Below are 57,671 nucleotides of genomic sequence, written 5' to 3'. Positions count from 1 at the left end.
AGGCTCTAGCTCGCGTCCCCGCCAACCTGAACGGCGCGGAGGCTGCGAATCACGCAGAGCGGTTCGTCGCAGGATCGTGGGTCCGCATGAGTCATCCTGAGCAGATCGTGCGAGGTGACTACTCGACGGTAACGGAGGAGGAAGCTCGAGACCTGATGAAGAAGCTCTAAGTGCTCACCAGCCTCGTTGTTGACTTACCGCTGGACGCCGCCGCACAACTCGACGCCGTGGCCAAGGCCCGCCGACTGGGCCGCTCGTAGGCCGACATCGGTACAGCCACCGGCATGACTCGGCAGTCAGCAAACGAGCGCTGGAGACCCGCGCATGAGCGCCCTGGAGCACATCTTGTCTAATTCGATTCTGCAACAGGCATTTTCGAACAACCGCCCGTTGAAATCACTGATCGCAGAAGGCCGCTAGTTCAACCTTCGTAACGGTACAGGCGGCGATGTGTCCATGAGCTAACATGCTGACTCACTTGACTGCAGCGGGGTATTGAATTAGCCTTACCACATCAGAGTGAGCTAACAGAATAGCTCACTCAGCGATGTTGAGTGAGGTTCGCGGTGTCCGTCCGTAGTCACTATCGGTCGATCGTCATGGTCGACATTGAGAATGCCCTGGGAACTCCTCAGGTGTCCGGGAGCGCCGCTGTGGCCTTCATGCGCGACCTGACCACCGCATTCGGCGTCACCACCCAATATGTTCTGGCCGCCTCGCACTCCCGGAACGCACTCGAGACAGGCCTGGCCTGCCCTGGTCGTCGCGTGATCTGGCTCCCTGGAACCGACGGAGCCGATCGTGCTTTTGCAGGCCGAGATCGTTCATCCAACAACGTTGCGCCGGTTTGATCAACTCGTCGTGAGTGGCGACGGTGGATTCGCGCCGGTCATCGCCGCCGCTGCGAATGCTGGAGTCCGGACCATGGTCGTCAGTCGAGCCGATGCCCTATCGCCGAAGGCGCGCCTGGCCGCGCACCGCGTTATCACATTCGATGAGAACACCAACATTACAGAGGTCGCATAATCATGGCCCAGCCGCAGATGAATCAAACCGTCACCATGACCGAGATCGCCGAAGCCGCAGGGGTATCAAAACCTACCGCGAGCGTGTGGCGTACCCGCTACCGCGACACCTTCCCGCACCCGCTTCCCGAATCCAGCCCTAACCGCCCACTTTTTGCCCTCGCTGACGTCGAGCGGTGGTACCGCAACCAGTTCCCCGACAGGAAGCCCTTGGGACTCGCCCAGCGCTCGATCTCGAAGATCCACACCGCGATGATGTCCATCTTGCGAGGAGCGCTCGACACAAGTGAGGCCGCTGCTGCCATCGTCGGCCTCCTCACCTGGCAAACCCTCGCCCACGATGCCGAACTCCGCGGCTCTGTTACGTGGAACGGTGACAAGATTGCCGCTCATGAAGTACCGAGTTTTCCTCGACTGGGCGTTACCTCGGTCGTTACGGGTGATTTTGTGGACACGCTTCACCGCGCGACCGACCAACTCCGTACCGCTGGCCTCAATTCGATTGCCCTGCTGGTAGATCCGCTGTGGCGAGAGTCTCGAGATCACCGATGGGCGACGGAACGCACCATCAGCTTGTTCGAAACAGTTGCGAACCTGAATTACGGCGACACCGCCGAGGTTGCAGATGCCCTCCTCACCGATCCCCAGGCTGGCTACTATCCGAGTTCCCCAGTGCTCGCTGAACTGCTGGCCCGGCTGGTCCACAAAGACCACACGACGATCTGGGACCCCGCCGCCGGGGTTGGAAACCTCCTTGCTTCAGCGCACCAGTCTGTCCCAACATCTCACCTGGCCGGTACCGACATCTCGCAGGTCGCCGCTGCACTCTGCACCGCCCGCGCCTACCTCCACAATTGGCCGGCAGCAATTAGTGTCGGCGATGCTTTCCTCGAGCCGAGCCGACAGTACGACGCCATCATCATCGACCCGCCCCTAGGTACTCGACTCGATGCATGGGCAACCGAGGCATTGAGCCGCCAACTGGATTTTCCAGCGATCCCCTCGAGCCGCAGTGAAATCAGTTGGGTATGTCTGGCGGCGGCACGTCTGACCCCCGACATGGGAGCAGCAGCGGTCGTCACTGCCGGCGGCACGACCTTCGCCAAGGGCGCGGTCGCCGATGTCCGGCGAGCCCTGGTCACCAATGGTTACGTAGAGGCCATCATCCGCCTCCCCCGCAGAGCCACAACCACCAGTCCAGACTCAAGAACTCACCGACCGCGTACTGACTTCCGCTACGACACCTCCGTTGATCTCTATATCTGGGTGATCAAACCCCGCGACTCGTTCGACTCGATCGTTTTCATCGACGGCGAACACCTCCTTGGTAACACCGAGGAGAAGACGATCAGCAACATCCTCGCCGCCATCGAGAACGGCGGGAAGCCCGCCGGCGCAATCACCGTGAGCATCCTCGATGTACTCAAACGGCAGGATGTCCCCTTGCATCCCGATGCATGGCTACCGCAAGACAAGGCCACTACGACCGACTACCTCACGACGCTGCGTACCGCAGCCGCGCTGCTACGGACAACCATCGACGAGCTAGATCTCCCACTTCCCGACCTCACCCTGGCCGATTCGGAACCCGCACTCCAACCGCTCACCGACGTGGCAGAGGTCATGCGAAGCCGACCTATTCCCAAGGATGGCATTCACTCGCAACCGGGCACAGGACTGGTCCCAATCGTAAAACCCACCCCTACCGGGCTTGCGACGACCGGCTATGTTGCCGGTGACGACACCGTCAGAAGTTACCTTCGCCCAGGAGATGTCCTCGTTCATCCTGGCGTCAACGGCCCTTGCGCCGCGGTCTGGCGTAGCGCTGAGGAATCAGTTCCCCATCCGTTGACCACCATAGTGCGGGCTGATCCGACCCGTGTGGACACTGAATATCTCAGCTTCTGCATGCTCGGTCCAGGCGTCGCTGCGACCCGCACGGGAACGACCATCCCCCGCCTGAACCTCCAACATGCGCTGATCCCCAACCTTCCGATCACCCAACAACGCGCCATCGCCGCAGCACTCGCCCGGGGTCAAGCCCTGATTGGCCATGCGCAGACCCTTCAAACGGCCGCCACTGAATGGCGAGACAGCGCAGCATCCTTGGCCAGCCTCGGCCACCTCCAGATCGACCGAAAGGCCCGGCAATGAAAACAGCTCTACCATGCGGCACGCAGTGGACGCGATGGACGTACCGTTGCCGCCCTCTCGGTGCCACAGCTGACACCGCACTCCCCCAAAGTTCCACTCGACTTGCGGGAGTGTCGGCCGTCAACACTATCGACCTGCCCAAACCACGCGCCACGCGTGCGATGAACACGCACATAGTCGCAACACCCAATCAGCATGTACCGTCAAGCAAGTCACGCAAGGAGCAATGTGAGCACCCTCGGTAGCTTCATTTGGTCAATCGCCGACCAACTTCGAGGCCCCTACCGCCCCAATCAGTACGGCACCGTGATCCTCCCACTCACGATCCTGCGCCGCCTCGACTGCATCCTCGAGCCCGACCGAGACATGGTTCGCGAGCTCGCAGCGACGTACGACAACCCCAACCGACTCAAGGTCGAGGTCAAAAAGGCCACCGGACGACCGTTCTACAACACCTCCAACTACTCATTCGCAAACCTGCTGGCCGACGCTGACGGGCTGGCGGACAACCTCACGGACTACGTCGACAGGTTCTCCCCCGACGTCGACGTGTTCGAGTACTTCGACTTCAAGAAGGAGATCCTCGCCCTCGACAAGGCGGAACTCCTACGCGAGGTCGTCACATCCTTCAAAGGTGTCGACCTGCACCCGGACGTCGTGTCCAACGCCGACATGGGCGATGCGTTCGAGTTCATCATCCGCAAGTTCAACGAGGCTGCGAACGAAACCTCCGGTGACCACTACACCCCGCGCGACGCGATCCGGCTGCTGGTGGACTTGCTCTTCGCCGAGAAGGACGCCGACCTGACCGAGGCCGGCATCGTCCGCACCCTGTACGACCCCACCGCGGGCACCGGCGGCATGCTCGCCCTCGCTGAGGAACACCTCCTCGACCAGAACCCGGACGCGAAGCTGAGCCTGTACGGACAGGAGTACAACGGTCAGTCGTATGCGATCTGCAAGTCCGACCTACTCGCCAAAGGCCACGACGCCACCAACATCGCCTTCGGCAACACCCTCACCGACGACGCGTTTAAGGGCCGCCACTTCGACTTCTGCATGTCGAACCCGCCTTACGGAGTCGACTGGAAGCAGTACGCGAAAGCGGTTACGAAAGAGCGCGACGAGGCCGGCCCCTACGGCAGGTTCGCCCCCGGTCTACCGGCGACCTCGGACGGGCAGATGCTCTTCCTGCTCCACCTGGCCCACAAGATGCGTGCTCCCGAAGACGGCGGCGGCCGCGTCGGCATCGTCATGAACGGATCACCGCTCTTCAACGGGGCCGCCGAATCCGGCCCCTCCAATATCCGCAGATGGTTGCTGGAGAACGACCTCGTCGACGCCATCGTGGCGTTGCCGACCAACATGTTCTTCAACACCGGCATCGCAACGTACATCTGGATCCTCGACAACAGCAAGCACCCCGACCGTAAGGGCCTGGTTCAGCTCATCGACGGATCGTCCTACTGGACCAAGATGCGAAAGAATCTCGGCGCCAAGAACCGCGAGCTCAGCGATGCGGATCGCGCCAGAGTGGTGAAGTTGTATGCCGAGTTCACCGACGCCGACCCGGATTGCTCGAAGACCCTACGGAACGACGAGTTCGGTTACTGGACCATCACCGTCGAGCGTCCGATGTTGGACGAGAATGGTAAGCCGGTCGTGGACCGCAAGGGCAAGCCAAAGCCGGACTCGAAGAAGCGCGACACAGAGAATGTCCCCTTCACCTACGGCGGCTCCACCGCCGGCGCCTCTGCCAAGACCGAAGTCATTCGGGCGTACTTCGACGCCGAAGTGAAACCACACGTCCCCGACGCCTGGATCGACTGGAACAAAGTCAAGACCGGCTACGAGATCCCCTTCACCCGCCACTTCTATAAATACGTCCCACCCCGCCCGCTCGCCGAGATCGACGCCGACCTGGAAAAGCAGGTCACTAAGATTATCGACCTCCTGCGGGAGGTCGAGCAATGACAGGACCGTTATGGATCGCCCTGCCTGCCGGGTGGAAGACAGGCCAGGTGAAGAACGCAGCAACGGTCACGCTGGGAAAAATGCTGCAGAGCAAAGATTCCGGTGGCGACGTACGCGCCCCGTACATGCGGGCCGCCAACGTGCAACCTGACGGCGTGCTCGCACTCGATGATGTAAACGAAATGTGGTTCGCTTCCTCGGAAATGGAACAGCTAAGCATCCGATCAGGCGACGTCGTCGTTGTCGAGGGCGGTCAGGGTGGGTTCGGTCGGGCGGCCTTCGCAGCCGAAGATCTCCCCGGCTGGGGGTTCCAGAACTCGATCAACCGACTGCGACCGACCCGGGACTTCGACGGACGGTTCATTGCCTACTACCTGATCGCGCTACGAGCCAGCGGTTTCATACGCGCCTACTCCAACGTGGTCTCGATGCCGCACCTCACAGCGGAAAAGCTCGCGCGGATTCCGATGCCACTGCCACCTCTTCCGGCGCAGAGCGCCCTCGCGGACTACCTCGATCGCGAGACCGCCCGCATTGACATTCTTATCCAGGAGCAACGGCGCCTGATTGAGACGCTCAGCGAGCGTCGAGCAGCGGTGATTACCCAGGCTGCTACCCGTGGTCTCGACGGTTCCCCGCTCTCAAACAGCGGCAACGTGTATCTGGGAGATGTCCCCGCCCACTGGGTCGTGAGCCGTTTCAGTCGCGAGATGTCCGTGAACGGCGGACAGGTCGACCCGAGAGTTGACCCGTGGGCGCATATGGTTCTGGTCGCACCAAACCACATCGAGTCCGGGACAGGTCGAATCGTCGGTAGAGAGACAGCTCTAGAGCAAGGCGCCGACAGCGGCAAGTACCTTGCCAGTGCAGGTCAGATTCTCTTCTCGAAGATCCGACCAGCACTCAACAAGGTAACTCTGGCGGCCGAGGACTGCCTGACAAGTGCCGACATGTATGCGATGTCGAGTCGCCACGACGATGACCACAGATACCTCATGTACTTCATGCTCGCGCGCCCCTTCCATGCGTTCGTCACCCTCGCTTCGTTGCGAGTCAAGATGCCTAAGGTCAATCGCGATGAATTGGGAGAGGCGCCATTCTTGCGGCCTCCCAAAGCGGAACAACGGCGCATCGCGGCATATCTCGACGAACAGACGTCGAAGATTGACACATTGATGGCGGAGACCGAGCAGTTCATCGAGCTCTCCCGCGAGCGGCGGACGGCGTTGATTACGGCCGCGGTGACGGGACAAATCGACGTGAGGGAGATGGTGTGATGGCCGATCACAACGAGGTGGTCTTCGAGGACGAGATTTGCGCGTACCTGGAGTCCCACGGGTGGTTGTACTCGGCGAACGATTCCGGCTACGACCGGGAGCGTGCGCTGTTCCCCGCCGACCTGTCCGCATGGCTGCGGGTCACCCAGCAGGCGGCGTACGAGAAGGCGTTGAAGGCGGCGGGGTCGCCGTCGAAGTTCCTCGATGTGCTGACCGCCGCGCTGGACAAGCCCCTCGAACACGGCGGCGGGACGCTGAACATTCTGCGTAGCGGGGTGCAGTACATCGGTGGTGGCCGGTTGAAGATGGCGCAGTTCCGTCCCGAGACGAGCCTGAATGCGACCACCACTGCGCAGTACGCGGCGATGCGGGTGCGGGTGATGCGGCAGGTGCACTTCTCCACCGCCGACCGGCGCAGCATCGACTTGGTCTTCTTTGTCAACGGGCTCCCGGTCGCCACCGTCGAGTTGAAGACCGATTTCACTCAATCGCTCGATGACGCGATCAACCAGTACCGCAAGAACCGGCACCCGCTGACCAATGGCCGTCCGGAGCCGCTGCTGTCGTTCGGGCACCGGGCGCTGGTGCATTTCGCGGTGTCCAATGATCTGGCCGCGATGACCACCCGCCTCGAGGGCGAGAAGACCCACTTCCTGCCGTTCAACATCGGCCATGACCATGGCGCGGGTAACCCGCCTGGTACCGACGGGCGGTCGGCGACGGCGTACCTGTGGGAACGTGTCTGGGACAAGGACTCCTGGCTGGGCATCATCGGCCGGCTGATGATCGTGGAGACCAGGCAGGAGTGGGACGTCGCGACTGGGACGTCGGTGTCACGGACGAGCATGCTGTTCCCGCGGTTCCACCAGTGGGAGGCGGTGACGAACATCGTCGCCGCGGTGCGCGACGAGGGTGTGGGGCAGCGGTACCTGATCGAGCACTCGGCGGGATCGGGCAAGACGAATACCATCGCGTGGACCGCCCACCGACTAGCCCGACTGCACATCAACGACAAGAAGGTGTTCGACTCGGTGATCGTGGTCGTGGACCGCACCGTGTTGGACGGGCAACTGCAGGACGCGATTCGGCAAATCGACGGCTCCGGAAAAATCGTCGCCACGATCAGTCCGGAGGACGTCCGTAAGGCCGGCGCGAAGTCCAAGTCCGGTCTCCTGGCGACCACGCTCAAGAACGGGGAGTTGATCATTGCGGTGACGGTGCAGACCTTCCCCTACGCCCTCGACGAGATCCGCAAGGACTCGTCGCTCAAGGGGCGGCGGTTCGCGGTGATCGCCGACGAGGCGCACTCCTCGCAGTCCGGGCAGATCTCTTCCAAACTCAAGGCCGTTCTCACCGCGGAGGAAGCTGCCGAGGTCGAGGCCGGCGGTGAGGTCGACGTCGCGTCGATCCTGGCCGCGGAGATGACTGAACGGGCCGAGTCGCCCAACATTTCCTACCTGGCATTCACTGCCACACCGAAGAACAAGACCCTGGAACTGTTCGGCCGTAAAGGCCCCGACGGGAAACCCGCCGAGTTCCACCTCTACTCGATGCGCCAGGCGATCGAGGAGGGCTACATCCTCGACGTGCTCAAGGGCTACCAGACCTACGACACCGCACTGAAGATCGCCGGCAACGCAGGCAGTGGCGACGGCGACGAGGTCGACGAGGCTGCCGCGCGGAAGGGCTTGATGCGGTGGGTGAAACTGCACCCGACGAACATCAGCCAGAAGGTGCAGATCATCGTCGAGCACTTCCACGCCAACGTCGCCCACCTGCTCGAGGGCAAGGCGAAGGCGATGGTCGTGACCGACTCCCGCAAGGCCGCGGTGAAGTACAAGAAGGCGATCGACGCCTACCTCACCAAGCGTGCCGCCGAAGACGCCTCGTACAACTACCGCACCCTGGTCGCCTTCTCGAGCTCGGTCACGATGGACGAGGACGAGCAGTGGGCGCCCGAGTGGGGGCCGCAGCCGAGCACGGACGACGAGTTCACCGAAGCCAACCTCAACCCCGGCGCCGGTTCCGATCTGGCGGCGGCGTTCAAGGGCACGACATACACGATTATGCTGGTCGCCAACAAGTTTCAGACCGGCTTTGATCAGCCGCTGCTCTCGGCGATGTACGTCGACAAGAAGCTCTCCGGGGTCACCGCCGTGCAGACCTTGTCGCGGCTCAACCGCACCCACCGCACCGCCAGCGGGGAGCAGAAACGCAAGACGTTCGTCATCGACTTCGTCAACAAGCCTGAAGACATTCGGGCCGCGTTCGAGCCGTATTTCACCAACGCCACCCTCGAGACCGAGACCGACCCCTATGTCGTGGTCCACCTCGCCACCAAACTCGCCCAGTCCGGTATCTACACGCCCGAGCAGGTACGGGACGTCGCCGAACTGTGGGTCACCCGCAAGGGCAACAACGCGCTCTCGGCCGCGATCAGCCCCGCCAAGAATGACTTCGCCCGCCGCTACGCCGCCGCGCTCGACTCCGAGGACACCGTCACCCTCAACACGCTTGATCTGTTTCGCAAGGACGTCGCCACCTACGTTCGGCTGTATGACTTCATGAGCCAGATCGTCGACTACGGCGACCCTGAGTTGGAGATGCTGTCGATCTTCCTGCGGCTGCTGGAACGGGTCATTCGAGAGTCATCCTGGGCCGCCGAGGTCGACCTCTCCGACGTCGTACTGGTCGGGGTGAAACACACCAAAGCCACCGCGGTCGACATCGCACTGACCGGAGACGGCGAGCTCACCGGCATCAGCGCGGCGGGCACCGGCTCCCGCAAGGAACCCAAATTCGTGGCCCTGCAAGTCGTCATCGACAAGATGAACGACCTCTTCGGCGCCGATGCCTTCACCGAGTCCCAGGTCCGCGAATTCGTGCACGGCCTGGTCCAGACATTGCTCACCGACCCCGGCCTAGTCAAGCAGACCGCGGTGAACTCCAAGAAGCAGTTCATGGAATCCCAAGACTTCCAGGCAGCGGTCACCGAAGCCGTCGTCGACAACCAGAACGCCCACAACGCCATGGCCGACTATTTCTTCAGCGACGGCCCCGGTGTCGCGGCAGTCATCGTGGCGCTCGCCGACGCCTTCTACGAAGCCGCGATCGATCAGCCACCCACCGACGGCGGGTAGGCGCCGATAATCGACAGTTACGTCCACCCGCCTACGGATGAAACCGGACCCAACCGTGACCGGCTTAGCGGACCGTGCGTGCGCGACTTGCTCGCTATAGACCTGCGACCAGCCGTTCGACCTTCTGCCCCTCAGCAGCCGAGAGACCTTCGTTGATCTGGACGAACACCAGGGCGTTCGGTGACCCGTATCGATGCGGGCCAGCGAGTGCCGCAGCCTCGTCATACGCGGCGACTGTCTTGGTGTAGATCTTGCGGTCCGAGAACACGAGGATCTGGCCAGATTTACCGGGCACCGAGGGCAACTCGAACTCGTACTTCTCGGTAGCGCCGATGCCGAGCCCCGCGGGTTGGGACTTCGTGCAATTCGTCCCGACTTCCAGCTCAACAATCTTCTCGCACACGGCCGCCGCATCAAGCTCTGCCGAATCCGGTGCTACTGCAGCGGCGGTTGGGGTCGAACCTGCCCCGACTGACGCGTGCGTTGTCGGACTCTCCGAGGTTTCTGCCGTGTCGGCTGACGAACACCCAGCAGCTGAGAAAGCGGGAGTCGGCATCGAGACTCGCTGGTAGGAATGGTCCGAGATCGCCACGATGAATCAATTGGTGTGGCGTCCTTGCGATTATCAGCTGCGTGACGCGGATGGCACCGAATGCCGCGCGGTAGGCAAGGGTATCGCACCGCCCCTCGGCTGGATTAGGACCGACAACGGCGAGCCCCACATTCCGCGTTTGCCAGCTCAGGTCATCACGTAGGTTGGACTATCACAGCAGCAGTCAGCCGCGCAGAGCCTCGGCCTCCACGTAGGTCAGGCAAGAAACTGGGCGCCTCATCGGTCGCTGACATCGACTGCGAGATCCCGTGCGGCCACCGGGTGTCGCCGCACGGTCCGCTGTCATTGACGTTCTGCGTGATCGTAAACAACCGGGTCGATCGGTCAGACGACATCACTGTCGCCCAGGTCCCAACGGTATTGCAGCGCAGTCAGCGTGCCGGCGTCTGGGTCGAACGGCATAATAAGCACCTCGCCGGCCTCCTGGTCTACGATCCCGTCGCTGGCGAATCGCATTCCTGACCAGATACCAATGACACAGCTTCCGCGGTGCCGTCGGGCGTGCTCGACCTCGCCACGAGTCAGGAGCACCGCGTCTCCGTTGCTCTGCGTGCCCTTCGCTTCCAGATAGAGCGTTTGTCTTCCTTTGGTGGCGACAGCGTCATAAGGCCCGTCGTAGCGGGTGTCGCGCACCACCCATCCCTCGTCTCGGTAGTGCTCCATGAGCCAGTCCTGGGCTGCGTCCTCGATGGCTTTGCGTCTGGCGGCGTCGACGAGCCTCCCCTGCCCCTCCCCTGGTGGGCGAGTGTGGCCGACGTGCTCTGACCACCTCGCTTGGAGGTCAACGACCACTTCGGGTTGGATCTCCGTCCCGCTGGCCATCGGGGTCCAGTTCTGCACGGGAAACTCATCCTGGAGTTGGTCAGTCCGCAACATGTTGTCGGGTTCGACGAGTCGGTCCCACAGGACATCGACGTAGTTGGCCATTGCGCCGGTGTTATCCCAGTGCGCGTCGGTATAAATGATTTCGTCGTGAACTTCCGACGGGTCGGCGAAGTCGACAGCCTCGCCACTGCCGATAAGACCTCGACCTCTCGTCCCCTGACGCAGCAGAAACACCCGGTCACCGCGGCGGATTCCCGTCGTTCTGCTGCCGGTCGACCACCGCCCATCGACCATGTGTCCTTCCCGGGTGGTCAGAACACAATCGCGGTAGTCGGCCCAGTCCGAGCTATCGGGATTCCAGGTGAGCAGGAATGCGCGCTGTCCCGCAGCAGATTCCGAGCTCTCCTCAGTTTCAGGATCCGCGACGTAGTTGATGGCGTTACGACCGCGGTGGACCGCGGGCTGATCGACGAGGAGGTCGTACAGGGGATCAGCAGAGGTGAGCGGTTCACCGATCAACGCGATCTTGGTGGCTTTGGGGCCAGGGTCGGAGACCCGTTCGTAGCCCTTGATCTTGAAGGCCGCCACTGTCCGGTCATCGTGAACGAACGTCGCGTACGTCTCCTCGGCAATCCTCGCCTCGTTGAGGTCCCACCGCCCGCGGTTGTGCTGCCACAATTCCCCGTCGCCGGCGGACGGGTCGAAACCGCACCATGACCGATTTAATGAGTCAGATGCGATCTGCTCGGGTGTGTGATCGATTCGGTCGCTCAATCGGATTTGGATCACCATGCCGCCGAGTCTCTCAGACGTGCAGGCGCTGCGGCTCGCAGTTCTATCGGCTGCTACGTGGCACGGCTCGGATCATGGCAATCATTGCCCCCGAAAACGTTCGCTATCGACGACCCGCGACCGGCCGCAGCGGTGCTGCACATCTACTTCGGCGACCCCATACCCTTGCACCGGCGCCGTCTTCGACAGCTGCGACTCCACCGACTCCGACGTCTACACTGCGATGACCTCGGCCATCGGCTTCCTTAGCTGCAGACTCGCTGTTGCTTGTTGCGTCGCTTCCTAGCCCGATTAGACCGGTCATCAGCGACACCTGAAGCTGACGGATGGACTGCCTCATGAACTCGACGTCGTCGGCATGCACACGTCCAAGGGTGTTCTCCGTGTTATCTGCGAAAACCGAGGTAGGAGACCGCACGTACACCCTCGTAGCCGTCCATGCCTGTTCGGGCCACCGCCTGAGTTCTGAGTTCGAAGGCGGATGGCGGGTCCGCTTCATACCGAATACTGTCTAGCACATTTGAGGACCAGACTGTGTAAAGACATCAACTTCCACGAAGAGCCACGCGGGTCGTGCCGCTGCTATTGTTCCAGCTCATGACGGACCCCGGCACGCAGCCCGACCTTCACCCGGGCGAGAAAACTATGATGTTGAGGCTAGGAATTGTAGCGGCTGCAGCTGCACTCGTAGGCTCGCTAATTGGTGGGTCAGCGACCGTCGGAGCGGTCTGGTGGCAGACGAGCAAGGCCGAAGAGGAATCGGTCGAACAATTCCGGCGAGACAACCTGGGTGACAAATACTCGGACCTGCTGGCCGACCTTGAGCAGATGGCCGATCGCTTGAACGACTGGGAATGGTGTGCTGGTTTCGACCGGGAGGACATAGCAAACGGTACTAATGCCGACCGGATTGCGCGCTGCAAAGCGGACGCCTCAAATGGGCGTGAGCTGGGCAACCATGCGTTGAACCTTAAAGACGAGATAAGTTTCGCCTCCCCCGCGGCGGTCAATTTCGCCTGGAATGCAATTGCAACCTACAACGGCGCATACACCAGTCTGGTCGAGATTATTCCAATTCTGGGCTCGGTACCATCTGATTTAAACCGAGAGCTCGAACAATCGAGCACAAAGTTTGCACAGCAAGAGTTTCGTTCTCGGTTCGAGTTAATTAGGGAACTAGGCCTCCCCTCCTCGTAGTGTCGCGGTCGCCCCCCGCGAGGTGATGCATCCTGGTACAAAAATACAGGCAGAACGGTGACGAAGGACATCCAAGAACTGCTGCAAGCACAAGTCCAACGCGCACGCGAGACGGAGGGTAAGGCAGCCAGATCCACGTCCTCGAGGACAGCGAACTGGTGCTATTGCTCATCGCTGCTCGAATGCGCTGCGCACGGCGACGAGCCTCAGCCGCTCCCTCTGGTCCGCGGAAGCTGAACTACGGTATGAGTCGAGACTCCTTCGAGGCCGGCCATTGCATGCTCGCCTACCTCGACGTTCTCGATGTCATCTCCGACTTCCAGCGCTCGGCCGACGGAAAGGTTGATGGATTCAGCGATCGAGGTGCACAACCCCACCTCCTGCGGTTCCACCCCGAGGCCCTCGACCGACCCGCATTTCCGATCCTTACGACGACCATCAGAGAACAGATCGCCAAATCTGAGGGGTGAATGGCCTGGACACTGCAGTCCTGCGTGAGTGTCGGCCGTGTATGACTGCGCCCCGCTAACCGATGCGGTTGCGGGGCTCAGTACGTATCAGGGCGTGGGGTCACCAGGTGAGGTGCGGCTGTTTCGTCGGGGCCTGGTAGGTGTCGAAGTGCCAGCCTTTGAAGCCCTGGGCGCAGGCTGTTGCGCCGAGGTTGGGGTTTTGCGCGAGGATTGTGTTGCGCCACGCGGTGCATTCCACGACACCGCTGTAGGTGTGGGTGGTCGCCTGCGCGGGTGCCGCGGTGAGACCGCCGACTAGCGCGGAGGCGCTGATTCCGGCGGTGACGACCCCGCCGACTACGACAGCGCGCACCTTGTTAGTGATGTTCATACTGATCTCCTTCTGACGATCTTTGATTGCTACACAACGTGATTGATTGAGAGCGAGGTTCAATGAACCAGGCTTCGGCACAGGCGACGGGCTGGTCGAGGACGAGGGACCGCCGGTGCCTGTCACCGGAAACCGCTCAACGTTCGTGCGGGCGCCGAGTCCCTGTCTGACGAGTCGCCGCCCGCACAGCTGATTCCGGGTGGAGTAGCTATCTGACTTCGAAGTGCGGATCGTCAGGGAGGCTGGACCATTCGCCACCCCAAACGAACTGGCCGCCCATGCTGGCTAGCTTGGCGCGTATCTTTTCGGTTTGCTCGGGGGTGAAGGTGCCCGAGAATCCCTGCCCGCCATGGATTTCGAGGTTGAGGTCCACGGCGGTGCCGCTGCCGTGGTTGGAGTAGGCCGTGTTCGTCGGCGGGACGAGTGCCGGTTCGGCCCATGACCAGTCGTCACCGTTGCCCAGAGTGATCGGCTCGACGTTGGCGTCAAACCAGGTGACGAACTCGCGGAGCAGTTCGGTGGGCTTACCGGGGGCGGTCCAGAACTTGACCCCGTTAACGGCCCATTGGGTGGTTTGGGCCTGAGTAATGAGCGGGTACCCATTCTGGGAGGTCCCGGCGGCGGCAGCGCCGGCGCCGGGGATGGATGCGCACCCGACGACAAGCGCCGAACCGGCGACCAGGAGATGGGTGCGGAGGCTGCGGGTGGGCAGCGTGGAGCGAGAGTGACTGGACGGCATCAGTCAACCTTTCGATTCGATTGTGAACGTTGCGATTCTCAGCAGATCCGCGCCGACGGCAACCAGCAGGGATCTGCAGCAGCAGAGAACCTATTGCAGACAGTACCCGTGAACTGTCCACCTCAAGGTCCGCGACCGCCGACTATCCGTCGACCGGCGAGCCGAAGCGTACGGGCGTGGGTCAGTTTTCGTCCTGTGAAGTCCCTGGCGAGCGATGTCGTGCGGCGGGTTAGGCTACGCGCGTGACCATGCCGCCACCTGGTCCTGGCCATCCCGGTTACGGGTTCCAGGGCCCGCCCGGACAGCCCGGGCAGCATCCGCCGAACGCCGGTTTTCCGGGACGGGGAGTCCCGTACGGAGCGCCTGCGCCCTATCCGGGAGGTGTGTACCCGCCGCATCCCGGTGGTCAGCCACCGAAAAAGAGCCGCAAGGGATTATGGCTGTTAGCCGGGTTCTTGGGGTTCGCGACGGTGCTCGCCTTGATGATCGCGGTGAGCGTGGCCCTCGAGGACCCCAGCGACTTCGAAAACAACGTCGCCGACACCACCGAGGTGAGAGTGGGTGACTGTCTGACGGTAGGCGAACTCGCCGGGGAGCTCGAGGTCGAGACGGTCGACTGCAGCTATCGAGGGTTTCATTATGCAGTCGCGGAACGGGTGCAGACCCGAAACGGTTGTGGCATCGACTACGCCGCGTTCTGGTACGAGGAACGCCCGTACGCCGGCGCCCGCCCACGCATCGAGGAAGTACTGTGCCTCGCCCAGGTGTACCAGCAGGGGCTCTGCTACTCCGAACCGCCAACGGATGTGCCAAACCCGTTAGCCAAGGTGACTGAGGTCGACTGTTCGCGGGTGACGCTGGTCCCGGGCGGTACGAACTACTTCAAGGTCGAGACCAAGGTGGCCGCGGCTCCGGAATGCACAGAGGGACAGGTCGAGTACTTCGCCGCGAAGCCGACACCGGCTGGATACTGCTTGACGTACTTCGAGCCTTAGACCAACCGCCGCACGGCTAGTACTAAGTCGCAGAACTCTCTGCGCCGTGATCGTGAGGCACGGGCGGCCGGCGCGAAGATCGGAGGTTCCACTGCCAGTCGGGGAACTCGGTTTCGAGGCGGCGGATCCGGTCGGGCGAGAGTCGGTGTCGTCGGTACTCGGTGCGGCGTTTGGCCACCCAGGCGCCGATCGGGAATCCGTCGATCGTCGCATCGCGAGGTGGCGAGCTCGATCCATGCTCGTCGACGAAGCGGTGCAGGTGGTCCAGGCCCACGTGGAACGGTGGTCGGGCCCGCAGGGTCCACTGCCAGTCGGGGAACTCGGCTTCGATCTGACGGACGTGTCCAGGTGGCATTTGTCCGGACCGGTATTCGGCGCGGCGGCTGGCGACCCAGGTACCGATCGGGAATCCGTCGATGACGTCATGGCGGCGGGCGTTGCTGGTCCCGTGGCGGGCGACGTAGCGACGCAGATGGTTCAGGCCGGCGGTGAAGCTCGTCCGGGCGTTGGTCTTCCACTGCCAGTCGGGGAACTCGGACTCGAGTTGCGCGATCCGCTCCGCGGGCAAGACGCCACGGCGATAGTCGGTGCGGCGGGTGTTGACCCACCGGCCTATCGGGAAGCCGTCGATGACGTCCCGCTGGCGCGGGTTGCTGGTGCCGTGCACGGCGACGTACCGACGTAGATGGGCGATACCCTCATCGAATCGGCTGGTCACAGTCACCTAGTGTGCCTGTCGCCGGCGAGCGGTCGACCATCCACCCGGCGTTCTCCCACAATCATCGAGGAGGTCGCGTCGGGCACTCCCGCTGGTGCCTAGCTGTCACGCGGTGTGGGATCTATACTGGGATCTAGAGGTGATCACAATGACAGCAGCACATCCGCGGCCGGATCTGGCCGCCTACGCCGAAGCAGCACGTATGTCGCAGCCCGAACTCGTGGCTGCATTGCGCGATCTGCTCGGCGCGAAACTCGTGGCCTACCTGGGCCGGGTGAGCGAAACCCGAGCGGTGCGGCAATGGGCCGAGGGCACCCGCACCATCGCCAACCCCGACGACGTCGAACGACTCCGGATCGCCTACCGCGCCGCCCGGCTGATCACCGAACGTGACACCCCCGCCGTCGCCCAAGCGTGGTTCCAGGGCCTCAACCCGGTCCTCGACGACCGGGCGCCGGCGTTGCTGTTACGCGACGGTGAACTCGCTGACGTCGGCCCCCAGGTGCTCAACGCTGCCCGCCAGTTCGCCGCGGTGGGATGAACCAACCCCGCACGTCGACGATCGGCACCCCGCACGGCCCGATCACCACCAGCACCCGGGCCGCCACGCCCATCTATCGGATCGGGTACGCGCCGAGTCCGTGGGAGTGGACGCCGTGGGAGTACGCCACCGACGGCCGCTTCGCCGGCCGCTGGGACGACCCCGACGGGGTGTGGCGCACCCTGTACTGCGCCGACACTCCCCTGGCCTGCTACCTCGAAGTCCTCGCGTTCGCCCGACCCAGCCCGCAACTGATCGCCGAGCTCGACGACATCGTCGTCGACGACGAAGACGAGCAGGACTATCCCACGCTGCCGCCCGGGCGCGTCCCGCGATCGTGGTGTGAGGCACGGATGCTCGGCCACGCCACCCTGACCGGACGGTTCGCGGTGCCCGCCGACCCGGACAGCCTCGCCACCCTGCGGACGGTGTTTCGGCCACTCGCGATCCGCTACGGACTCGACGACCTCGACACCGCCGCGTTACGGGACGGGCGACCCCGCGGTCTCACCCAGTCCATCTCGCGCTGGCTCTACGCCCTCACCGACCACGGACACGCAGCAGTCGACGGGATCGAGTTCGACTCCCGCCACGGCGACCAGCTGCGCATGTGGGCGCTCTACGAACGCGCCGCCGACCCCGACATCAGCCCCCACATCGACGTTGTCGACCACTGCCCCATCGACGCCGCGGATCCACAACTGGCCCGCGCCCTGACCCTTCTCGGACTCGAGTGGACCCCCGCATAGACCGACCTGAAACAGGCTGTCCCGCATCGTCGAACGAGGATGAGGCTGGCTCGACCAGCCGTGGTAATGCCTACGACCGTCTCTTCGACACCGGGATCGCCCACCTGCACCGCTACGCCGCCATGCATGGTTCCAGCTCACCTCCCCGCGGCGCGACGATCGACGGGTTCGCGATCGGTCAGTGGGTCGTCAACCGCCGTGGCGAGTACCGGCGGGGCCAGCTGTCGGCCGAGCGGATCCGCCGCATCGAAACCGATTTCCCCGACTGGGTGTGGAATGTGCGCGAGGCGATGTTCGACGTCGGCGTGGCGCATCTGCGCCGTTTTGCCACTGTCCACGGCACGAGCAACGCCGGAGAGGGCGATGTGGTCGACGGTTTCGAGATCGGCACCTGGGTCGCGTCCCGTCGCGCCGACTACCGCAGAGGCCGACTGTCGGCCGAGCGGATCGCGCGTCTGGAGTCCGAGTTCCCGGACTGGCAATGGCTGCCGCAGGACGAAGCCTTCGCGGCCGCGTTCGAGACCGGACTGTCCCACCTGCGCCGCTACGTCGCCGTCCACGGGACCAGCCAGGTCCTTCAGCGGGATGTGATCGACGGCTTCCCGATCGGTACCTGGGTCGCCACCCGTCGCGCCGACTACCGCAAAGGCCGATTGTCCGCGGAGCGGATCCGCCGCATCGAAACCGAGTTCCCGGACTGGCAGTGGACGGTACGACCCGCCGCCACGAAAAGCAGGCGGTGACGTCGTGCCCAGCGAGCACAACTCCCCGACCGCTGGCCGCCGACCTGCGGACGATCGGCGGTTCGACGCCGGGATCGCACACCTGCACCGCTACGCCGCCGAGCATGGTTCGAGCTCACCGGCCCGCCACGCGACGATCGGCGAATTTCGGATCGGCGCCTGGGTCGACAGCCGCCGCACCGACTACCGGCTCGGCCGGTTAACGCCCGAGCGGATCCGCCGCATCGAAACAGAGTTCCCCGACTGGCGGTGGAACGTGCTCGATGCCGCCTTCGCGGCCGGGATCGCACACCTGCGCCGCTACGCCACCACCCACGGCACCAGCAACCCCCGCCAGCACGACGTCATCGACGACTTCCCGATCGGCCAGTGGGCGGCGAACCGCCGCGCCGACTACCGCACAGGCCGACTACCCGCTGACCGAATCTCGCTCTTCGACATCGAATTCCCGGACTGGGAGTGGAACCCCCAGGACGCGGCATCGGCCGCCGCGTTCGAGGCCGGCCTCGCGCACCTGCACCGGTACCGAGCCGTACACGACACCAGCAACCCCCGCCAGCGGGACGTGATCGACGGCTTCGCGATCGGCCAGTGGGTCGCCAACCGTCGCGCCGACTACCGTCGGGGCACCATGCCGGCCGAGCGGGCACGCCGCCTCGAGGCCGAGTTCCCGGACTGGCGGTGGACTGTGCGAGGCCGCTCCTAATTCGACCGAAGAACCACGGAGCCGAGGCAACGGATTCAAAACCCGTCCAGTGTCAGTTCGAGCGCGAACGACGGCACAGATCCCGCATACCCCAGGTCGGCCAGGCCATGACTCGCCTTCACGTGGGCTCCCGATGTGGACGGTCGCAGAGCTTTTGGCCGATACCGGGACCGGCGGTCAGCTATTGACGCCGAGGGCGAAGACCTGAATGTTGGAGGGGTCTGGTCGTCTAGTCAGGAGGTCACGAGTGCCGCAACACAGGGTGGACATGCGATTGCCGTCTCGACCGGTCGATGTGGGCAACGGCGACACATCGCTGTCGGTCTATGCCGATAACGTCAAGCTTGGCGAGATCGGGCTGTCTCGCGGGGGTGTGACCTGGTGGGCGCGGGACGCGAAGAACCCGACGCGGGATCTGACCTGGGAGCAGTTTGCCCGTTTGATGGAGCAGGGCTAACCCTCGCCTCTGTCAATTTCGATGCGGCAGGCCCGGTTGCGTGCGTCAAAGGGGGCCTCACCCAACGACGTAGCGGGCCCAGATCGCCTGGAGCTCGTAGATGTCGACCTGCCGATTGAATTGTCGAGCGATCGGATGCGAGGCACCTGATAGCCAGATCTTCAGTTCGGCGTCCAGGTCGAACGTGCCGGCTGTCTCCACCGAGAAGTGCGTCACCGATCGGTACGGGACCGAGTGATACTCGACCTTCTTGCTCGTGATCCCCTGCTTATCGATGAGAAGGAGCCGTCGGTTCGTGAAGAGGAACACGTCGCGAACCAGGCGGTAGCCGGCGTCGACCGTCTCGCCCTCACCCAAGAGCTTCGCGAACTCCGCTTGCCCTTGACGCGGGTCGATACGACCAGTGTTGCCCATCATCCCGTTCATTCGACATCTTCCCCGACCTCGAACGCGCGATTGGGCGCGAGTTCATCCGGGCGAACGTCGTTTCACGGTTCACCGCCGCCGGCGAGTGCATGGTGTGCGGGCACACGCTCGGCGACCGAGAAGAACTTACGGTTGTCTCGCCGTCCTGCGCCGCGAACGTGGATTTCACGTTCGCGCTTGCCCTGTCGCCGGCACACAGACTGTGCGTCTCGGGGCGATCGGGGTTCTTGGGCGCCTCGGGTGTCGAGGTCGTTGCGAGCGCAACATACCGTTGCGTCCCTGCGGTGTTCACCGATCCGGTGTCTAAAGAGATGATCCTCATCGTCTTGCTGAATCCAGCGATCGACCAGGTGGTGCTCTTCCAGAGCAGGAGTGCACTAGATGCTGGTCGGTGGAGTGTGCACGACCCGACCGGCGTCGGAAGCCAGGAGCCCGGATGGTTCCGTGCGCGATGACGTTGGCGCGCGACGCTAGCCGGCAGAGCGTTGGTGAGATAGACCTCGCCGGGTCGGCGCGTTTGCGGAACGGCTATACCTTCAACGCGCAGAAAGGTGCAGGCGCGAGTCACAGGTGCGCTCGTGTTCGTGTCGGACCTACTGGCAGTCCCAGAGTCGACCGACCGCGAACTGTTCAAGGAGTTCATGACGATCGCCGCCGCCGGAAGGTTAGAACCTATCCTCTAGGCCGGACTGGAACGATGAGATTCGGGAATCCCCGACGGCGACGCGCTGTCGGGGGTTCATCGCGTAACCGCTATGGCGTCGACGACTCCGGCTGAGGTGTGGTGCGGCCAACAACCGTCCCGGACGGAACGCGAGCTCACCCGCGTATGCGCTAGTCGTTGTTGGCGGTGGTCACGTCGTCGTCGGTCACGCTCACTCGCGGCGGCCATTCGGCAGGGGACACATTGTCGGGCTTATTGCTGTGGTCGTTGTCCCAATCGAAGGTGACATGTCGCCAGGCTGCGGGGTTCTCGAACGAGACCGTCTCACTGCGTAACTGCGCCTCGACGAACGAGGTGTTCTCGCCAAGGAACTGCGCCATGACGAACAGGGTGAGATCGCCGTCGAACTGCGCCTCAACGAACGAGGTGTTCTCGCCGTGGAACTGTGCCTCAACGAACACGTTGGTCTTGCTGTGGAACTTCGCCTCAACGAACCGGGTGGTCGTGCCGTGGAATTGCGCCTCGTCGAAGCAGGTGCCCTTGCTGCGGAACTGCGCCCGGTCGAACCAAGTGTTCTCGCCGTGGAACTGCGCCCTGGCGAACCAGGTTGCCGTGCCGCGGAACTGCGCCTCGTTGAACGAGGTGGTCTTGCTGCGGAACTGCGTCTCGTCGAACCAGGTGTGCTCGCCGTGAAATTGCGTCTTGTCGAATGAGGTGTTCTCGCCGTGAAATTGTGCCCGGTCGAACCAAGTGTTCTCGCTGCGGAACTGCGCCCCGTCAAACCTGGTGGTCGTGCCGTGGAATTGTGCGTCAGCGAACCAGGTCGCCTTGCCGTGAAACGCCGCCCTATCGAACGCGGTCACCGTGCCGTGAAAGTGCGTTTGGTAGAAGCTGGCGACACCGCGAAACTGCGTGCTTTCAAAGTTGGCGTTGGTGAGGTGTGCGCCAGTGAAGTCGTAGTCGAGGCGTTGCCAGGATTCGCCTGGTGTGTTGTCGCGGAGGTGTGCGGTGATAGTGCTGAGGATTGTGTCGCGTACGGGCTGGTCGGGAAGTGGTGTGGTGGGGTCTACGTCTGATGGTGTGGTTCGGAGGTAGGAGCAAAGGAGGTTGACGCAGGTTTGGGCGTCGCCGGTCTTGTTGATGGTGAGCCAATCGTCAGCGAGGGCGGCGATGGCGTAGACGCCGGCTTGGCTAATTGTGTTGGTGGAGTTGGCGAGTTGTTCGACGGCTGTGGTGTATCGCTGGCGTAGGGCCCGTTCGGTTTCCGCTTCGTGCTGGCGATCAGTCTCGGCGGCTCGACGGTCTTCGACTGCGGTGTTTCTCATGCGCTCTTGGTGGCCGTTGTAGAAGGCGATACCTGCGGCGCCGAGCGCGAAGAGTCCTGCGGTGGTGGTGCCGTAGGGAGTCGCAGCGGTGCGCCAGAAGTCTCCCCAGTTTTCGTCGGTTACGAGGAGTGTGTAGCCGACGACGGGTGCAGTGTAGATGGTCGCGGCTGCTAGCCCGCCGATTCCCCATTTAAGTTTCGAGTTCACACCTGGCCTCCCTTGCTCGTGGTGATTCATTGTGCAGGGTGGTGACGCCGATGCGTGCGTGACCAGGCTTCATCTAGCTGCCGCACTAGGCGATCGTGTCCGGTCGGCGGAGAACAGCGATGGTGTTGGACGAAACGAGGGGCCGAGCCCGTATGGGCCCGGCACCTCCGACGAGGTCGTCGTGTGGTGATCTACGGGGTTCGTACGTAGTACGAGACGCCTTTGTTCAGGTTCAGGTTCAGGTGAGTGGTGAAGCACATAAGGTTGCTTCCCTGACCGACGCCGTGCGGCGCTACGGGCCGGGAACTGCAACGAGTTCACTCACCGAAATTGCTCAGTAACGACATACTCGGCTGCATCCAAGAGTTGCGTCACTGCCGCCTCGTTGCTGGGCAGTTTGGTGTCGATGGTTGATTCCAGAATGCGACCGCAGCAACCGTTAGAACAAAAGCAGGATCTATCAGGATTTCGTTGGGCCTGGGCACTGGTGGACGCCAACGCCTCCACCAGTCCGGAAGTACGCGCACAATTATCAGTTTTCCGGTCCCGTCCCCGTCCCAGTCGTAATCGGCTTCCCGTATTTGCGCGACCCATCGTTCAACAGTCCGATCCAATGCAGAGGTGTCAGCGTCGCTCGCGACGGCGACGGAGACCGCATCCAAGAGCCTGAGCACGATTTCGACGGACTCCAGCGCGGCAAGACCGTCGAACCACGGTTCAGGCATGTCAGCGAGCTCGTGCCGTCGACCGCCCGGCACCGGCCATATCACGGATTTCAGGGGTAGACGGGGGCCACCCAATTCCAACCAAGGTGAACATGCCGGCCGGCAGGAATGTATGTCGGTCGAGTTTGCCCATACCACTTTCTGTAACCGTTGCCGGGCATGTAAGCGGCGTTGACAGCAGACCAAAGGTTGCCGGGCACTATCCAGGACGTGCAGCCATTGGCGCTGTACTGGGGTCGAGAGTGATGAGGAAGGTTGCCTCGGTAAGTCATCGCCGTCTGCGCCCCGGTCCACAATCCTCCCCCATTAGAAGGCGCAAATCTGAAGCACGCCGTAATCCTCCCGTTCCCTGATGCCTCTGCTGGTTGAGGCGCCGCCAAAAGAGATGGTCCGGCCACGGTTACGACAACGAGCATGAGACTGACGACAATTTGCCTGTTCCTGATACTCAATCGCTGCATAAGACTATCCCTTTCGTTGTACCTTCGGTCCTGCATGCGCCTCGGGGGAGGCGACGGAGAGGGTCACCCGCGATGTGATTTGCGTCACCACCTCAGACGAGTATTGCGGATCTGCGACTGGACGTCTCTGATCGTTCAAGTAGCAAACTTGATCTAGCGGTCTCAACCGGACAAACGCCGCAGACGGGTCGCGGCGAAGCTCCCTGAACTGCCATCCAGAACTACGACCGCGCGATCCGCGAAGCACGGGAACGCGGTGTGAATTGCCCCGAGCGGATGCTCCACGCCAATCCGGCAATTGGGTCTCGTCTCGGCGGCTGGCGACCCATGTGCCAACTGGCTCGAAGGTTGAAACAACGAGATTCAATCGTTCAGTCGAATCTGCGACGAGCCTGCGTCTCGCGAAGCGCAGCCCTATACATTGCTGTTCTCAGGCGCCTACTCGTCGTGGCGCTGTTCTTCTTCGAGGGTCGAGGGGTCTTTATTCGCTATCTGGGTCGCACATCCCGAACGCTAGTGGCAACGGTCCTGCTGACTGTTGTGGTTGTTTTCGCCGCGATCGCTGAACCCGCTTCGGCCGACGCGGCCACGGTGCGTCCGGGCGCAAAGTCATTCCAAGTAGACGTCTTGCTCGATAAGTACGAGACGGAGAAGGGCGCGAAGAGTTTCTGGGGCGCGACGGTGATCTGCTCCCAGCTCGGTCTTCCCGGCTGGGCGACGATCGCCGGTGTGTGCCAGTCTGCGGTCAGCGTGTGCGCCGCACAGGCCTACACCGCCAAGCCGCGAAAGCGAGCCGGGATGACCATCGGCCGAGGCGGCGGGTTCTGGTGCTGGAAGTACTGATCACGCCCGCACCCCGCTGCATGGACAGCTGACGAGACTGATCCGACCGAGGCCCCGGATCAGTACGTCGCTGTCCCGTCGCGCCGACTACCGCGGAGGCCGACTGTCGGCCGAGCGGATCGCGCGTCTGGAGTCCGAGTTCCCGGACTGGCAGTGGCTGCCGCAGGACGAAGCCTTCGCGGCCGCGTTCGAGACCGGACTGTCCCACCTCCGCCGCTACGTTGCCACCCACGGCACCAGCACGGCCCCTCAGCGAAATCTGATCGACGGGGTCCCGATCGGTACCTGCGTGACGCGTCGACCGCGGCATCATCTCGATCACTTCCGGGAGCCGACGTATGGATCGGCTGCACCGGCCAGGGTCTGCCGTTGCGCGCAGACGCCATGTCGGTGGTTCATGCCGAGGTCGCCATCCACCGGTCATCAACGAACGGCCTTATGCCAGACGCACAGGTAAACACCTGTCCCCCAACGAATTACAAGTGCCGATAATAGATATTATGACATTTCCGCAGGCAGGCGACCTGTCCTCACGATAACCAAGCTGACCGCGCTGCCTGTCGGATGACAACGTCGTACTTGGGATTTTGACACCCTAGTTGAGACACGGTGACACGGTGACACGGTGACACGGTGACACGGTGACACGGACATGAGACTTGACCCGCCGTGACCTGCACAAATCTTTCGGGTACTCCCAAATCGACTGTCATCTAGACACAATCGCCGTGCAGATCGGCTTGAGAATCTCGCAATCGCTGGCACCGATCGGATCTCCCACGTGCGGATAGTCGCAGATCAACCTCTCGAGTAGTTGTCACCGCTCTCACGTGCGCTGTCATCCGACATCGAGTGACGACCTACTTGAGACTGGCCACCCTGTTGAGACTTGATGAGCGGGCCGACCCAGACCTGCTGGTGCGAGGGCTGGGACGGCCGCGGGATCTCACGCCGCCTTGTCCCCGATCACCACAGCCGCGATCTCGTCGGCGATCGCCTCTATCTCATGGGTAGCCGTGGACAACGCCACCTTGTCGGCGAGGGACGGGCTGTAGGCGCGGACCTCGTCGGCACCCACCTCATGCCAGATCGGGAGGATTGACTGCTCTCCCGCGTTCGTGCGGGTGACGATCCCGTCGAGTTCGTGGTTTGGCCAGCCTTTGTCGAAGAACGACGGCGACAACACCACGAGACCGAATCGGCTCGACCGGATGCCCTGATCGATACGCCGACGGAGGCTCGAACCGATGCGAAGTTCTGCTACGTCCAGCCAGACACGGACGCCGCGTACGGCAAGTGCGTCACGGAGCGGTATCGCAACGCTCAGCTTGTCCTCGGACGCGTGGGAGAGAAAGACGTCCCATGTTTGGCCAGCCATGATGTCGTCCGAAGGCGGCTCAACAACGTCGTCGCGAACCTCGACCCGCCGAGCCGGATTGTCCTCGGGGATCGTAGGAAGAGCGCCGCGGGGTGCGGGCTCAACACCGACCCCCACGCGGTAACGACCTGCGTAACCACCGAGGTCGGTAACGATGACCCACCGGCCAGAGCTCGGGATTATCAGCCGGACCGGCGACCGCTTCGCGAGACCACCGGTGTACCGGTAGCGGCGACCGGACTTGTAGTTCCGGTACTCGGACTGCGTCATCAGCTGGACGTTGACCTGACTGTCGAGCGTGACGACGGCGGTCGCGCCCTTCTGCTGATGGCCGAGGTCGTGAACAGTGTGTTTCACAGGAAGCTCCTGTCGTTGGGAACGACGATGGAACCCCTACCCCCGAGTTGTTGTAGCCCGAGAACCCGCGTTGTAGCCTGTCCTTACAGCGACCAACTGTGAGACAGAACCCGGACGAGGTTGATCCCGTTCGGGATCTTGTCGTTCGGGGGTAGTCTATCGGCCCTACCATCGACACAACAGCTTGCGAATAACATTCGTGAGATTCCCTGCTCGCGCTCGGCGTGTCGCCTCTAGTCGGCGTGTCCGCTGTCGCGATCGACGGCGGTCGGTGGGCCCGAAAGATGGGCGCGGCGTACCTCGCGGTCATGTGCGTCAGCGGCGCGGCGTAGGCCATGATCGATTCGGCAACCCGCCCTCCCCGACCCCAGGGGCCGGGGTTGGCAAGAGGTGCAGGTCGACAGACTGGTCCCCACGGTAAGCGCTGCGGGGCCGTCGATCGACAACCGCGTGCGGGGACGGGGAGCCGGGCCGAGCGGCCGATTAGGAAAGGCCGAGGCCAGAGGCGAGGCAGCACTTCGCGGTGTCCCGATATTGATTAATCCTGAGGCGGGGCGTAATCTGGTTGTCGCAGACCCCCCCACACCTGTGGATAAGGGGGTCTCGCTGTATCTAGGGGGCTTCTATTTCCTGCGGGACGCGGGAAGGGTCTCGCTCGGAGAGAAAATTCTCGTACCACTGCCACGCAAACTCGTTGTGGGCATGACGATCGACGTGCGAATTTGCCGACCAGGCGACCAGGTCGGCCATCTGCACCAGTTGCGAGGCGGCGGAGTCAATATGCACGGCATCTTCGATGAGTCGTCTACTACGCAGGTCGAGCCCTCGATGCGTAGTTCGGTACGTCGGATCGTTACCGTCGCCGTCCATGAACACCAGGCCGAGGCCGCCGCTGGCGGCGAGCTCGACCTCAATCTGGGCAACGAGGTCCGCATACAGGTCTCGCTTGGTTGTGGCGATCTCGCCAGGGCTGCCGCGACGGTAGACGGCACCTACCCGCAGGCCCTCCGTGCAGCGCAGTGTCTCCAGACAGACCTCAGCGACCTCCCTGCCGAAGTCCTTCCAATACTCGACGCCGGCATGGACGTGCCGGTCGGGGACGCCCTTCGAAATACGGCCGCGACCATTCACGTACTCGGTGGTGTGTAGCTCCTTGGTGACCGCGATCCTGTACTCGCGCCACAGCATCTTTCGGGTGTCGAGCCACGAGGCGAGCACCGAGCTCCAGTGGTCCGGGGAAAACTCGATCCACCCGTAGACGTGGAGGCCGCTCGCGGGGTGCCCGGAGTCGTCGACGTAGATCATCCGCTCGAGATGCGCTGGCACATCACGATCATGACCGATGCCGGCGGCGCGCCCACCGCCCGACCCGGTGCGGGCGGCTCTCGGCTGTCGACCTCACGTCCCATGAGGCGTAATCGGGGCGGGTAAAGCTCTGCTTTCTGCGGGACCGCGCGCGGGCTGAGCTCTACGCCACCTCGAATCAGGATGTCGCACCACGTTATGGGAGTCGAGAAGCAAAAGTCCATGCGGTCCGTGGGTTCCTGCACCGCAACGGATTCGTGACGGCGGCTGAGAACGTCGCTTGGTCAGACACCGTTCCGCTGACGGTCATCCCAACTCGCGCGGGCGTCGTTCGGTCGCGATGAGCTGTCTCAACTACCAGCTATTTGTCTCGGGTCGGCTGTCATCCGACACTGCCTACTACCTGGCGCAGAGCGCTCGACGAGGCATGAGGACCGTTGCCACGTCAGGGTCCTCGGAGAACTGTTCAAAGTCCACCGCAGAACCGTCGACAGATGGATCTCGCACGCTTCCCACGTAACCGTAGATCGGCATTGCATTATCGGGATCACAGGACCGTTGTCCGTCTTGTGTGACGATGAAACCGAAGATGATGCTCACCGACTCGCGTGGCTGCACCACGGTCGCGAGTCTGTAGACCGAATACGTCGATGTTTCAGTTTTGCGAGCTTGGACCCACTGTGATTCAGGCACTGTCGCAGCTACGGATTCAATGCTGATGACACTTGTCGGATACGACATCCAGACCGCCGGCCCGCGCACCGGCTCGGTGGTCATGTTGGTGTAGACCAAGCGAGCCTTAAAGAAGCTGCCCGCGCGAGTGAGATCGACTACCTCACTCCAACGGTCTGTGAACCCATCAGCAACCGCCATGTCGGTGATGTGCCCGGTCCGTGGTGTTGTCGGCCGATCTTCAGACGGCGACGCCGACTCTCTCGCGCGCAGCTCCATGAGGGTCACCCCCCCATAAGCAATGGCCACGGCAAGGGCCACCACCATTACGCAGAGGAGAACGACTTGGGTGAGGCTGCGTGGTGTCACGCTTTCACGTTTTGGCCCGCGCTCCTCAACACCGCCAGTCTCGGTAGACCCAGTCTTTCTGTCGGCATCCTCGGAACCGGGAACGGCGTCAGGGTCTTCGGCGCCGGCCCCGGCATGCTCGGCGTCGGCATCGGGAACGACATCGGCGGCGGCGTCGGCATGCTCGGCGTCGGCATGCTCAGCGTCGGCGTCGGCGTCGGCATCGGCGTCGGCATGCTCAGCGTCGGCATCGGGAACGACATCGGCGTCGGCGTCGGCATGCTCAGCGTCGGCGTCGGCGTCGGCGTCGGCATCGGCGTCGGCATGCTCAGCGTCGGCATCGGGAACGACATCGGCGTCGGCGTCGGCATCGAGAACGACATCGGCGGCGCCAGAAGCGCTGACTACCAACTCGACGACATCGTTCGGCGTGAGGTCGGGTTCGGGGCGGACGGCGTGGTTCCTCTGTTCTTCCTCCTGGAGTTCGCGGAGTGCGTTGTTGGTTGCGGCTTCGGTGACCGGGCTCGACCCCTCGAGTCCGGTGAAGGTGAGCAACATCCGCGTCTGCTCTTCCGTGGCGTCGATCCCGCGACAGAATGCGGCCAGCGTGTCGTGGTCAAGTGCCTTCCCCTCCAGTAGGAAGCCACTGAACGGTGTACCGAGTTGTTCGAGTCGACGGCGATGTGGAGGCCGCTCACCGGCAGCATCTCTGGTCGGGGTCAGCTCGAGGACATCCTGGAGTGTGTAGTGCTCGACTCCAAGCTCGGCTCGCAAAGTGAAGAGGGCCAGCACGGCCGGGGATGGGTACCTGGTTTTCAGCGCCCGCGGCGAGTGATTGAACCCGTTGGGCGATTTTCTTCCGTCTTCGAAACAGGCTTCGAGGGCGTCGGAGAAGTGCAGCCTGACATAGGCGAGGAAGCGCTCGGCGTTGCCCATAGCGCCTCGCTTTCGGTTGTCGCCCCGCGTGCTGGGCCTGGCGAAAACTCAAGTTATCCCAGCTCGTCTCCGCCCGTCGAGTCTGGCTCACTCGGTCTTCCTCGGACTTGTTCGGGACTCGGCCAATACCGAGGTATACCGAGGCAAAACCGCTGGTCAGAGGCGAAATCGTGTGCCTAGGGTTGCGGTACGGCCGATCACGGTGACGGCCCGCTGGGTCAGAGATTTGAACCAGTTCTCGACCGAAGAAATGAGATACGAATGCATGAGCAGCAGCAGGCACCGGCGGCCGGCGACGTCCGCAACTGTCAGTCGTGTGGCGGCGGGGACGTCGCTCGGGTGACGGTCCATATCAACGACTTGGTGAAGGCTCCCGAGTCCTACGTTGATGGCTTCCCGACCGTCCTGTGGAACCGACTGGTGGCCAGGATCGAGAAGGATCACGAGTTCCTCTATCGAGTCGGCAGGCACACCCCGGAAGAGGTCCGTGTCGAGTTTGCCGGGCGAATTCTCCACGAGGCGATCGGGTTCCTGACTCTGATCGCGAAAAACCCCGGTGTGGGGTTCTCGCCGAGCCCGCTCGTGGACATCGGGTGGCACAACTTCATCCTGTACACGAACGAGTACGCATCATGGTGCCAGGCAACAGCAGGGCGCTTCATTCACCACTCCCCCTTCGATGAGGAAGGAGTCGACTACGGCTCGGGTCATTCCGTGCGGACAGTCGATGTCCTCCGCGCGAGCGGGTGGCGTGTCGATGACATGCTCTGGATGAGCTCGACCCTGACGTGCGATATGCGCGTGGCCGGCAACTACGACTGCGGACCGTGCGATTCGGGCGCCGGTTACGACTGTGGAAGCACGCATTCGACCGAGCCGTCGGCGAACAACGGGAACTGTGGGTCGAGCAGCTGCAGCGACGCGTGCGGCGGCGGCGGCGACGACATCGCCATGACGACCGTCGAGTGCAGTTGCCGTCCGATCGACGCCGGCGACGCCACGGAGGTCGCGATCGTCACCGCGAACAACGGGAACTGCGGGACGAGCAGCTGCTCCGACGCCTGCGGCGGCGGCGACGACATTGCCTTGCTCACCCGCCCGGTCATCACGGCGAACGATGGCAACTGCGGCGGCCAGGGCTCCGGTGATGCCTGCGGCGGCGGCCAGGACGGGGGTTCAGACGGCAATTGAGGACCTTGCGCCTGGCCTTCGAGCCGGCTCAGACGGCGATCCCGGAACTGGGGTCGCCGTTCTGGCGTGCCGACGGTCTCGGTGCCCACGGTCTCGGTGCCCACGGCCTCGATGCCGGTCGCGCTCTCGGTCCCGGTCTCGCGCTCGGTGGTGCCGGGATTCGCAGCGAGTACCGAGTCACGGGTGAAGCGGTCTTCGGAACGCCAGACGAACCCGGGCCGAGCAGTGGAACACCCTTGTAGGCAGGGCTGTTCGTGCCCCGGCAGGGACCGGACCGCTCCCGCCCTCGGCGACGTTGCTGCGCAGGTGAGACTCAGCCTCCACCCGGTCTAGACTCCGGGGTCGTGTCACAGTCGAAACCAGGAATCTCACCTGCAAGACGGAAGATTCGATCGCCGTGCGGTGACCTCCACCGATCCGAGCTACCTCGGACGTCAGACCTGCTCCCGCTCGGCCCTCGGACCGCCGAAGACGTTGTGGTGAGCAGGGCCGGGGCACCAATCTGCGGCGTTTCTGGTGGTGCGATCGTTCGAGTCGACCCCTGTACTGGGCTACGGAGCACCTTCGCGGACACCGGTGGTCGGCCGCTGGGCTTGGAGGTGTGTGAGGATGGGCGGCTGATCGTGTGCGATGCGCACAAGGGGTTGCTGCGGGTGGATCAGTTCACGGGCGCGGTCGAGACGCTGGTCGACCAGGTCGATGGCGTTCGGCTGCGGTTCTGCTCGAACGCCACCGCCGGCCCGGACGGCACGGTGTGGTTCACCGAGTCGACGGACCGGTTCGTCTTCGAGCACTACATGGGTGCGCTCCTGGAGCATCGGCCGTCGGGACGGCTCTTCCGCCGCGATCCGGACGGGACGGTGACGACGGTCCTCGATGGCCTCTACTTCCCCAACGGGGTTGCCCTCGCACCAGATCGGCGTTCGTTGCTGTTCACCGAGACGGGCAACTACAGCCTGTCCCGGTTGTGGTTGGCCGGGCCCCGTCAGGGCGAGGTCGAGGTGTTGCTGTCGAACATGCACGGGTTCCCCGACAACATGTCGCGATTCGCCGGCGGCAGATCGTGGATCGCGATGACCAACCCCCGCAACGCTGTGCTCGACCGGTCAGCGACCTGGCCCGGTTTCATACGGTCGGCGATTTGGCTGCTGCCGGAGGTGATGCGCCCGGGTCCCGAGACCGTCGTGTGGGCGGTGTGCGTCGACCCCGACGGCCGGGTGGTCGATGAGGTGCGGGGTGTGCATCCGTCGTTCGACACCGCCACTGGCGCAGTCGAGCACGGCGGCAAGCTGTATCTGGCGAGCGTTTGGCAGGACTCGCTACTGGCGATCGACCTCCGCGACAGGGACCTCGGGGAGCTGACGACTCGTGTCGAGCGTGCGAATGCGCTGTGGCGCAGCGAAACAGACAACCTGTGACGTGACATCGGTGCTGATGGAGCAGGCTGCGAGCTGCGATGAGTAGTTTCGACCCGCGGTTCGAGGCCGGGATCGCCCATCTGCACCGCTACGTCGCTGAGCATGGTTCGAGCTCGCCGCCGCGCGGCGCGACGATCGACGGGTTCGCGATCGGTCAGTGGGTCGTCAACCGCCGTGCCGAGTACCGGCGGGGTGGACTGTCGCCCGAGCGGATCCGCCGGTTCGAGGCCGAGTTCCCCGGCTGGGTGTGGAATGTGCGTGAGGCGATGTTCGACGTCGGCGTGGCGTATCTGCGCCGCTTCGCCGCTGTCCACGGCACGAGCAATGCCGGCGAGGGCGATGTGGTCGAGGGTTTCGAGATCGGCACTTGGGTCGCGTCCCGTCGCGCTGACTACCGCAGAGGCCGACTGTCGGCCGAGCGGATCCGCCGCATCGAGTCCGAGTTTCCGGACTGGCAGTGGCTGCCGCAGGACGAAGCCTTCGCGGCCGCGTTCGAGACCGGACTGTCCCATTTGCGCCGCTACGTTGCCGCCCACGGGACCAGCAAGGTCCCTCAGCGGGATCTGATCGACGGGTTCCCTATCGGTATTTGGGTCGCCACCCGTCGCGCCGACTACCGCAAAGGCCGACTGTCGGCCGAGCGGATCCACCGCATCGAAACCGAGTTCCCGGACTGGCGGTGGACGGTACGACCCGCCGCCACGAAGAGCAGGCGGTGACGCCGTGCCCAGCGAGCACGACTCCCCGACCGCTGGCCGGCGTCGTGCGGACGATCGGCGGTTCGACGCCGGGATCGCACACCTGCACCGCTACGCCGCAGGGCATGGATCGAGCTCACCACCCCGCCACGCGACGATCGACGGATTTCGGATCGGCGCCTGGGTCGACAGCCGACGCACCGACTACCGGCTCGGCCGGTTATCGCCCGAGCGGATCCGCCGCATCGAAGCCGAGTTCCCTGACTGGCGGTGGAACGTGCTCGATGCCGCGTTCGCGGCCGGGATCGAGCACCTGCGCCGCTACGTCGCCGTCCATGGCACCAGCAACCCACACCAGCACGACGTCATCGACGGCTTCGCGATCGGGCAGTGGGTCACCAATCGACGGGTCGACTACCGCAAGGGCCGGTTGTCGGCCGAGCGAATCGCGCTGTTCGAGAACGAATTCGCGGACTGGCAGTGGAACCCTCAGGACGGGGCGTCGACAGCCGCGTTCGAGGCCGGCCTCGCCCACCTGCACCGGTACCGAGCAGTACACGGCACCAGCAACCCCCGCCAGCGGGACGTGATCGCCGGCTTCGCGATCGGCCAGTGGGCGGCGAACCGTCGCTCCGACTACCGTGCAGGCCGACTGTCGGCCGACCGGGTGCGCCGCCTCGAAACCGAGTTCCCAGACTGGCGGTGGACTGCGCAAGGCCGCTCCTGATCCAGACCGCCGGAGCTGAGGCAACGGATTCAAAACCCGTCCAGTGTCAGTTCGAGCTCGTCCGGAGGGCGCCGAGCAAATGCGGGACGGGGATGCCGGCACTGTAACGGCTGTTCGACGGGCCTTTACGCCGATTGCGTGACGTGAACAAAGAAATTGAGATAATTCGACTTACCACAGTCCGATCGATCCCGAAAGTATGTGTTGAACAATCCATTCCGGCCTTTTGCCATGCAAACCAACCTTGATTAACCGGCAGGCCTGTGATCACAATTATTGCACGATCATCCCTGACTCAGGTATGGGGGTGACACAGCCCACGTCCGACGTCCGCTTCGCGTCCGATCTTTATTCCCGCGATCCCCACTAGAGTGAAGGTGATCTAAGTGCCTCAGGACCGACACGAATTGATCAACGCCAAAAAGGTCAAGAAGGAAATGGATGAGATGGTCGAAATGATCACTCATCCTGAGTTTGTCTCGGCGATGAAGAAGATGAAGGAAGCGCCTCCGGAAGAACGACGCGCCCTCGCGAAAGACGTGCTCTCGGTTGACGCACTCAAGGATGCGGGGGTCGTTATGCCCCCAGGAATGCGTGTGACGACACGCTACTTTGAGCCCGGCAAGCCGGATGTATTGGAGATTGATCCGTTGGGGAAACCCCGGGAGTTCAAGTTGCCGAGGGAGATCGCGAAAAACATCGCGAAAAACCCCGGCGATCTAGTCGCGTGGGGAGGCTGCGCATGTGGAGGTGGAGCGTCCTTCTGCGGCGGGGCGGGAGGAGGTTCTTGAACGGGGAGAATCACTACCCAGGGCTCGATTTCGGTCGGAGTGAACTGGCTGAGGTTATGTCGGCCTACTACCGAGACATCCTTGATTTCATCCTACAACCCGGGTTTCAGCGAACATTCGATGAAATGATGAATCTCGCTCCGGCTTATCGCCCTGAGTTTGTTCGCGCCGTCTGGCTTGAGCCCGAAGAGTTGACGAAGCGTGACATACATGTGCCAGAGGGCATCCTAATTCAGACGTCGGCTTTTGGCGATCGCCGCCCGACGCTTTTCGTGGTCAAGAAGTTCCTACCAGAGAAGTACCATCGCGCTTGGGAGAACGTCAATTGGACATTCAATAACGAGTTTAAAGACAGCGATGTCCCGAGGGACGTTGAAAGTGCATGGCGGCTACCTCTTAAAGTCAGCGTGCAAAATGCCCTTATCTCAGGCAATTTCGACTTGCAGCAGGTTCCCAGTGGGGATGCGGAGATAACTCAGAGTTTAGATGCCGCGTCTATTGTGAAATCCGAACGGCGGCGTCACGCGTCAGAACCTGAACCTGTGGCGTCCCCACGGCATTCGCGGAATACCAGCTCGCACAACGCTTAGGCATCGCCGACGTGATCGGACTGGCAGTGGAACGTAGCCGATGCCGCCTTAGGGGCCGGCCTCGCGCGTCTGCACCGGTACCGGGCAGTGCACGGCACCAGCAACCCCCGTCAGCGGGACGTGATCGCCGGGTTCGCGATCGGCCAGTGGACGGCGAACCGCCGCGCTGACTACCGTGGGGCCGACTGTCGGCCGACCGGGTCCGCCGCCTCGAAACCGAGTTCCCGGACTGGCGGTGGACTGGGCAAAGCCGCTCCTGATCCCTCAGGAGACCCCCGGGAGCCGAGGCAACGGGTTCAAACCCGTCCAGTGTCAGTTCGAGTCTGTCCGGGGGCACCTAAACCAAACGTGGGACGGGATTGTCCGGTTTCGTAACGATGTCCGAGTGGGTTGCTATAGGTAGTTGACATTCGATCGGCCAGTGCGTGCCGGTCGCCGCTTGTGTGAAAGGCTCTCCCGCTCAATGGCTATGCCCCCGCTCCCCCCTGCCGTCTCCTCTCCAGAGTCGCCGGCCACCCCGTCACCTCGCAGGACTCGCACGCGGGTCTTGGTCGGCAGCTGCGCGGCTGTGCTGGCCTTGGCGCTGGGGGCGTGCGGGACGACCGGCACGACCACCGAGCGGGTCGCTGACACCTCGGCCCTGCCTGCGGCGACGACGTCCGCGGCCGCGGCGTCGGAGGTGTCGCTGCCCACCGCGACGCCGGTCGTCACGGTGTCGGCGGCACCGGCCGCGAACAAAGCGCTGGCCACACTGGACACCCTCGAGGTGAAGGGTCGCGCACCGAAGACCGGGTATGACCGTGCCTTGTTCGGTCAGGCCTGGACCGATGACGTGAACGTCGACAGCGGCCACAACGGCTGCGACACCCGCAACGACATCCTGCGCCGCGATCTCACCAATATCGTGCTCAAGCCCGGCTCGAACGGCTGCGCGGTGCAGTCCGGAACCCTCGCCGACCCCTACACCGGCACCACCATCCCGTTCGTGCGTGGCCAGCAAACGTCCTCGGCGGTGCAGATCGACCACGTCGTCGCTTTGTCGGATGCATGGCAGAAGGGCGCCCAGCAGCTCTCCGCGGCCCAGCGAGCGGACTTCGCCAACGATCCGCGCAACCTGCAAGCCACCGACGGCCCCACCAACCAGCAGAAGGGCGACGGCGACGCCGCGACCTGGCTGCCGCCGAACCGCTCCTACCGCTGCACCTACGTCTCCCGTCAGGTCGAGGTCAAAGCCGCTTACCAGCTGTGGGTGACCCAGGCCGAGAAGGACGCCATCACCCGCGTCCTCGGTAGCTGCGGCGCCGCGGTGCCGGCACCGACGACCCGCCAGGTCCCCAACACCCGGACCTCGACGGCGACACCGCTCCCGGAACCGACCTACACGCCGCCGACGACGACCTACACCCCGCCGCCTGCGGCTGAGGCACCGTCGTCGGTCTACTACGCCAACTGCTCGGCAGTCCGCGCCGCGGGCGCGGCCCCGATCTACGCTGGCCAGCCCGGTTACAGCAGCAAGCTCGACCGCGACGGCGACGGCGTCGCCTGCGAGTAGTCAGAGCACGCGTTCGACAGCTACGAGACGGTTGCTGTCGACTGTCCGGCGTCCTTCTTCCGCTTCCGTCGTCGAGCCTTACGTAGCTGGGTCACGCCTTCGACCTCGGTGACGGTCGATTGGGCAGGCGGAGCGAGGCGGTAGATCTTCCGCCGCCGGCGAGGGTCGAACGTCGTCGCAGCTCGACTCATCTTGACCGCGATACTCTCGGAATCCACTGTCAAGAGCCTCGCGTTGACCAGCTCACGGGTTCCCGCAGCACGTGTTTTGTGTGAGATTGAGTATCGCTGAGGAAACTCGGTGGTGGAGAACCAGACTGCCTCGCCCTCTCCGCCTTGCTCGGCAAGCAAGATCAACAGCATCGCTAGTCCTGGCCCGTTGAGCTCCTGGATGTACCCGTCGGTCCACAGTTGCGGGGGGATCTTGAAGTACATTTGCCGCGCCAAAACACCCGGCTTCGCTCCGGTCTGCTTGGCTTTGGTGTACGCCGTCGACGGCAAGGTGTACGGCTCCCGGTTTCCGGATTCATCAAGCAGTCGCACCAGGTTCGGGTAGCCGGGGTTCTCGAGTACTTCGATCAGGCCTGCTTCCCTGAGTGTCTTCATGGCGTTCTTGATCCGCCGCGCTCCAGCGTTCTCGGGGTCATCGAGATCGAGCAAGGTCGCCCATGCACGGGCCGGTTTGTCGGTGTCGAAGGGCGGCGCCGAGCAGCGCCACAGCAGGGCAAGGTACAGCTTCACTGCAACAGCACCGTTTCGCCCACTGCGATAGAGCGCAGCCATGGGGGCTTCGGGATCCCCGGCGTCGGATCGCCGCACGAAGACCTTACGCACTGGGGTGTCCACTCGTCGCCCGGCGGCATCGCGCATTTCGGCGGCAGCTCTACGTGATGCTGCGGATGCAGTCGGCACTCGCCTCAACCACAGGGGCCCTACCGACGGCAGCAGGACACCCCCCGTTGCCGCTGCGTCACGATTTTCGAGCCTCTCCTGGCTCTCAGTTACGAGTTTCATTGCCCTTACTCCTTAGAACCCCCAGGGTACCTGAGTACGTACTCTTTGAGCAGTGCTTTTAGCTACCAAACGGACCCCGTTATCGAACCTAAGCGGCAGGGGTCGAGCGCATGATAGTAAATTGGTTAGTTTTTTGTCAACCAAAGAAGTGGATCCGAGCGGACAGTGTGCTACGATTCATACAACGGTCAAAGGAGTGGCTGGTCGGAGAATCCGGTTCGCCGGGTGTGACCCGACCTACCATCATCCTGCAGTTCGGCCGGGACCAGGCTTCGGTAGTTCATCGGCAAGAGAGTTACGTGTCGACCGGCTCCGAGACGTGCGGGTCGTGCCCCCGCCGTCCGGTGTCCGGCTACCGACAGCCAACGAAGGGCGTCTGCGCAGGGGTGCGCGGGCGCCCTTCGTCTGTCTCGGCCGCTGGTGGCGAGAGGACAGTGGAGCGTATGGCTTCGATGGCGCCGATGCTCGCAACTGCGGGTCCTCCCCCGTCGGGTTCGGGCTGGTCGTGGGAGATGAAGTTCGATGGTCAGCGCTGTGTCGCCCGAGTCACCGGCGGTGAGGTGTTGCTGTTGAGCCGCAACCTCAGCCCGATCACCTCGACCTACCCCGAGATCACGGCCGCCCTGCTGAACGCCAGTGGCGGCCGCGACGTCGTGGTCGACGGCGAGATCGTGGCGCTCGACGCCGCCGGACGGCCGTCGTTCTCGCTTCTGCAACGACGCATGCACACCCCGCGGCCGGGCCGGCGGCTGCTCACCGACGTTCCGGCGGCGTTCTACCTGTTCGACGTCCTGGAGCTCGACGGCTCCGACGTCGCACCACTGCCCTACCTCGAGCGCCGCGAACTGCTCGACACCTCGCTCACCAGCACCGGCACGGTGCAGGTCACCCCGTACTGGCCTGACAGCTCCGCCGAACCGATGCTCGAGCTCGCGACGACGTTCGGCCTGGAGGGCGTGGTCGCCAAGCGAGCAACGTCGAGATACGGGCGGGGGCAGCGATCCCCGGCATGGGTCAAAGTCCCACTGCGGCTCAGCGCCGAAGTGATCGTGTGCGGGTGGACCGGCGGCCCGACCATGGTGCGGTCGCTGCTGGTCGGCGGCTACCGGCCCTCGGGTGAGTTGGTCTACCTCGGCGAGGTCGGTACCGGGTTCACCCAGCGGCACCGCCGCGAGATCGCCGAACAACTCGCGGCGATAGCGCGCCCCGACCATCCGTTCACCACCGAGCACTCCCCCACCAGGATCCCAAACGTGCGGTGGGTGCAACCGGTGCTGATAGGCACCATCGAGTACCGCGAACTCACCCGCCGGCTGCGACATCCCTCGTGGAAAGGCTTGCGCACCGACAAAACCCCGGACGAGGCGATCTGGCCCGAACACGACACCCAGCCCTGACTACTCGGGCGTCGACTCACCACCTGCACGCACCACGATCACCCTGCGACAACCGACCCGCCGGGAGGGCGGCAGCGCAGCGCCAGCAGAGTCAGCTCGTGGCTTCTCCGAGTCGTTCGACCTGCCCACCGAACTCATCGGCGTACGCCTGAGCCTCGGCGGCTTCGTCGTCGGTGTAGACCCGAACACCGGCCGGCCTACCGGGCGGCCCCACGATCAACGTCAGCTCCCCGATCGCGACGCGGCCGCGCTTGGGTGCGACGCGATTCGTGGGCCCGGCCCCGGCATCATTGTTCTCAGTCATCGCTCGGCGGCGTCCTCTCGCGGTTGCAGCGCCTCGGGCGGCACCCACATCGTGATGACGGCCGACGAGACATGGTTGGCGCTTTCGACCGGCATCTGACAAATACCGCGCCACAGACCATTTGAGACCTGCAACCACGCCAAAAGAAGCGCCGGCATGGTCGGCTCGATACGTGCACCGGAGGCACGCACCCGCAGCGACACTCCCCCACCGGCGGCATATGACCGTCCGCAGGACGGGTCAGCGATTGCCATGTCGATCAGCACGGGCCTGGGCGGGTCGACCACGCGTAGTGTTCGAGTGTCGGGCCAGCGATCGAACATGCTCACAGTTTAACCCCACGGGTCGAATAGGTGTTCGATGGTCGTGTAGTTTGTACGGGTAGGCGGGGGTGTGACCGGAAGGGAAGTCCGGAACCCTACGCACCCCCGCCGTTCCCACCGCGGGAGGTGAATCGGTGGATGCGCGACCACGGTTGCACGTGACCCAACGTGCCATCCTCACCGAGGACGACAACGGTGTCTGGACGGGCCGCTATGGCGGAGAAAACTGTTCTGTGACAGCGGATTCCGAAGAAGACGCTCTCCAACGTCTGCGCGAGAAGCTCGAATCACTCCTCGACGACGACGAGCGCACCGCACGCATCATCTCCCTCGGGGAGCAGGCCGCCCAGGGCAGCTACACCGAAGAGGGTTTCGAGGCGCGTTTCATCAACCAGGAGGCCTACGAGGATCGGATGATCGAGGCGATGGAGACCTATTTCGACCAGGACTGACCCGTGACGTCTGCGCCCCTCGCGGCCCGCCGTTCTTCGCCGTGATGCAGCGGTGGGATCACCGCCGCAGATCTTCGACCCCGCACTCGATCGTCATGCAACCTACTGAGAGGTCGTGGCGGTCCGGCCTGCCGGGCCGTTGGACAGAGGTATCGCGACGGTGCCCCGGGGACTCAGATTGCGCCGCTGTTCGCCGCGAACATTGCGGCGTAGAGGACTGCCACGGTCCGGGATGCTTGCTCGCGGACAGCGCTGTCGGGGTCGTAGAGGTAGGCCTCGACCGTGTGGATGAGATGGACTGGGGTCGGTCGGAACCGTCGGAGGCAGGCTATCGCTGTGGCCCGCACGCTAGGGTCACCGATTTGGTCGGCAACGCGATGCACATCCTGCTGCTGGCCATGCTCGGTCAGGCACTCGAGGATCCCCGATCGACAGGCACCCAATCCGCGGTCTGCTGCGAGCCTCGATAGTTCGTCGCGATGGTCGCGGGATGCCACCTCCCGCAGCGCTTGCGCCGCTTCGTTCAAGACTTCAGCGCTCACTGGTGGCTGAAGGTAGAACTGGTCGATGAGAACCTCGGCGGCGCCGCAATCGCGGGTGCCGGTGCTGGCCAGCGACCGGCAGAGATCGATCCGGAGTTGATCGACCTCGCTGCTGTCGGTGAACCCGGATCGTTCCTCGACATGGCGTAACCAGTGCACGAGAACGCGCGTGGAAGAGGACATCCGTCGCGTGTCGGCTACGCCGAGGTGTCCGTGCGAGTGTGGCGAAGAATCGGCGTGTGCGAGGTCGGCGGCGAGGCGCTGGTAGACGCGCTCTCGCCTCGACGTCGCTGTCACATCGGTCCTGTCGATCGGCGGTCGACTTTTCCCTGCGTGGGTAGCGCGGGAACGCAGCCTGGCATCGCGAGTCCTTACCGTCCGGAGCCGCCGCGGATCGGCTGGCTGTTCGGAGGGTCTGATGCATTGGGGTTGCCGTGATGTTCCGACATGCCTGGCCCACGGCGTCGGTGGAACTGAGCTCCTCAGGTGTTACGTCGAGCTGATCACTGACCGCCGGGAAGTTGGGTGATGGCCCCGAAGTCGATCACTGCCCACGACAGCGGGCGACCCGGCGATCCAAGGCTTGTGCGGTGTCAGTTGCAGGTTGCCGAGAACTCGAATTGCTTGGTGATAGGTACGGCAAGATCCCAGCTTTCCGCGGTCCCGCGAACCGTAATTCGGGAACCGTCTTCGTCGACGTCTTCGACTGAGCCTTTGCCCTGCTTGGCGGTGTAAAGGACCCCATCGAGTCCGAACGACACCCTCACGAGTTTCGGTGGATTGCCTGGTTGGAGATCGGCAATGAGCCCGGGCTGCCCGTCGGTGGGGTCCTGTCCGGTGATGCTGACGGAATCGCTCTGTCGGTAGCACATGAACTCAGCCGGGTCGATGCCCGGGAGTGGTTGGCCATTGACGGTGACGCTGAGTTCGGCGTAGGGGATGTCGATCTTGGACAACTCCGGTCGCGTATCCGCGGCTTCGGAGGCATCGGATTCCGAACATCCGGCTACTACGAGGCCGACCCACGATGCCACCAGCAGTGGCACCACGAAACGCTGACGGCTAGCCATAACTCTGTCTCCCCCTGGGCTGGTCGTGAGGCTCACGATCTGCTTGCTTGCTGCGGGACTGTACCGGTCGAGACCGCGAAGGGAAGGCACCGGATCGCCGCGGCGCCGATCGGTCACATACCGCCGGGGTCGCCGACGACGGAACTCACACCGGCTGGGAACCGGGCGGGGTCCTTGCTGCAACCCATCACCGTGCAGCCATTGATTCGCGCGTCACCGACAGGGATATCCCTGCCGCACCCCCGAGTGCGGTCGGCTTCTGCGCCCACGTCCGTGCGCGCGGCGGCCCCGAGCGGCACCGTCCGAGTGCGAGACCCGCTCGCGCACAGGGGCAATGCGTCACTGGCGATGTCGTCAGCCGCGAGGGAGGCCCACCGTTTCTCGGTTGCTGTCATGCAGCTGGTGTGCGAGGTGATCGGACGCCATCGAGGACCGTCTCGTCTTGGCGAGACGGTCGCTCCAACGGTCGCGGACCAGATCGTGGTGCTGGTCCGTCACGACGCCTTCCATATCGCGAAGACGGTTGCCGCGACGGCACATAGGACCCAGAAGTCCTCGATCGGGCCATCGGTGCATCGACTGCATGTACAGCTGTGTGACCCCTGCGGCGCCGAGATCTTCGGTTCCGTCACCACGGACGGCCAGGTGCGGCCATTCGCCGCCCGCGTCGAGCGAAGACCGTGTCGGATACGTGCCGCCGCGCGGCCGGGCAGCCGATCCACTCTGGGCCGTGTCGCCTATCGGTGGCAGCTGGTTGCTCTCGAGTTCTGCTGAGTCCACGGCTGACGCTGACACCTGTCATCGGCTCGGCGTGACCTATCCTTTCCCGGTGGTTGCGCAGTCGTCGGTGTTGGCCCGGAGATGGGCCGATTCTGCACCGTTGCGTGCCCAGCAGTGGGGCCTGATCACCAGCGCCCAATTGCAGCGCCTCGGTGTGAGCGGGTCGAGTCAGCTTTTGCTCCGGCGCAACGGATTGCTGGTGTCGGTGGCCAGGGGTGTGATGCGTGAATCCCGCCCGCCGGCGAACGACCTGCTGGCCGCAGCCCAGCTGGCCTGGGTGTCGGCAGCGCCGGGTTCGGCTCCGGAGGAACGGCTCTCGGCCGAGCGTCCAGACTATGTGGTCACCGCGTACACCGCGCTGGCCCTGCGTGGACTTGCCGATCCCCCAGTCGAGACGCTGCCGCAGCTGGCAGTCACCGGGCGCTTCCGGCACCGGCAGACCGCCACCTATGCGATCGTTCCTCGCCGGGCAGATTTGTCGTGGGAGGATGTGGCGGTCCTCGATGGACTGCCCGTCTTCACCCCGGCCGCGGCGATCCGCGATCTCGCCGCGCACGGTGGCGCCCGGTTCGCCGACGACCTGGCCGACTACTTCACTGCTATCGCCGGGGCCGCGGCCGGCCGCCCCGATCGTGCCGCCATCGTCGCCGCGATTGCTGCCACCGGTATCCGCCTGGACGCCCCGTCGTCTCCCCTACCTCCGCTGCTGGCTCGAAAATGGGCCGATACCGCGTCGCTGCGGACGGCCCAGTGGGGACTGATCACCAGCGTCCAGCTCCAGCAGCAGGGCGTGACCCGCAGCGATCACGTGAAGCTGCGCGACGCGGGCCTGGTGGTTCCGGTCGCCAACGGAGTGATGCGCGAAGCCGACCGCCCTGGTGAGGGCGTCCTTGCCGCGGCGCAGCTGGCCTGGGTAGCGGCCGTGCGGGATTCGACCCCTGCTCAGCGGCTGGCGGCGCCCCGTCCTGACTGTGTGGTCACCGGGACGACCGCCTTGGCCATCCATGGCCTCGGCCGGCCCGGTGAGGGGCTGCCGCAGCTCGCGTTCACCAGGGCGCCGAAGGACGGTGGACGTACGACCACGACCGCCCGGTATCTGGGCCGCTCGACGGCGTTGTCGTGGGACGACGTCGACATCGTCGATGGCCTGCCGGTGTTCACCCCGGCCGCGGCGATCCGCGACCTGGGCCAAGACAGCCGTAGTCGGCTCGTCGATGACCTCGCAGGCTACTTCGCCGACATCGCCATCGCTGCTGCCGGCCGACCCGATCGCGACGCCATCGTGGCGGCGATCGCTGCCTGCGGCGCCCGCCTGCGCACGGTGGTCTGCGATGCGCGAGCCATCCTCGACCGGGTCTATCGCACCGCGGGTGTCTGCGACGACGACCTGTTGGCGGCCACGATCTGGGGCGGCCAGTGGCAGCGGCGCTTCACCGCCGACCGGGTACAGCACATCGTGGCTACTGCGCTGTCGGTCGCCCTCGACACCATCGCCGGCCGAGCCGGAGACGATCTGTCCGCCGTCCTGGTTCAGATGTTGGAACGCAACGGAAAAGCGCGTAAATGTGTTGTGCCCGAATGTGAATGGTGGGCGGTGGAACAAGACCGCTGTTATGAACACTCGATCCAGCGGCGACGCGAGCGCGTGCTACTCGACCCCGCAGGCGTCGATTCCTCCACCACCGCGACTCCTCGCCGGTCCGGACATGGCTGGTGGGGACACCTCGACGACGACGGCGAGACAATCGCGTGCCATGAATGCGGTGAGCGTTTCCGTGCGCTGACCCGCACTCATCTGGAAACCCACGGCCTGACCGCCCGCGAGTACAAACAGCGCCACGGCATCGAACAGCGCATCGGGTTGGTCTCCACCGAGATTCGCGAGCGGCAGCAGCACCAGGTCGCTACCAACCCCCGAACCTCGGAGCGATTCCGCCGAAACCCGAACGCGCCGCGCCTGACCGATCTACCGTCAGCCCTCCTCGACGACCAATCTCGCTGATCGAGGTCTCGTTCGACGCTACTGGCCTGTCGCTGCGGCGGTGTCGCGCAGCAGCTCGGCGAGTTGGGTGCGGGCTCGGTTGAGTCGGGATTTGACTGTCTGAACACCGACGCCCTGGTGGGCGGCGATGTCGGCGTAGGTCAGATCGCCGAATTCACGCAGCACCACGGCTTCTCGGAAGTCCTCGGGTAGCTGTGCCAGAGCTTCGCGTACCGCGTCGCGCAGCGCGATCTGGTCATCAAACGCTGACTGGTGGGTGCCGTCGACGAGTTGGATCGGCTGGTCGGGGTCGGTGAAGTCGGTGATGGTGGTGTTGGCTTTGCGGCGCCGCACGACCATCAGGGCGTTGTTCGCGGCCACCCGGTGCAACCAGGTGCTGAACTTCGACTCACCGCGGAACTTGTGCAGGTTCTGCCACGCCGCGACGAGGGTGTTCTGCAGGGCGTCCTCGGCGTCGTGGGGATTGGAACAGATGTTGAGGCACACCGCCCACACGTGCGTGCGGTGTGCGCCGACGAGCTCGGCGAAGGCGTGCTGGTCGCCGTTACGTGCTTGCAGCAGCAGACGTGCTTCGTCCATCAACTCCCCCAACCCGGTTCTCAGATGTCGTCGTGCGTGTCGTGGGCACCAGGGTGCGGGTCCTCGACACCGGCGTCGTCGAGGTCGACACTCGCGCTGCCCTCCTCGGCGGGCGGGAGCTGTCCCTCCTCGGCGGCGTCTTGGGCGGCGTGAGCCATCGGCGGATCAGCCGGCGCCTCGGGCGGGCCGTCGGGGTTGTCGTCGCCCAGGTCGATGTCCTCATCGACGTCGGCCGGCGGGGTGTCGTCCATGTCGGGGACGGTGTCGGGGTCGGCGACGGCGTCGGGGTCGAAGGCGGCCTGAAGCGCGCTGTCCCACACTCCCGGCGGCAGATCGGCGGCGAGGGTGGCGGGGTCGATGCCGAGTGACGCCAGAACCGGCGACGGTTCGTCCTCCTGCATGTGTTGACCTCCGTTTCTGGTGAGGTGGTCGCCGACGAAGGTCGCCGTCGGCCCGGTCACCAGGTGAGATGTTACGGCCCACCCACGGTGTTCCCGACCAGGTCCCGACAGCTGTGATGTAATCCTCCTCGCCAGATAGACGCGGATTCGGGGTCGCGGCGATCGTGGGCGGGAACATTCCTCATTCCTGGTGGCAACAGATTCCCGACACGCTCACAGACCGAGTTCGAAAGAGGACCCACCATGTCCGGTACCCCCAGCAGCGACGCCCCCATCATCAGCCCCGACGAGCCCTACAACCCCGACGCCACCCCCGCCGATGCGCCCACGCCCGCCCCGGACGCCGCCGACGGCCCGGCCGGCGAGGTGGTGCACACCACCGACGACGCCGGCAACGCCATCGACGTCCACTACGACGAAGCCGGCGAAGTGGTCCTGATCGAGGCCGACACCGATGGTGACGGCCAGGTCGACACCGCAGCGGCACCGACCGCCGACGGCGGAGCCGTCATCGCCAGCGACCTCGACAGCGACGGCGTGGTTGACGAAGTCGCCCACCTCGACGCCGATGGGGACCTCACCCAGGTCGATTCCTACGAAGACGGGCAACTGGTCACCCAGACCCTCGACACCGACGCCGACGGCGCACCCGACACCGTGCTGACCGACACCGACCGCGACGGCGCACCCGACACCCTGCTCGTCGACACCAACGCCGACGGGGCCATCGACGCCGTTGCTGTCGACACCGACGGCGACGGACAGTTCGACGCCGTCGCGCTCGACACCGACTTCGACGGCCAGGCCGACGTCTACGGCCAGGACACCGACGGTGACGGCGAACTCGACCTCTACAGCGACGACACCGGCACCTACAGCGACACCCCGGACGCTCCCGAAGACACCACCCCCGGCGGCTACGACAGCGACGCCCTGGTCTGACCCTGCCTGGCCGTCGAGTCACCCATCGCCGATGCCCGACCCTCCGACCAGGGGGTCGGGCATCGTTGCATCGCAGGACAGTGACTGCATCGCAGGCCCGTGACCCCGCATTCATCCGTTCGAGCAACCCACGAGGAGAGGGATTCCATGACCACCAACTCCGAATTCCGGGATCTTCACGACGCCGCACTCGAAGGCGACGTCGAACGGGTCCGGCAGCTGTTGGACCAGGGCGCTGACCCCGACCGGAAGAACGCCACCGGATACACCCCGCTGCAGCTCGCCGCCCGAAGTGGACGTTCGGCATCTGTAGAAGCGCTCCTTGACGCCGGGGCCGAACTCGATGGTCGCGATTCGCACGGCAATACCCCGCTGGGCACGGCCATGTTCTCCACGACGGGCGACGCTGTCGCGACGGTGGGCCTGTTGCTCGAGCGGGGTGCAGACCCTGATTCGACGAACAATGCGGGCGAGACTCCCCGGCACCTATCGAATCTGATGATGAACCAGCACTTCAAGGACCTCTTCGCCGAGTACTGAGGACTGAGTCCGCCGCCCCTGTGGTGGCGTCCGGCGACATCCCCCGTGGCGACGAACAGCTGAGTCACACGGGAATCGGGGATCTCCCGATCACGGCCTCAGGGGTCTGTGGACCGGGACGTCCCGCATGAACTCTGGCTTGGGCGGGAGGTTGGTGAACCGGCTGAACAGCTCGATCTCCGGCTCCACCCCCATGCGCGCAATGTGGTCCGCGGCCGAGACACCACCGATGTCCCCGCTGATCGTGGGATCGGCGCCCCCCTCGAAAAGTACACGGTAGACACTCAGCGACCTGGTCTTGCCGACCGCCACACGAAGAGGCGTGAGCCCGTTGCCGTCCAGGGCGTGCGGCTCTGCCCCGGCGTTCAACAGCACCGCGATGATGTCAGCGGATTTCGGCATGTACGCCGCACAGTGCAAGGGCGTCCTGCCATCGTCGTCGCGGGCATTCGGGGCGGCGCCGGCGGCGAGTAACGCCTCGACCGTGTCGAGCTTACGGCCGTTACTGGCCGCGGCGTAGTGCAGTTCGGTCCGCCCGGCGCGGTCTCGACTATCGACGGAGTCCATCACACCCCCCTCCCTGGACATCTCACATCGGCGTTTCGGTAGCTGCTGCCGTCGATCTCGATGGGGGCGCAGAAATCGATTGCGGCTGTGGCCACCCTAGGTCCGCCGGGACGATCGCGACGACCGGCATCCACATGCATCGTGCAGTCGGGAACATTCTCGGTGTCGCAGGGCAACCAATTCTCAGTTGCTCACGCAGAGCACATTTCTCGCCCCGATGAACGAGGCGGGACTGCCAGCACAGGGCGCGGCGATTCGCTGCGCCAGGACCAGAGGACACTCCGATGAACAAGACCGCCATCACCATTGCCGTTGCCGCCGTGTCGATGGGCGCCGTCGCGAGCGGGTTCGCCGCCGGCACCGCCGAGGCCCAGCCGGGGCATCAGCGCAGCTGGGTCACCGACGACGGCTGGAAGGCCTCGATCGCCTCCACCCACGAGAAAGTGCAGAAAGTCGCGCCGCTGTCCTCGGTGCCGACGTCGCGGGAAGCGTTCATGTCGATGCGTGCGGTGTCCACGCTGACGCCGCCGCCCGGGCAGGCCGGTGCAGCGATCACCGGTGAACTCGAGGCCGGGTACATGATCGGGTGCGCGGTGCAGCTGGAATCGGTGACCGGCAGTGTCGGGGCGAGCCTGGGCATCGGTGGCAGCGGCGGCGGCGGTGTCAGCGCGGCCGGCCCCAGCGGCAACCTGTCGATCAGTCCGCAGGCACTGCTGCAGCCGAGTCTGTCGGTGACGATGTCACCGGGCAAGATCACCACCGTCACCTTCGACAAGAAGGCCGTCGGTGCCGGACGTGCGTCGACGACCACCCGCGAAGGGCACATCAGCATCGACGGGTGTGCGGGCCCGGTCGCGGTCCGCTCCTACGCCATCCTCAAGACCAGCACCCCGAAAGCCAACGACGGCAACGCTGTCTACGGCCGCGTCGTCTACCTGTAGGTGTCGACCGGACCGGAATGTGCTGCCCGAGGGAACATTTCACCACCCCGAGGGCAACCCATCTGTGGACGCACCACCGGCGGTGCGCCGCGCACGGTCTGCGACCGCAGACGTGCAGAACACCGAAGTCCAGCCGAAGAGCTGGCATGACGAAAGGAACACTCAGATGCGAGTACGTAAGACGATCGGTTCCACCGTGGCGGCCGTCGCGACGGCCGGCGCGCTGTCGCTGCTGGGCGGCGGGCTGGCCTCGGCCGCCCCGATCGAGCTGCAGCACGGCGACGACGGGCTGACGACCTACGACTTCGGTGTCGACGGCCAGGACGTCATCGTCGGCGGCACAGGCAACTTCACCTGGCCCTGACAGTCAGCTCGGCTGCGCTGAACCGATCACTGCGGGTGGGGCGTTCTGCGTCCACCCGCAGTCTTCGTTCAGTCGGTCGTCACCGCCCAGTGTCCGGCATTCGGGTGCCGGGACGGCAGCGCCGAACCGAGACGGGCTGCAGCGTCGGCGAGGATTGGCCACGGCTCGACGAGCTCGCACTGCCAGCATTCCCACGGCACCGGACCCGGTCCGAGAACATCGCCGAGCAGCGGGTGACGGCTACGCGCAATGCTGTCGGCGGCCTTCTCCACGGCGGCCACGAGGTCCCATCTGGTCACGTCGGCGACATAGCTGGGCAGCTCGGCCGTAGCCTCTGCGACGGCGTCGGCCGAGCTGGGCTCGGTGGCCAGGATGTCGGCGGCACGCGAAGCAATCACCTGAGGGCGCGGCTCAACCTGAGGGCGCGGCTCAACGGCCGCACAGACCGGGTGGATTGCTAGGTAGCTCAGTGAAATCTGACCGCGATCGTGCGTACCCACGCAGCAAGAGTGTCGACGTCCCTCTGCGATAGGGCGACGACTCACCTCGAAGGACGGCCGACAGGTACGACAGTGGTCAGTAGGTACGACCGTGCGGCACCTTTCCCCCGTTCGGACGAATCCAGGCTTGGGATTTGTCGCCTTCAAACCTCCTGTGCCATAGTTGCGACCGCTTCATTCTTGTGAATTGTCTACGTAGCGGTGTCGGGGGACATCGCCCTATTGGGCGTGCTACCGCTGACATCGCCAGGCTCCCCGGTCAATCCGGGGATGAGGGCGAGGATTCTGCGTGTCGAATCGGGTCGGGTTCCGGATCATTGCGGCGTTGGTGGCTATAGGCTCCTTGGCTGCCGCGGCGGGTGCAGCTGACGCTACGCCGACGCCACTGTCGTCGAAGTACGATCGGCTGGTCACCGATGATGGGTGGACGGTAACGCTCAAAGCTACTGAGCTGGTAGTCAATCCCATGTCCAATATTGCCAACGTAGCAACGTCGCGCGAGGGTTGGATCTCCTCCAAAGTGGATGCCTCGATTACCGGCAAGGGACGCCAGCCGATTCAGTCGGCGGTTCTGGAGCAGTTTCTCGTTATTGGTTGCCAGATCGACGTTTCTGACGGCGCAACCGTCGGTCTTGCTACTAGCTTCGGCCCTAGCGTCGGCGTGACGATCAGCGGCATCCCGGCGGGGAACCTCGGCGCAAGCGCGTCGGTGAGCCCATCGATCTCGACTAAGATCCGACCCGGACGAATCAACGAGATCTCGCTTGGCAAGAAGACCCTACAGACCGATCGGGCCTCGATCCGCGCTAAGCGGGTGCGTGTTGGGGTCGATGGATGCCTGGGACCCACGACCGTGCGGATCATCGCACGTCTGTCAGTGTCTTCCCCGACAGCCGACGACACCATCAATATCTTCTCTAGCCGCACGTGGCTCTGAGACATGCGCGTCCAGAAGGAAGTTTCAGTCTTTCACACACGCAGTCGATCTCAGATGGCAGGCCTGGCGGTCACAGTGGTGACGCTTCTCGCGACTCTCTGCGCGCTCGCCTCCCTAGCAGTAGGTCAGGGCGTTGCCTACGCCGAGACACCAGCAGAGCGTTGCGAGCGCGAGACCAACGCGTACAACAACGCCTGGAAGCAGGGTTGGGCTGCAAGCAACCCCGGTAAGAGTCCCAACGACGCCCCCCCACCCCCGGTGCCTTACGTCTGCCGTGACCCTCAAGCTACGCCTGAGAACACTCCCACCACACCTTCAGTGGTGGCTCCCAGCCTGCCGGGCGCGACTACGCCCACCACCCCTGGCACTGGGCCGAACATGACCGCCCACGCCCCTACCGACATTCCGCCACCAGGTCGTACACCCATCGTTCCGGTTCCGGAAACGCGGACTGTTCAACCTCCGACCTCCAACACCGCGGTGCCTACCGCACCGACAGCTTCGCTCGGTGACGCTGTAAAGAGTTTGCGCCGCAACGCTGATAACAGCGGTTTGCCTCCGTACCGCGCATGCGGATCGTCTGCCGAGCGGAAGACCATCGGCGAGTACGACGTTGCCGGGGATCGGCGGGCATTCATGGTATGCGGCAATCGTGAGTACGGATTCGAACACATCAAGGGTCGTCATATGGATGACTGGGCGAACAAGGCAATGATCACTGGTGACAAGTGGATGGACCTCATGGACTACACCATTGAAGCCACGTTGCGACACCCAGAAGCCACCTCGCAACGAGACGGCAAGACTTGCTATGCGCGCAAAATCTGGATGTATGACAAGCGCAACGGAGAGGTGACGGGCAAGTTCTTCTGGAGCCACGTCATCGTCAAAGACTCCAATGGAGACATCATCACAGCGTATCCGACCGGCTCAGGGGACCACCGATGCACGTCATAACGCGAGCCCGAACAATGACTGCCGCTGTGATCGCTCTCGCGCTATGCTTCTGCGCTGTCGCCTGCACTAGCGACGACGATAGCCCCAGCGTTTCCTCACTCAACGGAGCTTCGGTGTCAGAGACAACTTCGCCACCCAGTGGCGCCGACCTGACCGCACTACGGCGGCCCGGCACGCTCGATGAGGCGTTACCCGCCGCGTTGGACGGCTTGCATCCGGTGCTCCTGGAGGAGCCCGAACCCGCCCGATTCTTCACGACGATGTACACCCCCTCAGCCACTTCCAACGATGTAAGAGCCAGCATCCTCGTCAGCACCCGGGAAAACCCAGTCACCGCCGACACGGCGCGTACTGATGCGGAGCTATACCCAAGTCCTGCGTATACCTACACACCAGTTCCCAGCGATCGTCGTGCGTCATTTGGCCATCACTCCTTCGTCGCAGCCTCGCATGACGACCTGGATGAGTGGGCACTAACCGCCGACACGTTGTTCATCAAGGTCAAGTATCAGCCCGGATCTGTGTCCGAGACCGAACTGTGGACGCTGGCCGAGAGCATCCTGCGCGCTACGGACAGCACCAGGTAGACACCCACCCATCGACTGTTCGCCAGGGCGCCGGTTCAACGATCGGTGAGTCATTGCTCTAGAGCGGACCGACCGAAGTCGGCACGCTGAGGAGGAAATAGCAGAGATGGTTGGCGCGCCCTTCCCTAACCTCACAGAACCCGACTTAGAGAGCGACCCCGACGGCGGGTTCCCCGTCTACGACATTGTGTTTGAAGACAGGGTCGGCCGGTTGTGGGAAGACCCGAGCCACACGTCCGAAGACTCTCGGGTCGATCCGGCCAGCTGGGCGGCCCAGCATTCGGTCCCCGCGGGCCGGATCGGACCGGTCGGTCCGGGGATCGCGCCGGAGCAGTGGCCGCGCGATCCCACGACGGGGATGCCGATGATGCACGTCATCACCCTGTGGCTCCCCGAGCATTTCCGTCGGCGCGGCCCGGACCTCCCAGGGTTCGCGCTTTTTCAGGGAGCAGGCGAGGCATTCATGCCGCTACCCGACAACCCCGATCCGGCCGATCCGTTCGTCATCGACCTGCAACACCATCGCCCCCACCCCCACCAGATTCTCCTCACCGACATCCTTGATCTCTACTTCGCGGCCATTTGGCTCACCGCCGATGAACTCACCCGGATCGGCTCACCACCGGCAGACCGCCGACGTCCCGGAGAACACAACCACGACGGACTACCCCGCCATGCGTGGAACCACGACGACCCGCCGATGCTCGTGCGTCTCACGCCGCGCCGCAACGACCCTAACGCCGGCATCGCCCCCGTCGAACGTGACACCACCACAGACACTCCGTACCTCAGCACGTGGGGCGACGGCGACCACCACGATTGGGCCAACAGACTCCAATGGTTCAATCACCTCGGCGGCTCAATCTTTCCCTCCCAGTGGATTCCCGACGGACTCACCCCGTACTACCTCGACCTGATCGAACTTCCCGGGATGAACATCGGCACCGGCACCCTCCAGTACGACCTCGAATCGAACGTATTCGACTGGGCCTGTACGTAACTGACGTTTCAGACTCACAGAATACCGTCGAATATTAGGCCTACCAAGATGCAATCGGCCGCCAGGCCGAAAGTCAACCCCGCCCAGAACGCGATCTTTTCTGCCGGTTTAGCACCAGCGATAGCGGCAACGAGGATGCCGAAAGCAACGAGTCCCATTGGGAATACGACCACGATGAGGTAGTCCGGGAGCAGGAGCGCGCAGGCGGAGAGAACCAGTCCAGCGGTCGCGTAGACGGCGTAGCGTGGCCCGTCATCGAGCTGGGCGATCCGAGTGGTGATCGCGCGCTCGAGCGACTTCGTCATTCCAGGCCTTCACGGTGGGCTTGCCCGATCAGGTCGACACTTCTGCGCACTTAGTTGATGAGGCCGGAGCGGGTGAGGAAGGTGCGGGCATTCTCTTCAGAGGACAGTTCGGTGACTCTGAGGACCAGCCCAGTACCGGTGTTGGCGTACCAGATGGAGTATTCGTTCTCGCTCAGGCTCGGGGTGATCTCGGCGGCAGCCTGGCGGTTGGTGTCTTCGACGACGGTGCCCTTGCCAGCGCTGTAGACCCCGTTACGCAGCTTGCGGATCTCGCGGGCGGCTTCGTTGTCGTCGACGTTGATGTCGATCCGCAGTGAGTCTGATAGGCCGCCTGCAATTTTGAGGCCACCCAGGGTGCCGGCCTCGTTGAGGGTGCAGTCCAGTGTGAGGGCGCCGTTGTCGGTGAAGCTGCCTTTGCTGCAGTCGGTGATCTGGGATTGCAGCGCGCCGGGGAGTTGCTGGCGGATTTGGTCGGGGTCGGTGAGGATCGGCCCGCCGTCTTCGCCGGTGGGTCCGGCGGCGTAGGTGTCGGTGCCCAGGGTTTCGGTGGCCTGGGGTGCATCGGTGGGGTCGTCGTCGCTGCCGTTGGCGGTGGTGACGATGGTGGTCACGATCGCGGCGGCGGCGATGACGGCGGCCGCGGCGGCGCCGATGCGCAGCCAGCGTCGCCGTGTCGAGGCGGGCTGGGTTGGTGAGCCCAGGGTGCGGGGTTGGGTGTGCCAGGTCGGCATGAGGTCGGCGGCTTCGGGGATGCCGCGGGGCTGGGTGGGCGCCGAGTCTGCCAACACGGTGAGCAGTGCACCCTGGGCGACAACGGTTTTGGGGTCGTCCAGGGTGGCGACGGGGCCGAGTTCGCCGAGGCGTTGCTGGATGAGGGGGATGCGGGAGGACCCGCCGGTGAGGTAGAGGGCGGTGAGTTGGTCGGGGTGGGTGAGGCCGGCGTCGGAGAGGGTGGTTCGGGTGAGGTGGACGGCGGCGTCGACAGCGGGGGTGATGAGTTCGTCGAACTCGTCGCGGGTGATCTGCAGGGTGGTGCGTTCGCCTGGGCCGGGCACGGTGATGGTGGCCGACGGCGTTTCGGACAGCAGCTCTTTGGCCTGCTGGATGGAGTCCTGCAGGGATTGGATGGCGTCGATGGGTGCGGTGCGGCGCAGCCAGGCGGCGTGGTCGGGGTCGGGGTCGGCGAGGCGGTCCTCGACCCAGCGTTGCAGCAGGGCGTCGAAGTTCTTGCCGCCCAGGCCGTTGTCGCCGCGGGCGGCGATGACTTGGAAGGTGTTGGTGGGGGTGACCTCGAGGACGGCGATGTCGAGGGTGCCGCCGCCGAAGTCGAACACCGCGATCCTGGTGCCGTGTTGCAGGGCGTGGGAGCGGGAGTAGTGCCCGGCCGCGGCGCGGGGTTCGGAGATCGTGGTGACCCGCTCGGCCGGGATGCCGGCGGCCCTCGCGGCGTCGGTGAGGACCTGGATCTGTTGGGGCGCCCACGCTTCGGGGTGGGTGAGCACGACCCGGTCGGGCATGGTGCCGGCGTGTGCGGCGACCCCGCGGCCGATGATGGTGCGCATCACGGCGGCGACGAGGCCGTAGATCGGCAGGGTGTGCCCGTTGGCTGCGATCGCCGGTTGCGCACCGATGAGGCGTTTGGGTGAGGCGATGAACCCGGCTGGGTTCTGTGCGGCGGAGTTGAGGGCGGCACCCCCGACGAGGACGGTGCCTGCGGTGTCGACGAACACCGCCGAGGGCATCAGGTTGCTGGTGTGGGTCAGCGAGAGCGCTTCGATGCTGCGGCTGGTGGCGCCCGAATGCGCGGCCGCGGAGTTGCTGGTGCCGAAGTCGATGGCCAGAGACCAGGCGTGGGTGGCAGATGACTGGGTGGCAGATGTCATGGTGTCGGATCGTCCTGTGCGCGAGCGGGTGTCAGTGGCCGGCGGCCAGAGCGGTGTAGGTGCGGATGAGGGTGACCAGGGCGGCGTCCTCGGCCGCCGACCGGGTGGCCAGGGTGCGTTGCTGGGCGGCGGCCAAGAGGCGGTGGGCTTCGGCGGCGACGGCGGCCGGTGGTGGGTGGCCGTCGAGGCCGACGCGGCCGGCGGGGGTGGTGGCGGTGAGGATGGTGCGCAGTTCGTCGGTGACCGCGGCGTCGGGGTCGACGTCGAGCATGCGTTGGTAGTCCTCGAGCACGGTCACCGCGGACAGGGCCGGGTCGGCGCGCAATCCGGCGGACAGGGTGCGGATGTGGTCGCGGGCGGGATGGGTGAAGGCCAGTTGATCGAGGCGGGCCAGGATGCGGTGGGCGCGGTGCAGCACGGCGAACCGTCCGGTGGCCGCGGTCAGGGCGTGGCGCAGGGCGGCGATCCCAGATCGTTCGGCCAGCCACGTGTTGAGTGCTGCGGCGCCGTCGGCGGCGATACGGCGACCGTTGAGGACGCCGTACTCGCCGAGCAGGGCGAGGAGTTCACGCCGGTCGGCCGGCGGTACTCCCCCGCTGGTGGGATCATCCTCGGAGTCGAAGATCCGCAGCACGTCCAGCGGCGGGACGTCGCGGAGCTGGGCGAGCAGCGCGGCGTGGCGTTCGGTCAGCATGCCGGTGTGGCTGGTTTGCGCCATCAACCCGGACACCGGGACGATCGTGTGGACGATCCCGGCCAGCGGGCCGGCCATGGCGGTGGCGTGGGCGGCGGCGTGGGTGAGTGGGTCGCGGCGCCCGAAGGCGCCTTCGGCGAAGGAGTCGGCGCGAGAGAGCACCCCGAGCATGGTCAGCGGGGTGAACGGCAACCGGTGTAGGAACTCGATCTCATCGACGCGGGGTGCGGCGTCGAAGAGGAATACCGCGGCATCACCGTCGATGGAGGCGGTGCGGGTCTGTTCGAAGCCGTCGATCATCACCCGGCGGGTGGCGGCGTCGTTGGCGGCGGTCAGCGTCGACAGGCCCGGGGTGTCGATGAGGGTGAGTTCGCGCAGCGCCGCCGAGGGCAGCCACCGGTCGACGTAAGCGACCTCGGCTGACGGGATCGGTAACTCGATCCCAGCGCCCGGGCGCAGCGCGGCGCGGTGGCGGCCGCCGTCGAGGGCGAGGACCTCGGCCCGCGACGGGGACCCGTCGCGGTAGACGGTGACGACGTTGGTGGCCTCGAGAGCGGCAGTCTCGGCGACCGGGGCGCCGATCAGCGCATTGACCAGCGTGGATTTGCCTGCTTTGAGTCGGCCGACGACCACCACGCGCGGCGGTGACCACAAGATGGTGCCGATCGCGTTGGCGTGGTCGATGCAGTCCCCGCCGAGCGCGGCCAGCTGGTGCAGCCCTCGGTCGAGCGTGGTGTGCACAGAATCGGTTGCGGCGCTACTCATGTCTGGTCTCCGTCGAGCAGTGCTTGGGCGGCGGTGATGCGTTTGTCGACGATGGCCAGGTTCGAGGTGAGACGTTGGGTGGACTTTTCGCGGGTGGCGGCGTCGGCGGCCGCGGCCTCCTGGACGTGGGTGATGGTGGTTTGGAGCTGTTCGATGGTGGTGCGCAGGTGATCTCGGTATCGGATGACGATGTCGGGGCGGGCTTGGGCGACGGCGCTGTCGAGGAGTCGGCCGGTGGCGGTCTTGGTGGCGGCCAGCGTTTCCCGCAGCCAGGCCAGCAGGTTGGTTTTGCCGGCGCGGATCGCCCGGAAGCTCAAGTTCACTCCGACCCACACCGCGCCGATGACGGCGCCGACACCCATCAGCGCCGACAGCCCGACAAGCCCACCGAGGGTGGAGGACCCGACCACACCCATGGTCAGCAACGTCGGGTCGAGCAGCCCTTGGCGTTTGCTGGTGACCTGGTGGGTTTCGATCTTCTTGTCCTGCATCGAGGCGACGATGCGGTCGCTGATCTGTTCCCACACCGCGGGGTCGTCGGCGAAGCGTGGGGTGATGATCGTGTCGTGCAGCTCGTGCAGGAACCCGGCGAGGGTTTCAGCCATCGCCATCTGCAGATCGACCTGCATGTCGGCGGTGAACTTCTGTTCGCTGCGCCGCAACACGGCCATGCCGTTGCTGTTGATGTAGGTGGTCCACTTCTCGCGCACCCCATCGAGGCGGCGTTCGAGATCATCGACCGCCGATTGCCGCAGCAGGGTCAGGTCCCGGGCGAGGTACTGCTCCCACTGGCGTGACTGGGCCTGCAGGTCGGTGAGCCGGTCGCGTTCGGCGGTCAGGTCCGGCAACGCTTTCGCCCCAGCACTCAGCGCGGCGAGCTCGTCGGCGATGGTCGTGCGCACGGTACGCAGCCCGTCCAGACAGGTGCGGACCGCATCCAGGTGCGGGGCGGCCGCTGCGGCGTCGAGTCGGTCGGTGATCGCCGCGCGCAGGGCGGCGATCCCGGAGTCGACCTCGAGGCGGTGACGCGCCTGCGGGTCGGGGGTCTCGGCCGCGACGACGGCGAGCAGGCTCGACACCCCGATCACCGGTACCGTGCGCCCCAGGTGCTCGGCGATCAGCCGCTGGTTCTCGGCGACGATCGCCCGCCAGCGGCCCAGGTGTTTGTCGGTTTTCGTCACGGCCACGACGACGGCATCGACACCGGCGCTGGCCTCGCGGACGAAGGCCATCTCCGGGGCCGTGATCGGGGCGGAGGCATCGCAGACCAGCACCAACACGCACGCCTGCTGGGTGGACTGCGACGCAAGTTTTGCCAAGCCGACGTCCAGGCCGCCGACACCGGGGGTGTCGATCAGGGTCGTCTCGGCCACGGCGGCCTCACGCAGCGCGATCGCCGCCGCAGTGGGGAGCTCGTCGACGCTGCGATCACTCACCATGCGCCCGCCGGTGGTCACCCAGTCGGCTAGCTCGCAGATCTCGGCCGGGCGCGGGCCGGACGGAAAGAACAACTCGACGGCATGGGCGGGCAGATCACCGGCGGTGGTGACCGACACCGCCACCGAGGAGGTGACATCAACCCCGACCGGGCACAGGTCGCGGTAGCCGACCAGGGCGTTGACCAGGGAACTTTTGCCGCGCTGCACCTCGCCGGCCACCACCACGGTGCGCTGAGGCGTGCGGTGCAGTTTCGTCTCGGCGAGGTCGGCGACGGCGTCGTGTTTGTA

Annotated in this window: 55 protein-coding genes (1 of these 55 only partly in view); 32 read left to right on the top strand and 23 right to left on the bottom strand. The window is 64.5% G+C overall.

Annotated features, from left to right (window positions below; genetic code table 11):
• The first annotated feature begins 801 nt into the window (after positions 1-801).
• The 5 genes from ACFUEJ_RS11385 to ACFUEJ_RS11365 all read left to right on the top strand — a co-directional run bounded on the left by ACFUEJ_RS11385 (position 802) and on the right by ACFUEJ_RS11365 (position 9,570).
• Positions 802-1,026, top strand: a complete 225-nt coding sequence (locus ACFUEJ_RS11385) for a hypothetical protein (protein ID WP_388029460.1) — start codon at positions 802-804, stop codon at positions 1,024-1,026.
• 2 nt (positions 1,027-1,028) lie between these two features.
• Positions 1,029-3,179 (top strand): N-6 DNA methylase, encoded by a 2,151-nt coding sequence (locus tag ACFUEJ_RS11380; RefSeq protein ID WP_388029457.1) that lies wholly within the window; start codon positions 1,029-1,031, stop codon positions 3,177-3,179.
• 228 nt (positions 3,180-3,407) lie between these two features.
• Positions 3,408-5,153, top strand: coding sequence for an N-6 DNA methylase (locus tag ACFUEJ_RS11375; RefSeq protein WP_388029455.1), 1,746 nt, complete (start codon positions 3,408-3,410; stop codon positions 5,151-5,153).
• Between the two features lie 47 nt (positions 5,154-5,200).
• A complete protein-coding gene (locus ACFUEJ_RS11370; protein ID WP_388029452.1) occupies positions 5,201-6,430 on the top strand; it encodes a restriction endonuclease subunit S in 1,230 nt (409 codons plus the stop codon).
• Entirely contained in the window at positions 6,430-9,570 is a 3,141-nt protein-coding gene (locus ACFUEJ_RS11365; RefSeq protein ID WP_388029449.1) for a type I restriction endonuclease subunit R, read from the top strand. The genes ACFUEJ_RS11370 and ACFUEJ_RS11365 overlap by 1 nt, the downstream gene beginning before the upstream one ends.
• 94 nt (positions 9,571-9,664) lie before the next feature.
• Here ACFUEJ_RS11365 and ACFUEJ_RS11360 read toward each other — a convergent pair whose 3' ends face one another.
• Together ACFUEJ_RS11360 and ACFUEJ_RS11355 are read right to left on the bottom strand one after the other, a co-directional pair.
• A complete protein-coding gene (locus tag ACFUEJ_RS11360; RefSeq protein WP_388029447.1) occupies positions 9,665-10,162 on the bottom strand; it encodes a hypothetical protein in 498 nt (165 codons plus the stop codon).
• 345 nt (positions 10,163-10,507) lie between these two features.
• Positions 10,508-11,800 carry a protein NO VEIN domain-containing protein gene (locus ACFUEJ_RS11355; RefSeq protein WP_388029445.1) on the bottom strand — a complete coding sequence of 431 codons (1,293 nt, stop codon included), beginning with the start codon at positions 11,798-11,800 and terminating at the stop codon, positions 10,508-10,510.
• 597 nt (positions 11,801-12,397) lie between these two features.
• Between ACFUEJ_RS11355 and ACFUEJ_RS11350 the strand changes: the two genes are divergently transcribed.
• Positions 12,398-12,997 carry a hypothetical protein gene (locus ACFUEJ_RS11350; RefSeq protein ID WP_388029443.1) on the top strand — a complete coding sequence of 200 codons (600 nt, stop codon included), beginning with the start codon at positions 12,398-12,400 and terminating at the stop codon, positions 12,995-12,997.
• Between the two features lie 278 nt (positions 12,998-13,275).
• A complete protein-coding gene (locus ACFUEJ_RS11345) occupies positions 13,276-13,467 on the top strand; it encodes a hypothetical protein (protein WP_388029440.1) in 192 nt (63 codons plus the stop codon).
• Positions 13,468-13,567: 100 nt separating this feature from the next.
• On the opposite strand, the gene ACFUEJ_RS11340 is transcribed toward ACFUEJ_RS11345, so the two are convergent.
• Both ACFUEJ_RS11340 and ACFUEJ_RS11335 read right to left on the bottom strand, forming a co-directional pair.
• Positions 13,568-13,837, bottom strand: coding sequence for a hypothetical protein (locus ACFUEJ_RS11340; RefSeq protein WP_388029438.1), 270 nt, complete (start codon positions 13,835-13,837; stop codon positions 13,568-13,570).
• Positions 13,838-14,045: 208 nt separating this feature from the next.
• Positions 14,046-14,576 (bottom strand): M15 family metallopeptidase, encoded by a 531-nt coding sequence (locus ACFUEJ_RS11335; protein ID WP_388029435.1) that lies wholly within the window; start codon positions 14,574-14,576, stop codon positions 14,046-14,048.
• 383 nt (positions 14,577-14,959) lie between these two features.
• On the opposite strand from ACFUEJ_RS11335, the gene ACFUEJ_RS11330 reads away from it, so the two are divergent.
• Entirely contained in the window at positions 14,960-15,571 is a 612-nt protein-coding gene (locus ACFUEJ_RS11330) for a hypothetical protein (protein ID WP_388029432.1), read from the top strand.
• A gap of 22 nt (positions 15,572-15,593) precedes the next feature.
• On the opposite strand, the gene ACFUEJ_RS11325 is transcribed toward ACFUEJ_RS11330, so the two are convergent.
• Positions 15,594-16,289: a helicase associated domain-containing protein gene (locus tag ACFUEJ_RS11325; protein ID WP_388029430.1), complete on the bottom strand. Its 696-nt coding sequence runs from the start codon at positions 16,287-16,289 to the stop codon at positions 15,594-15,596.
• A 148-nt stretch (positions 16,290-16,437) separates the two neighbouring features.
• Between ACFUEJ_RS11325 and ACFUEJ_RS11320 the strand changes: the two genes are divergently transcribed.
• The 5 genes from ACFUEJ_RS11320 to ACFUEJ_RS11300 all read left to right on the top strand — a co-directional run bounded on the left by ACFUEJ_RS11320 (position 16,438) and on the right by ACFUEJ_RS11300 (position 19,485).
• Positions 16,438-16,830 (top strand): hypothetical protein, encoded by a 393-nt coding sequence (locus ACFUEJ_RS11320; protein ID WP_058253264.1) that lies wholly within the window; start codon positions 16,438-16,440, stop codon positions 16,828-16,830.
• Positions 16,827-17,579, top strand: coding sequence for an RES domain-containing protein (locus tag ACFUEJ_RS11315; RefSeq protein WP_388029427.1), 753 nt, complete (start codon positions 16,827-16,829; stop codon positions 17,577-17,579). Before ACFUEJ_RS11320 ends, ACFUEJ_RS11315 begins: the two co-directional genes overlap by 4 nt.
• Complete coding sequence (locus ACFUEJ_RS11310) at positions 17,564-18,322, top strand: helicase associated domain-containing protein (protein ID WP_388029425.1); 759 nt, start codon at positions 17,564-17,566, stop codon at positions 18,320-18,322. The genes ACFUEJ_RS11315 and ACFUEJ_RS11310 overlap by 16 nt, the downstream gene beginning before the upstream one ends.
• 4 nt (positions 18,323-18,326) lie before the next feature.
• Entirely contained in the window at positions 18,327-19,028 is a 702-nt protein-coding gene (locus ACFUEJ_RS11305) for a helicase associated domain-containing protein (RefSeq protein ID WP_388029422.1), read from the top strand.
• Between the two features lie 268 nt (positions 19,029-19,296).
• The gene (locus ACFUEJ_RS11300; RefSeq protein WP_139114236.1) at positions 19,297-19,485 is read left to right on the top strand and encodes a hypothetical protein; all 189 of its coding nucleotides are present in this window, start codon (positions 19,297-19,299) and stop codon (positions 19,483-19,485) included.
• Between the two features lie 57 nt (positions 19,486-19,542).
• On the opposite strand, the gene ACFUEJ_RS11295 is transcribed toward ACFUEJ_RS11300, so the two are convergent.
• Together ACFUEJ_RS11295 and ACFUEJ_RS11290 are read right to left on the bottom strand one after the other, a co-directional pair.
• Complete coding sequence (locus ACFUEJ_RS11295) at positions 19,543-19,911, bottom strand: PH domain-containing protein (protein ID WP_388029419.1); 369 nt, start codon at positions 19,909-19,911, stop codon at positions 19,543-19,545.
• Between the two features lie 834 nt (positions 19,912-20,745).
• A complete protein-coding gene (locus ACFUEJ_RS11290) occupies positions 20,746-22,107 on the bottom strand; it encodes a pentapeptide repeat-containing protein (RefSeq protein WP_388029416.1) in 1,362 nt (453 codons plus the stop codon).
• Between the two features lie 1,633 nt (positions 22,108-23,740).
• Between ACFUEJ_RS11290 and ACFUEJ_RS11285 the strand changes: the two genes are divergently transcribed.
• Entirely contained in the window at positions 23,741-24,136 is a 396-nt protein-coding gene (locus ACFUEJ_RS11285; protein WP_388029414.1) for a hypothetical protein, read from the top strand.
• 946 nt (positions 24,137-25,082) lie between these two features.
• Here the strand turns inward: ACFUEJ_RS11285 and ACFUEJ_RS11280 are convergent.
• From ACFUEJ_RS11280 to ACFUEJ_RS11270, 3 genes are all read right to left on the bottom strand, one after another.
• Positions 25,083-25,871 (bottom strand): DUF1883 domain-containing protein, encoded by a 789-nt coding sequence (locus ACFUEJ_RS11280; RefSeq protein WP_388029412.1) that lies wholly within the window; start codon positions 25,869-25,871, stop codon positions 25,083-25,085.
• A 612-nt stretch (positions 25,872-26,483) separates the two neighbouring features.
• The gene (locus ACFUEJ_RS11275; protein WP_388029409.1) at positions 26,484-27,197 is read right to left on the bottom strand and encodes a DUF3800 domain-containing protein; all 714 of its coding nucleotides are present in this window, start codon (positions 27,195-27,197) and stop codon (positions 26,484-26,486) included.
• 378 nt (positions 27,198-27,575) lie between these two features.
• Positions 27,576-29,132, bottom strand: a complete 1,557-nt coding sequence (locus ACFUEJ_RS11270; protein WP_388029407.1) for a hypothetical protein — start codon at positions 29,130-29,132, stop codon at positions 27,576-27,578.
• Between the two features lie 261 nt (positions 29,133-29,393).
• Here ACFUEJ_RS11270 and ACFUEJ_RS11265 point away from each other — a divergent pair, with 261 nt between their 5' ends.
• The 7 genes from ACFUEJ_RS11265 to ACFUEJ_RS11235 all read left to right on the top strand — a co-directional run bounded on the left by ACFUEJ_RS11265 (position 29,394) and on the right by ACFUEJ_RS11235 (position 36,099).
• Positions 29,394-30,323: a glycine-rich domain-containing protein gene (locus tag ACFUEJ_RS11265; RefSeq protein ID WP_388029405.1), complete on the top strand. Its 930-nt coding sequence runs from the start codon at positions 29,394-29,396 to the stop codon at positions 30,321-30,323.
• Positions 30,324-30,577: 254 nt separating this feature from the next.
• Entirely contained in the window at positions 30,578-31,741 is a 1,164-nt protein-coding gene (locus tag ACFUEJ_RS11260; RefSeq protein WP_388029402.1) for an SMP-30/gluconolactonase/LRE family protein, read from the top strand.
• A 38-nt stretch (positions 31,742-31,779) separates the two neighbouring features.
• Positions 31,780-32,460 carry a helicase associated domain-containing protein gene (locus tag ACFUEJ_RS11255; protein WP_388029400.1) on the top strand — a complete coding sequence of 227 codons (681 nt, stop codon included), beginning with the start codon at positions 31,780-31,782 and terminating at the stop codon, positions 32,458-32,460.
• Between the two features lie 4 nt (positions 32,461-32,464).
• Entirely contained in the window at positions 32,465-33,166 is a 702-nt protein-coding gene (locus tag ACFUEJ_RS11250; protein ID WP_388029398.1) for a helicase associated domain-containing protein, read from the top strand.
• A 386-nt stretch (positions 33,167-33,552) separates the two neighbouring features.
• Complete coding sequence (locus ACFUEJ_RS11245) at positions 33,553-33,957, top strand: hypothetical protein (RefSeq protein WP_388029395.1); 405 nt, start codon at positions 33,553-33,555, stop codon at positions 33,955-33,957.
• Positions 33,954-34,547 (top strand): hypothetical protein, encoded by a 594-nt coding sequence (locus tag ACFUEJ_RS11240; protein WP_388029393.1) that lies wholly within the window; start codon positions 33,954-33,956, stop codon positions 34,545-34,547. Before ACFUEJ_RS11245 ends, ACFUEJ_RS11240 begins: the two co-directional genes overlap by 4 nt.
• A 463-nt stretch (positions 34,548-35,010) precedes the next feature.
• Positions 35,011-36,099: a DUF1524 domain-containing protein gene (locus ACFUEJ_RS11235; protein ID WP_388029391.1), complete on the top strand. Its 1,089-nt coding sequence runs from the start codon at positions 35,011-35,013 to the stop codon at positions 36,097-36,099.
• Positions 36,100-36,119: 20 nt separating this feature from the next.
• Here the strand turns inward: ACFUEJ_RS11235 and ACFUEJ_RS11230 are convergent, their stop codons facing one another.
• Positions 36,120-36,932 (bottom strand): hypothetical protein, encoded by an 813-nt coding sequence (locus ACFUEJ_RS11230; protein ID WP_388029388.1) that lies wholly within the window; start codon positions 36,930-36,932, stop codon positions 36,120-36,122.
• Between the two features lie 623 nt (positions 36,933-37,555).
• On the opposite strand from ACFUEJ_RS11230, the gene ligD reads away from it, so the two are divergent.
• Complete coding sequence (gene ligD / locus ACFUEJ_RS11225; protein WP_388029386.1) at positions 37,556-38,509, top strand: non-homologous end-joining DNA ligase; 954 nt, start codon at positions 37,556-37,558, stop codon at positions 38,507-38,509.
• A gap of 91 nt (positions 38,510-38,600) precedes the next feature.
• On the opposite strand, the gene ACFUEJ_RS11220 is transcribed toward ligD, so the two are convergent.
• Together ACFUEJ_RS11220 and ACFUEJ_RS11215 are read right to left on the bottom strand one after the other, a co-directional pair.
• Positions 38,601-38,813, bottom strand: coding sequence for a hypothetical protein (locus ACFUEJ_RS11220; protein ID WP_388029383.1), 213 nt, complete (start codon positions 38,811-38,813; stop codon positions 38,601-38,603).
• Positions 38,810-39,136, bottom strand: coding sequence for a hypothetical protein (locus ACFUEJ_RS11215; RefSeq protein ID WP_058253253.1), 327 nt, complete (start codon positions 39,134-39,136; stop codon positions 38,810-38,812). Before ACFUEJ_RS11215 ends, ACFUEJ_RS11220 begins: the two co-directional genes overlap by 4 nt.
• Positions 39,137-39,270: 134 nt before the next feature.
• Between ACFUEJ_RS11215 and ACFUEJ_RS11210 the strand changes: the two genes are divergently transcribed.
• Positions 39,271-39,588, top strand: a complete 318-nt coding sequence (locus ACFUEJ_RS11210; RefSeq protein ID WP_388029380.1) for a hypothetical protein — start codon at positions 39,271-39,273, stop codon at positions 39,586-39,588.
• A 173-nt stretch (positions 39,589-39,761) separates the two neighbouring features.
• Here ACFUEJ_RS11210 and ACFUEJ_RS11205 read toward each other — a convergent pair whose 3' ends face one another.
• Positions 39,762-40,313 carry a hypothetical protein gene (locus tag ACFUEJ_RS11205; RefSeq protein ID WP_388029377.1) on the bottom strand — a complete coding sequence of 184 codons (552 nt, stop codon included), beginning with the start codon at positions 40,311-40,313 and terminating at the stop codon, positions 39,762-39,764.
• 410 nt (positions 40,314-40,723) lie between these two features.
• Positions 40,724-41,176: a lipoprotein LpqH gene (locus ACFUEJ_RS11200; protein WP_388029374.1), complete on the bottom strand. Its 453-nt coding sequence runs from the start codon at positions 41,174-41,176 to the stop codon at positions 40,724-40,726.
• Positions 41,177-42,029: 853 nt separating this feature from the next.
• On the opposite strand from ACFUEJ_RS11200, the gene ACFUEJ_RS11195 reads away from it, so the two are divergent.
• Positions 42,030-43,982 (top strand): MucR family transcriptional regulator, encoded by a 1,953-nt coding sequence (locus ACFUEJ_RS11195; protein ID WP_388029372.1) that lies wholly within the window; start codon positions 42,030-42,032, stop codon positions 43,980-43,982.
• 18 nt (positions 43,983-44,000) lie between these two features.
• Here ACFUEJ_RS11195 and ACFUEJ_RS11190 read toward each other — a convergent pair whose 3' ends face one another.
• Both ACFUEJ_RS11190 and ACFUEJ_RS11185 read right to left on the bottom strand, forming a co-directional pair.
• On the bottom strand, positions 44,001-44,561 hold the full coding sequence (locus ACFUEJ_RS11190) for an RNA polymerase sigma factor (RefSeq protein ID WP_388029369.1): 561 nt from the start codon (positions 44,559-44,561) through the stop codon (positions 44,001-44,003).
• Positions 44,562-44,581: 20 nt separating this feature from the next.
• Positions 44,582-45,022, bottom strand: a complete 441-nt coding sequence (locus ACFUEJ_RS11185) for a hypothetical protein (protein ID WP_388029366.1) — start codon at positions 45,020-45,022, stop codon at positions 44,582-44,584.
• Between the two features lie 183 nt (positions 45,023-45,205).
• Between ACFUEJ_RS11185 and ACFUEJ_RS11180 the strand changes: the two genes are divergently transcribed.
• Positions 45,206-45,904 carry a hypothetical protein gene (locus ACFUEJ_RS11180; protein WP_388029363.1) on the top strand — a complete coding sequence of 233 codons (699 nt, stop codon included), beginning with the start codon at positions 45,206-45,208 and terminating at the stop codon, positions 45,902-45,904.
• Positions 45,905-46,051: 147 nt separating this feature from the next.
• Positions 46,052-46,444, top strand: coding sequence for an ankyrin repeat domain-containing protein (locus ACFUEJ_RS11175; protein ID WP_388029360.1), 393 nt, complete (start codon positions 46,052-46,054; stop codon positions 46,442-46,444).
• A gap of 90 nt (positions 46,445-46,534) precedes the next feature.
• Here ACFUEJ_RS11175 and ACFUEJ_RS11170 read toward each other — a convergent pair whose 3' ends face one another.
• Complete coding sequence (locus ACFUEJ_RS11170; RefSeq protein WP_388029357.1) at positions 46,535-47,011, bottom strand: ankyrin repeat domain-containing protein; 477 nt, start codon at positions 47,009-47,011, stop codon at positions 46,535-46,537.
• A 284-nt stretch (positions 47,012-47,295) separates the two neighbouring features.
• Between ACFUEJ_RS11170 and ACFUEJ_RS11165 the strand changes: the two genes are divergently transcribed.
• Together ACFUEJ_RS11165 and ACFUEJ_RS11160 are read left to right on the top strand one after the other, a co-directional pair.
• The gene (locus ACFUEJ_RS11165; protein WP_388029354.1) at positions 47,296-47,952 is read left to right on the top strand and encodes an MspA family porin; all 657 of its coding nucleotides are present in this window, start codon (positions 47,296-47,298) and stop codon (positions 47,950-47,952) included.
• 166 nt (positions 47,953-48,118) lie between these two features.
• Positions 48,119-48,316 (top strand): hypothetical protein, encoded by a 198-nt coding sequence (locus ACFUEJ_RS11160; protein WP_388029351.1) that lies wholly within the window; start codon positions 48,119-48,121, stop codon positions 48,314-48,316.
• 68 nt (positions 48,317-48,384) lie between these two features.
• On the opposite strand, the gene ACFUEJ_RS11155 is transcribed toward ACFUEJ_RS11160, so the two are convergent.
• On the bottom strand, positions 48,385-48,714 hold the full coding sequence (locus ACFUEJ_RS11155) for a hypothetical protein (protein ID WP_044508781.1): 330 nt from the start codon (positions 48,712-48,714) through the stop codon (positions 48,385-48,387).
• A gap of 391 nt (positions 48,715-49,105) precedes the next feature.
• On the opposite strand from ACFUEJ_RS11155, the gene ACFUEJ_RS11150 reads away from it, so the two are divergent.
• The 4 genes from ACFUEJ_RS11150 (at position 49,106) to ACFUEJ_RS11135 (ending at position 52,297) form a co-directional block, all read left to right on the top strand.
• The gene (locus tag ACFUEJ_RS11150; protein ID WP_388029348.1) at positions 49,106-49,753 is read left to right on the top strand and encodes an MspA family porin; all 648 of its coding nucleotides are present in this window, start codon (positions 49,106-49,108) and stop codon (positions 49,751-49,753) included.
• A 378-nt stretch (positions 49,754-50,131) separates the two neighbouring features.
• Complete coding sequence (locus tag ACFUEJ_RS11145) at positions 50,132-50,710, top strand: hypothetical protein (protein WP_388029346.1); 579 nt, start codon at positions 50,132-50,134, stop codon at positions 50,708-50,710.
• Positions 50,711-50,823: 113 nt separating this feature from the next.
• Complete coding sequence (locus ACFUEJ_RS11140) at positions 50,824-51,297, top strand: hypothetical protein (RefSeq protein WP_388029344.1); 474 nt, start codon at positions 50,824-50,826, stop codon at positions 51,295-51,297.
• A gap of 211 nt (positions 51,298-51,508) precedes the next feature.
• Entirely contained in the window at positions 51,509-52,297 is a 789-nt protein-coding gene (locus tag ACFUEJ_RS11135) for a hypothetical protein (protein ID WP_388029342.1), read from the top strand.
• Positions 52,298-52,311: 14 nt separating this feature from the next.
• Here ACFUEJ_RS11135 and ACFUEJ_RS11130 read toward each other — a convergent pair whose 3' ends face one another.
• The 4 genes in view from ACFUEJ_RS11130 to ACFUEJ_RS11115 are tightly spaced (at most 50 nt apart) and all read right to left on the bottom strand, a layout consistent with a single transcriptional unit that may run on beyond the window.
• Positions 52,312-52,602 (bottom strand): hypothetical protein, encoded by a 291-nt coding sequence (locus ACFUEJ_RS11130; RefSeq protein ID WP_388029340.1) that lies wholly within the window; start codon positions 52,600-52,602, stop codon positions 52,312-52,314.
• A gap of 50 nt (positions 52,603-52,652) precedes the next feature.
• On the bottom strand, positions 52,653-54,485 hold the full coding sequence (locus ACFUEJ_RS11125; protein ID WP_388029338.1) for an Hsp70 family protein: 1,833 nt from the start codon (positions 54,483-54,485) through the stop codon (positions 52,653-52,655).
• Between the two features lie 31 nt (positions 54,486-54,516).
• Positions 54,517-55,944 carry a GTPase gene (locus ACFUEJ_RS11120; protein ID WP_388029336.1) on the bottom strand — a complete coding sequence of 476 codons (1,428 nt, stop codon included), beginning with the start codon at positions 55,942-55,944 and terminating at the stop codon, positions 54,517-54,519.
• Positions 55,941-57,671: the 3' portion of a dynamin family protein gene (locus ACFUEJ_RS11115; protein ID WP_388029333.1), read on the bottom strand. 93 nt of this gene lie beyond the right edge of the window; only the last 1,731 of its 1,824 coding nucleotides appear in the window; the start codon falls outside the window, past its right edge; the stop codon is at positions 55,941-55,943. The genes ACFUEJ_RS11120 and ACFUEJ_RS11115 overlap by 4 nt, the downstream gene beginning before the upstream one ends.

It is taken from the genome of Gordonia sp. NPDC057258 (assembly GCF_042668985.1).
Classification (GTDB): domain Bacteria; phylum Actinomycetota; class Actinomycetes; order Mycobacteriales; family Mycobacteriaceae; genus Gordonia; species Gordonia hongkongensis.
This window is presented reverse-complemented; position numbering and strand designations above follow the sequence as displayed.

Excerpts from the sequence above, each read along its gene's own strand:
- ACFUEJ_RS11145 (WP_388029346.1), top strand. The coding sequence starts at position 50,132 with ATGACCGCCCACGCCCCTACCGACATTCCGCCACCAGGTCGTACACCC.
- ACFUEJ_RS11270 (WP_388029407.1), bottom strand. The coding sequence starts at position 29,132 with ATGGGCAACGCCGAGCGCTTCCTCGCCTATGTCAGGCTGCACTTCTCC.
- ACFUEJ_RS11130 (WP_388029340.1), bottom strand. The coding sequence starts at position 52,602 with ATGACGAAGTCGCTCGAGCGCGCGATCACCACTCGGATCGCCCAGCTC.
- ACFUEJ_RS11190 (WP_388029369.1), bottom strand. The coding sequence starts at position 44,561 with ATGGACGAAGCACGTCTGCTGCTGCAAGCACGTAACGGCGACCAGCAC.
- ACFUEJ_RS11180 (WP_388029363.1), top strand. The coding sequence starts at position 45,206 with ATGTCCGGTACCCCCAGCAGCGACGCCCCCATCATCAGCCCCGACGAG.
- ACFUEJ_RS11170 (WP_388029357.1), bottom strand. The coding sequence starts at position 47,011 with ATGGACTCCGTCGATAGTCGAGACCGCGCCGGGCGGACCGAACTGCAC.
- ACFUEJ_RS11220 (WP_388029383.1), bottom strand. The coding sequence starts at position 38,813 with ATGACTGAGAACAATGATGCCGGGGCCGGGCCCACGAATCGCGTCGCA.
- ACFUEJ_RS11380 (WP_388029457.1), top strand. The coding sequence starts at position 1,029 with ATGGCCCAGCCGCAGATGAATCAAACCGTCACCATGACCGAGATCGCC.
- ACFUEJ_RS11315 (WP_388029427.1), top strand. The coding sequence starts at position 16,827 with ATGAACCAACCCCGCACGTCGACGATCGGCACCCCGCACGGCCCGATC.
- ACFUEJ_RS11160 (WP_388029351.1), top strand. The coding sequence starts at position 48,119 with ATGCGAGTACGTAAGACGATCGGTTCCACCGTGGCGGCCGTCGCGACG.
- ACFUEJ_RS11125 (WP_388029338.1), bottom strand. The coding sequence starts at position 54,485 with ATGACATCTGCCACCCAGTCATCTGCCACCCACGCCTGGTCTCTGGCC.
- ACFUEJ_RS11320 (WP_058253264.1), top strand. The coding sequence starts at position 16,438 with ATGACAGCAGCACATCCGCGGCCGGATCTGGCCGCCTACGCCGAAGCA.
- ACFUEJ_RS11335 (WP_388029435.1), bottom strand. The coding sequence starts at position 14,576 with ATGCCGTCCAGTCACTCTCGCTCCACGCTGCCCACCCGCAGCCTCCGC.
- ACFUEJ_RS11175 (WP_388029360.1), top strand. The coding sequence starts at position 46,052 with ATGACCACCAACTCCGAATTCCGGGATCTTCACGACGCCGCACTCGAA.
- ACFUEJ_RS11205 (WP_388029377.1), bottom strand. The coding sequence starts at position 40,313 with ATGTCCTCTTCCACGCGCGTTCTCGTGCACTGGTTACGCCATGTCGAG.
- ACFUEJ_RS11265 (WP_388029405.1), top strand. The coding sequence starts at position 29,394 with ATGCATGAGCAGCAGCAGGCACCGGCGGCCGGCGACGTCCGCAACTGT.
- ACFUEJ_RS11215 (WP_058253253.1), bottom strand. The coding sequence starts at position 39,136 with ATGTTCGATCGCTGGCCCGACACTCGAACACTACGCGTGGTCGACCCG.
- ACFUEJ_RS11300 (WP_139114236.1), top strand. The coding sequence starts at position 19,297 with ATGCGATTGCCGTCTCGACCGGTCGATGTGGGCAACGGCGACACATCG.
- ACFUEJ_RS11355 (WP_388029445.1), bottom strand. The coding sequence starts at position 11,800 with ATGGTGATCCAAATCCGATTGAGCGACCGAATCGATCACACACCCGAG.
- ACFUEJ_RS11165 (WP_388029354.1), top strand. The coding sequence starts at position 47,296 with ATGAACAAGACCGCCATCACCATTGCCGTTGCCGCCGTGTCGATGGGC.
- ACFUEJ_RS11345 (WP_388029440.1), top strand. The coding sequence starts at position 13,276 with ATGCTCGCCTACCTCGACGTTCTCGATGTCATCTCCGACTTCCAGCGC.
- ACFUEJ_RS11365 (WP_388029449.1), top strand. The coding sequence starts at position 6,430 with ATGGCCGATCACAACGAGGTGGTCTTCGAGGACGAGATTTGCGCGTAC.
- ACFUEJ_RS11295 (WP_388029419.1), bottom strand. The coding sequence starts at position 19,911 with ATGAACGGGATGATGGGCAACACTGGTCGTATCGACCCGCGTCAAGGG.
- ACFUEJ_RS11350 (WP_388029443.1), top strand. The coding sequence starts at position 12,398 with ATGACGGACCCCGGCACGCAGCCCGACCTTCACCCGGGCGAGAAAACT.
- ACFUEJ_RS11255 (WP_388029400.1), top strand. The coding sequence starts at position 31,780 with ATGAGTAGTTTCGACCCGCGGTTCGAGGCCGGGATCGCCCATCTGCAC.
- ACFUEJ_RS11235 (WP_388029391.1), top strand. The coding sequence starts at position 35,011 with ATGGCTATGCCCCCGCTCCCCCCTGCCGTCTCCTCTCCAGAGTCGCCG.
- ACFUEJ_RS11340 (WP_388029438.1), bottom strand. The coding sequence starts at position 13,837 with ATGAACATCACTAACAAGGTGCGCGCTGTCGTAGTCGGCGGGGTCGTC.
- ACFUEJ_RS11120 (WP_388029336.1), bottom strand. The coding sequence starts at position 55,944 with ATGAGTAGCGCCGCAACCGATTCTGTGCACACCACGCTCGACCGAGGG.
- ligD (WP_388029386.1), top strand. The coding sequence starts at position 37,556 with ATGGCTTCGATGGCGCCGATGCTCGCAACTGCGGGTCCTCCCCCGTCG.